The sequence below is a fragment of the Pseudomonas sp. I8001 genome (assembly GCF_013385345.1).
GTDB lineage: Bacteria > Pseudomonadota > Gammaproteobacteria > Pseudomonadales > Pseudomonadaceae > Aquipseudomonas.
The window spans coordinates 110,622-166,913 of sequence record NZ_JACAQC010000032.1 but is presented as its reverse complement, the minus strand read 5'-3'; the positions used below and the strand labels follow the sequence as shown (position 1 = coordinate 166,913).

Sequence of the window (56,292 nt, the reverse complement as noted above, 5' to 3'; positions counted from 1 at the left end):
CCTTGCTCGACCAGGGCGAGATGGTGCCGAACCGTGGCAGAACCAGGAACAAGCGGCCCGCAGGCTCTTGAACTGGAACGCTGGGACCGTACTTCAGAAGGCGCGCCAGCACTTGCTGTTCGTCGGCGGTCAAAACGCCGGTAACGTCGGCGAAGTGAGCAAATTCAGCATACAAGCCACTGACAGAAGGTACCTTCTGGCTCAGTTGCTCAAGGAGTTTGCTGTGGCGAAAGGCAGAAAGGGCAGGAGCGCCGCGCAGGATCAACATCTTCGGGACAGCCTCGGGAAGGGGGTGTGCTTTGAGGCCGTGCATTCTAGCGTAAACCGTCGCCAACGGCACCCGAAACGGCACCAGTGGCCGCAGCCGGACGTCAGTTGGCATAAATCGCACGATATCATATGGCCATACAAGCTATTCCGGGCAGTTATTTTAACCGTCACAATCGGCTGCCAAGCCCCGTTTCTGCGGGCTGCAGCCAAGGTTTACGGGCGCTAGCAGACAAGTGCCCCGCTGTCGAGATATGGCGCCGAGGGTCCTTTGCGTATACTGCGCAGATGTTCTCCCCTACTGCTTTACGCCCGCGATGCGCCAAATGGCTCTTCGTTACCGGACTCTTCCTGCTGCTCAGTGCGTGTGTGGATAAACCCAACACGCTCGAGCGAATCAAGGAGGATGGCGTATTGCGGGTGGTCACCCGAAACAGTCCGGCCACTTATTTCCAGGACCGTAACGGCGAAACCGGCTTCGAATACGAACTGGTAAAACGTTTTGCCGACGAGTTGGGGGTAAAGCTCGAGATCGAGGCGGCCGACAACCTGGATGACCTGTTCTCGCAGATCGGCAAACCCAACGGCCCGGTACTGGCCGCCGCCGGCCTGGTCAGCAGTGAGCAGCGTCGCCAGCAAGTGCGTTTCTCCCACCCTTATCTGGAAGTCACCCCGCAGATCATCTACCGCAACGGCCAGTCCCGGCCGACCACCGCGGCAGACCTGGTGGGCAAGAAGATCATGGTGCTCAAGGGCAGCACCCACGCCGAGCAACTGGCGCAGCTGAAAAAACAGTTTCCCGGGATTGACTACGAAGAGTCCGACGCCGTTGAGGTGGTCGACCTGCTGCGCATGGTGGATGAGGGCCAGATCGACCTGACCCTGGTGGACTCCAACGAAGTGGCGATGAACCAGGTGTACTTCCCCAACGTGCGGGTGGCCTTTGACCTCGGTGACGCCAGCCATCAGGCCTGGGCGGTCGCCGCCGGTGAAGACAACAGCCTGCTCAACGAGGTCAACAACTACCTCGACAAGGTGGAAAAGAACGGCACGCTGCAACGCCTGAAAGATCGCTATTACGGGCACGTCGATGTACTCGGCTACATGGGCGCCTACACCTTCGCCCAGCATCTGCAGCAGCGCCTGCCCAAATACGAGAAACACTTCCGGGCCTATGCCAAGGAAGAAAAGGTCGACTGGCGCCTGCTGGCGGCCATCGGCTACCAGGAATCACTCTGGCAGCCGGCGGTGACCTCCAAGACCGGCGTGCGCGGCCTGATGATGCTGACCCAGAACACGGCGCAGGCCATGGGCGTGTCCAACCGCCTGGACGCCAAGCAGAGCATCATGGGCGGCGCCAAGTACCTGGCCAAGATCAAGGATGAGCTGGACGACAAGATTGCCGAGCCGGACCGCACCTGGTTTGCCCTGGCGGCGTACAACGTCGGCACCGGCCATTTGGACGACGCGCGCAAGCTGGCCGAAAAAGAAGGCCTGAACCCGAACAAGTGGCTGGATGTGAAGAAGATGCTGCCGCGCCTGTCGCAGAAGCAGTGGTACAGCAAGACGCGGTATGGCTATGCCCGTGGCGGTGAGCCCGTGCATTTTGTGGCGAACATCCGGCGTTACTACGACATTCTGACGTGGGTGACGCAGCCGCAGCTGGAAGGCAACCAGGTGGTCGAAGGCAACCTGCATGTGCCGGGTGTGGACAAGACCAAGCCGACGGAAGAAACCCCGCCGCTGTAATCCCCCGATTATCCAAACACCACAAAACCAATGTGGGAGCGGGCTTGCTCGCGAAGGCGGTGGTTCAGCCAGCACATGTATTGACTGACACACCGCCTTCGCGAGCAAGCCCGCTCCCACATTTGATCTTCGTCGTCTTATAGAGCGGTGTTCAGGCCGGTAAGCAGGTGCACCACCCCGCCCGCCAACACCATCACGCCCGGCACGCCTGCCGCCTTGAGCGCCTGCGCATCCAACCGCCCCGCATCCTGCAACTGCACCCGCACCCGGGTCAGTGCTACCCGCTGCTGCGACTTGAGATTCTCCGCGCCGCCCAGCGCATTCAGCACTGCCGGGGCCAACAGTGTTTCGCTCACTGGAGCTGCCTGCGGCGTTTCAAGCACCAGATCCGGCGTCAGGGCCTTCCAGAACGCCCGCTGAAATTTCTCGAACATGTCAGTTCTCCACAACCAATGAGGTTTCAACGGTAGCCGCGTGATACAGGCGCAAGGCCTCGCGAACCTGCGACGCTTCTTCCAGGCCCAGCACCTGGCGGGCGATGGATTGGCAATCCGCCAGGTCCAGCTCGCGCACGGTAGCCTTGATGGTCGGGATCAGCGGCACGCTGACCGATAACTCATCCACCCCCAGCCCGATCAGCACCGGCACTGCCAGCGCTTCAGACGCCAACGCCCCACACACGCCGACCCACTTGCCATGGGCATGGGCCGCCTTGACGGTGGTGGCGATCAGGCGCAGCACCGCCGGGTGAAAGCTGTCGGCCTGGCTGGCGAGGCGCGGGTGATCGCGGTCCATGGCCAGGGTGTATTGGGTCAGGTCGTTGGTGCCGATGGAGAAGAAATCCACCTCCGGCGCAAACAGATCGGCCATCAATGCCGCCGATGGCACTTCGATCATGATTCCCAGCTTCGGCAGTTCCGTCAGCCCCAGGGCCAGCGCCTCCTCTTCAAGAATCTGCCGCGCCAGGCGCAGCTCCGAGAGCAGGCTGACCATCGGCAACATGATGTGCAGCCGGGCGAAACCGGCACTGGCGAGAATCGCACGGAATTGCTCACGCAACAGTTCCGGGCGCTCCAGGCACAGGCGAATCCCGCGCAGGCCAAGGAACGGGTTGGTCTCGCTGTCCATCGGCACATAGGCCAACGGCTTGTCGCCACCAACGTCGAGGGTGCGCACCACCAGATTGCGCTGCGGGCCCAATGCACGGGCGATGGCGCTGTAGGTGCCCGCCTGCTCCTCGGGGCTCGGCGCGCGGTTGCGGTCCAGGTAGAGGAACTCGGAACGCAGCAAACCAACGCCTTCGCCCCCCAGGGACAACGCCTGCTCCACCTCCTGCAACGATGCGACGTTGGCCGTCACTTCGACATGATGACCGTCGCGGGTCGTAGCGGGCAACGACGCCTGCTCCACTTCCCGCTGGCGGCGCAGCACTTGTTGTTGGCGGCTGGCTTGCAAGTGTTCGATCTCGGCCAGGTCCGGGTCCAGGTGCAACTCGCCCTTGTCGGCATCCAGCAGCACTTGCTTGCCGTTGGCCAGTTCCAGCACCTGCGCCGGCACCCCGCAGATGGCCGGCAAGCCAAGAGCGCGGGCGAGAATGGCGACGTGGCTGGTAGCGCCGCCGCCCACCGTCACAAAACCCAGCACCTTGCGCGTATCGAGGCTGGCGGTTTGCGAGGGGGTCAGTTGTTCGGCAATCAGGATTGCCTGCTCCGGCAAATCCCAGGCGCTGTCCTGAACCCCGAGGATCAATTTCAGCACCCGCTGGCCAACGTCTGCCAGGTCGGCAGCGCGCTCGGCAAGCAAGGCGTTGCCCAGGCCCTGGAAGAGCGTGGCGGTGGCCTCGGTGGCGCTGTTCCAGGCGAAGGCCGCGCTCTTGCCCTGGTCCAGCAGGTCGCGGGTTTGTTCCAGCAGGGCCGGATCGTCCAGCAACTCCTGATGGGCGCGGAAGATCTCGGACTGGGCAGTGCCGACGGCCTTTTCCTGCAGGGCTTGCAGCGCCTGATTGGCGTTGTTCAGGGCATGGGTCAGGGCCGCACGTTCCAGCGCTTCACCTTTGCCGGTCTCTACGAACGTCAGTGCCGGCTCCTTGACCTGCACCACCTGGCCAAACGCCGAACCGGGCGAGGCGCACACGCCGCGCAGCAAGGTCGCCGATGAATCAGGCGCCACGGGTGCAGCGTCAGGTTGATGAGCCGCGACGGTTTCGCCGCAGCCTTCGGCCAGCAAGGTCACCAGCGCCTGGATCGCCGCTTCGGCATCCTCGCCGGCCGCGCTGACTTGCAAGGTGTCACCCTGCACCGTTTGCAACGCCATGATCCGTACCAGCGACTTGGCGTTGGCGCTCTCGGTTTGCTTGTGCAGGTAAATACTCGCCTTGAAGCCTTTGGCCGCCTGCGCCAGCACCGCCGCCGGGCGCGCATGCAGGCCGTTGGCGTTGGGCAAGGTCAGTGGCCTGGAGAACAGGGCGTCACCCTCCTCGTCTTTCACCTCGTCGGCAACGGCTTGCGGCGTGACTCGCAGCAGTGGCTGCCCCACGTCCACCAGGACCTGCTCGGGCGTCAGCAGCTTGAAGGGCTCGCCACTGACCACCAGCATCAGGGTCAGCAAACTACGGGCATTGAGCGCCACGTAGTCGGCATCGAATTCAATCAGCGGTTGCCCGGCTTCCACCCGCTGGCCTTCCTCGACCAATCGGGTGAAACCCTTGCCCGCCAGGTTCACGGTGTCCAGGCCGATGTGCATCAGCACCTGGACGCCGTTGTCATCGGTGATGCTCACCGCATGACCACTGTCCTGGATATTGCTGATCACCCCGGCCAGTGGCGCGCAGAGGGTCTGCGAGGTCGGATCGATGCACAGGCCATCGCCGATCAGGCGACTGGAGAACACCGGATCAGGCACCTGGTCCAGGGCGAGCAGCACCCCGGACAATGGCGCCAGCAATTCCAGGGATTGGGTTGTGGTCATGACTTCACCTGCTGTTTGGTTCTGTAAAAATCATTGGGCATCGACGGCTTATTTCCACCAGTACTCAACCTGCACACCAAAGTTGGAGCCATGCAACGCCGAGCCATAACTGCCGGTGTCGGACAACGCCGAACCTGCCGCCAGTTCATTGGCCGCACGCTTGGCCGCTTCGTTCCAGGTCGCGTAGGTGTAATACAGGCGCACTTCCGGTCGTGCCCAGAAATCCGGGCCTTTGGGCGACCAGGTTGGGGCGAACGTAAATTTGCTCAGCTTGCGCGTGCCACCGGTGGCCTCGACCTGATCATGACCGAGTTCGGTGACCAGCTTGAACTGTTCGGAAATCGCATAGGCCGGGCGCACGCCCAGCGACATCCAGGTCTGATCCTGGCTGCCCGGGCGAATATCCTTCTGGTACACGGCCTCGATCTGCCCGCCAAACCGCGGCGTCACTTGCCAGTCGAAGAACTCCACTGCGCGGTAGCTCTTGCTGCTTTTATCGAGGAACGTATCGCCGGTATAACCGAGGCCGGTGCCGGGGCCTTCGCCGTACTGCAGGGCAAATTTGTTGCGCCCGCCGAGGAAGGGTTTCTGCACATGCTGGGCGGTAATGGCCCAGCCGCTGTTGGTGTCACGGCCACCGGCTTTTTCGATGTAGCTCAAGCCCAGTTCCAGCTCGCCGCCGGGATTGGTCTTGAAGCCGGCCACGTTGAAGTCGTGACGGGTGGCGTATTCCTTCTGGTACAGGTTGTCCTTGCGGGAAAGCGCGTAGCTGTATTTCAGGTCGCCGATTTTCACGTCCTCGATACCGCCGCCCGTGGCGCTCTGGTTCCAGTAGTAGAAGTCGGAGATATGGATGTCGTTTCGTTTGTAGTAGCGCCGGCCGGCCCACAGCGAACCGCCGTTGAGGCTGGGGATGTTCGACCACTGCGCATACATCTGCGGCATGCGTGCCGAGCCGTTGTCTTCGCCCTGGAACTTCAGCGCCCGGTCGTACTTGTTGTACAGCGAAGCCATGGCGTCGACGCTGAACACCGAGCCGTCGTCGAGGGTCAGCAGGTCCTGGCGCAATTCGAGTTCGGCGTACTGCTCGCACTCGTTGCCCAGGCGGTATTTGGATTGTGCACCCGGCAACTGGAAGCACTGCTGCTTGCCACTGCCGGTTGAAGTCCCCGCACCGCTACGCAAGTAGCCGGCAAATTCCAACGCCTGGGCTGCCATCGGCAAGGTCAGGCAGGATGCAACGAGGCCCAGCTTTATTGTTGTTTTCATGAAGCACTCCGATATTTTTATTATGTTTTTTTAAGCGCCCCGGCTCTCCCACGCCGGGGGTAAAGCGGGTCTCAGTCCTTGAGATGCAACACAAACGATTCATACGGGCGCAGCGAGACCTGGCTCGAGCGCTGTGGGCAGTCGTCGTAGTTGCTGATCAGCAGGCGTTGCTCACTCGCCGCCGTCAGCAGGCCATCGGGCAGTTCGATCTGGCATGGCGTGCCGTAGAAGTTGTTCAGCACCAGCAGGCGTTCGCCGTGGCCTTCGCGCAGGTACGCCCAGACCTGGGTGTGCTGCGGCAGCAGTTGGCGATAAACGCCTTCCTGAATCAGCGGCTCATGCCGACGCAGCTTGATCAGCGCACGGTAGTGATGCAGTACCGATTGCGGGTCATCCAGCTCGCTTTGCACGTTGATCTGCGCCGCGTTGGCCGGGATGCCGATCCACGGTTCGCCGCGGCTGAAGCCGGCGTTTTGCTCGGCGTTCCATTGCATCGGTGTGCGGCTGTTATCGCGGGACTTCTGCATGATCGCCGCCATGCTCGATGCCTCGGACTCACCGGCCTCACGCTTGAGCCGATAGATGTTCAGCGTCTCGACATCCCGGTATTGGTCGATGGTGTCGAAGCCCGGATTGGTCATGCCCAACTCTTCGCCCTGGTACACGAAAGGCGTGCCCTGGAGGAAGTGCAGCGCAGTGGCGAGCATCTTCGCCGAGACCACGCGGTGCTCGCCGTCGTCACCAAAACGCGAGACCACCCGCGGCTGGTCGTGGTTACACCAGAACAGCGCATTCCAGCCGCCACCGGCCTGCATGCCGAGTTGCCAGTCGGACAGAATCTGCTTGAGTTGCAGGAAGTCGAAGTCGGCCGCGACCCACTTCTGCAGGTTCGGATAATCGACTTTCAGGTGGTGAAAGTTGAAGGTCATCGACAGCTCTTTCGACTGTGGATTCGAATAACGAATGCAGTGCTCAAGGCTGGTGGACGACATCTCACCGACGTTGATCAGGTCATGCCCCTCGAACACTTCGCGGTGCATTTCCTTCAGGTATTCATGCACGTTCGGGCCGTCGGTGTAGAAGCGCCGACCGTCGCTGTTGTCTTCCGGAAAATCCGCCGGCTTGGAGATCAGGTTGATCACGTCCAGGCGGAAACCGCCCACGCCCTTGTCGCGCCAGAAGCGCATCAGCTTGAACACTTCGGCGCGCACCTTGGGGTTGTCCCAGTTCAGGTCGGCCTGGGTGTGGTCGAACAGGTGCAGGAAGTACTGGCCGGTCTGCGCCTCGTATTCCCAGGCCGAGCCGCCGAACTTGGATTCCCAGTTGTTCGGCTGGTCGCGCCAGATGTAGAAGTCGCGGTACGGGTTGTCGAGGCTGCTGCGGGCCTGCTGGAACCACTCGTGTTCGATGGAAGTGTGGTTGACCACGATGTCGAGCATCAGCGTGATGCCGCGCTTGGCGGCTTCGCTGATCAGCAGGTCGCAATCGGCCATGGTCCCGTAGCTCGGGTCGATGGCGTAGTAGTCGCTGATGTCGTAGCCGTTGTCGCGCTGGGGCGAGCGCAGGAACGGGGTGATCCACAGGCAATCGACGCCCAGCCACTTCAGGTAATCGAGCTTGTCCACGATGCCCAGCAGGTCACCGGTGGCGTTACCCGCGTGGCTGTGGAAGCTTTTTGGGTAGATCTGGTAGATCACCGAGTGTTGCCAGTTTTGCATGACGGGTTCCTTCAATCTGGAAATGCGATCAACTGTGGGAGCTGGCTTGCCTGCGATAGCGGTAGATCAGGCGACCCGGTATCCGGGCCGAACAATCTTCATGCTCAACACACAGGTCAAAACAAACGGCACGACAATCGCGACGACCATGCCGATGACAAAACTTGGGATGTACTGCGGGATGATCGAGATGAACCCGGGCAAGCCACCCACGCCAATCGCCGAGGCCTGGACCTTGTTCAATGACAGGAAAATACTGCCCAGCGCCGAGCCGGTCAGCGCCGCGTAGAACGGAAACTTGAAGCGCAGGTTGACCCCGAACATCGCCGGCTCGGTGATGCCGAAGTAGGCGGAAATCGCCGAGGTGGACGCCATGCTCTTGTCCCGCGCATTGCGGCTCATGTAGAACACGCCGAGCGCCGCGCTGCCCTGGGCCAGGTTGGACATGACGATCATCGGCCAGATAAAGGTGCCGCCCTGGGTGGAGATCAGTTGCAGGTCCACGGCGAGGAACATGTGGTGCATGCCGGTGATCACCAGCGGTGCATACAGCAGGCCGAAGATTGCGCCGCCGACCATCGGCGCCAGGTCAAACAGGGTGACCACGCCTTCGGTGATCAGGATGCCGAGGTGGCGCGTCACCGGGCCGATGATCGCCAGCGCCAGTACGCCGGTGACGACGATGGTAGTGATCGGCACCACCAGCAACTGAATGGCATTCGGCACCCGTGCCCGCAGCCATTTCTCAATCACGCTCATCACGTAGGCGGCCAGCAGGATCGGCAGGATCTGGCCCTGGTAGCCGACCTTCTCGATCTTGAACCAGCCGAAAATATCGAAGTACGGCAGGCTCTGGCCGTCGAGGCCGGCGACCGCCTTGCCGTAGTTCCAGGCGTTGAGCAGATCGGGGTGCACCAGCATCAGGCCGAGGACAATGCCGAGGATTTCACTGCCACCAAAGCGCTTGGCCGCCGACCAGCCCACCAGTGCCGGCAGGAACACGAACGAGGTGTTGGCCATCAGGTTGATCAGGCTCCACAGGCCATCCAGGTTCGGATAGGCGTCGAGCAAGGTCTTGTCCGCGATGAACATGCCCTTGGCGCCCATCAGGTTGTTCACCCCCATGAGCAAACCGGCAATGATCAGCGCCGGCAAAATCGGCATGAACACATCGGAGAACACCCGCACCAGGCGCTGCATCGGGTTTATTTTGTCGGCGCTTTTCTGTTTCACGTCCGCGATGGTCGACGCGGCGAGGCCCGTTTGCTCACGCAGGGCGGCGTAGACCTTTTCCACTTCGCCGGGGCCGATCACGATCTGGAACAGGCCGCCGGTGAAGAACGAACCCTTGACCAGGTCGACCTGGTTCAGCTCGCCGCTGTTGGCCAGGCTCGGGTCCTTGAGGGCCAGGCGCAGGCGGGTCACGCAGTGGGCAGCTTGCTCAAGGTTGTCGCTGCCGCCGAGGTTCTTGAGAATCTCGCGGGCAATATTCGGATAGTCGTGGCTCATGCTTGGTATCCACTCTGGTTTTTTTTATTGGGCGGTCATAGGCAGCACGCCGAAGCCAAAAGTACTCGTCTGTACGAGTTAAAGCAATAACTCGTATGTACGAGTTTGAAAATGATTAATTTTCTGTTTTTTGAGTCAGAAATTTCCGAGTTCTACAATGGGTTGCATGGACAAACCCCATCGCTGCCACTAAGGTTCCTGCCTTGAACGCCAACGCGGCACAGAGCCCTTCCCCATGAGTAAATACAACCAGATCTATACCGATCTGCTTGCCAGCATCACCACCGAACGCCTGCAACGCGGTACGCGCCTGCCCTCCGAAACCGAACTGATGGACGCCTACCAGGCCAGCCGTGGCACGGTACGCCGGGCGATCGAGCAATTGCAGGAGCGCGGCTTCGCGCAAAAGATCCACGGCAAGGGCACCTTCGTGTTGTCACCCAACCCCATCGAGTTCCAGCTCGGCGGTATCGTCAGCTTTCGCGAGACCCATGCCGCCCTCGGCGACGACGTCAGTACCGAAGTGGTGGAGTTCAGCCAATTCCCGCTGGAAGGCCCGTTGATGCAACACATTGAGGCCGAAGCTGGCAGCTTGATCACCCGGGTCAAACGGGTGCGGCGGATCGATGGCAAACGGGTGATCCTCGACATCAACCACTTCGTCGCCGACTTGATACCGGGGCTGGATCGGGAGATTGCCGAGCAGTCGATCTATGCGTTTATCGAACAGACCTTGCAGCTGCAGATCAGCTATGCCCAGCGCACCATCGAAGCGCTGCCACGGGGAAAGGACGACCAGACACACCTGGACCTCGAAGGTCAGAGCCATGTGATCGTGGTGAGCAACCAGACGTTTTTGCAGGATGGACGGCAGTTCGAGTACACCGAGTCGCGGCATACGCTGGATAAGTTTTACTTTTCGGATATTGCGCGGCGGTAAACAAAGAAACGACTTGGCGAGTCCTCGAAAAGCCCGGCGTCGTCAGTCGGGCAAATCACTCCGGCACAATGCTCCTGGCCAGCCCGGCATTCCATGCAGCGACCATCTTTCCCCCCACCTCGTCGAACGCTGGGTGGACGCTTCGATACTCGGAAAGCTCCTCCATAGCGCGACTCATACCCTGGTGCACTCTGGCTAGCAATTCGTTGCAGCGCGCCTCTGTCAAACCGCATGAGCTACGCCCGAACTGAACCAGCATCTTGCGCTTTGGCCAGGCTTTCGAGCCACCGAGCAACAGCCCCATGATGTCGTTGCCGTTGTACACGGTGGTGGTCACCAGGTCGTAAGCCGGGGCGAGCCACACGTCAGCATCTTCTGCACAATTTTCATAAAGCAGGCCGAAGTTCTTGAGGTGCCCGTCACCATTCTGGATACCGGCAGAGAGTCCCACCATCATGAAGAAGTCTTCCAGCGTCCTGGTTATGCGGCTTGGCGTGACAAAAGACCGGATCAGCTTCGCGCATCCCTGATAACTGCCGTCGTACTTCTTCGCGGTTCCCCAACCCGATAGAACGCACATGTCCTCAAATCCGAGGTAGGCGCTTTCACCGATGTCGAACCGCTTCACCACCAGGAGCGTTCCCTGCTGGCTGAGATGGAATTCAGGTACTTCAAGACCACAATGGAGTGCGGCCCGCATGCAGAAAAACTCATTGGCTGCCAGTTGCGGAAAGTCTGAGTGATTGAACGCCTTAACCAGATGGGTGGCGCCTCGATGAGTGAAACGCTCAACGTCGGTAGCCCTATCGCTTGCGTCGCGCACCAGCACTTTCGGTTGAACGCCCGACACCCCCGAGTAGGCTGCGTAAGTTTTGAGAAGGTCATCAAACAGCTCTTGCGCCCCGTCATAGACCAACAGCTCGGAGAGCTTGACCTCAGGCAACGGCTCGCCACCCGCTTCATGGGCAACACTGATACGGCCAAGTTGGTGTGGACCGACAATGCCCAGCAAAGAGAAGTCATCAAAGCCACGCACTGACTTGCTGAAACGTCGCACGAGCTCGCCCTTGAGATGCCCCTCAGGGATGTGCATCTCGAACAACGGGTGGATTCCATACTCCCAGTTGTAGCTTTCCAGACGCACCGGCATGGTCAAGGAAACGGCGTTCTCGTCTGCTACTCCCTCGTTATACGAGAAGACCGAATCGCGCTGATTTTCTTGACGTCGCCCCAACGTTCCGGAAGGTACACCGCCAGCGCCGATATACAGCCGGTCACTTTGCCTAGTCATGGACATTTCCTGATTTCAGTTCATCGAGGGTCTTGCGCCGACGCATGGGGATAGCGGTCAGCTCGTACCCCAAGCCTTCAAGGATGGCTGCGACCTTGCGAATCCCGACTTCAGGGACGGTGTTGTTCTCAATCCCCGAAATGGTTGCGCGACTCATCCCATGCCGATGCGCAAGCTGGCTTTGTGACAGGCCTGCGGCTTTGCGGAGATTCTTGATGAGTATTCCTAAGTCGCCCATTTATCTGCATCCTATACAATGCATAAATAGATAAAATCAAACATATGAACCGTATACGATGCAAATCATCTTGAATAGATCTTTATTCGGGTAAACGACCAAGTGCAGCTCTCGCGTAAATATCCACACTCCAGAAACACAAAACCCCGGCACCAGGCCGGGGTTTTGTTATTCAGCGCTCACCTGCTACGGCAGGATCATTCCCACTCAATGGTCGCCGGCGGCTTGCTCGACACGTCATAAGTCACGCGCGAAATACCTTCGATCTCATTGATGATACGGCCGCTGACCGTCTCCAGCAGTTCGTACGGCAGGTGTGCCCAACGGGCGGTCATGAAGTCGATGGTTTCCACCGCACGCAGGGCAACAACCCATGCGTAACGACGGCCATCGCCAACCACGCCAACCGATTTCACCGGCTGGAACACTACGAACGCCTGGCTGACCTTGTGATACCAGTCGGCCTTGCGCAGTTCTTCGATGAAGATGTGGTCGGCGCGACGCAGCAGGTCGGCGTATTCCTTCTTCACTTCACCGAGGATCCGCACGCCCAGGCCCGGGCCCGGGAATGGGTGGCGGTAGACCATGTCGTACGGCAGGCCGAGTTCCAGGCCCAGACGACGGACTTCGTCCTTGAACAGTTCGCGCAGTGGCTCTACCAGCTTGAGGTTCATTTCCTCAGGCAGGCCGCCCACGTTGTGGTGGGACTTGATCACGTGGGCCTTGCCGCTCTTGGCGCCGGCCGATTCGATCACGTCCGGGTAGATGGTGCCCTGGGCGAGGTACTTGATGTTGTCCAGTTTGTTGGACTGGGCATCGAATACGTCGATGAAGGTGCGACCGATGATCTTGCGCTTCTTCTCCGGGTCGGACTCGCCGGCCAGGTTGTTCAGGAACTGATCTTCAGCGTTGGCGCGGATCACCTTGACGCCCATGTTCTCGGCGAACATGGCCATCACTTGCTCACCTTCGTGCAGGCGCAGCAGGCCGTTGTCGACGAAGACGCAGGTCAGTTGGTCGCCGATGGCCTTGTGCAGCAGCGCCGCAACCACGGAGGAGTCAACGCCGCCGGACAGGCCCAGCAGGACGTTGTCGGTGCCGACCTGGGCACGTACGTTGGCGATGGCGTCTTCAGCGATCTTCGACGGGGTCCACAGGGCTTCGCACTGGCAGATGTCGAGGATAAAGCGCGACAGGATGCGACCGCCTTGCTTGGTGTGGGTCACTTCCGGGTGGAACTGCACGCCGTAGTAGCCGCGCTCGTCGTTGAACATGCCGGCAATCGGGCAGCTCGGGGTGCTGGCCAGGATGTGGAAGTCTTCCGGCATCCGGGTGACCTTGTCACCGTGGCTCATCCATACGTCGAGGCCAAACAGGCCGTCGGCGTCGATGTGGTCTTCGATGCCGTCCAGCAGGCGGCTCTTGCCGACCACGTCGACACGGGCGTAACCGAACTCACGCAGCTCGGAACCTTCAACCTTGCCGCCCAGTTGCTCGGCCATGGTCTGCATGCCGTAGCAGATACCGAAGACCGGCACGCCCAGGTCAAACACCGCCTGCGGGCAACGCGGGCTGTTGGCTTCGTGCACGGACTCGGGGCCGCCGGCGAGAATGACGCCTTTTGGAGCGAATTCGCGAATCGCTTCGTCGTCCATGTCGAACGGATGCAGTTCGCAGTACACGCCGATTTCACGCACGCGGCGGGCGATCAGCTGAGTGTACTGGGAACCGAAGTCGAGGATCAGGATGCGGTGGGCGTGAATGTCGAGGGCCATGAGATCAGTCTCGTCTAATGAATCAGAAACAACTCGGGGCTGAATAAGACAGCCCCGGTTACTTAACTATTTGCTGGAAGCATCAACCTACGCGGTAGTTTGGCGCTTCCTTGGTGATCTGTACGTCGTGGACGTGGGACTCGGCCATGCCGGCACCGGTGATCCGCACGAACTCAGGCTTGGTGCGCATTTCTTCGATGTCGGCGCTGCCGGTGTAGCCCATCGAGGAACGCAGGCCGCCCATCAGTTGATGGATGATGGCGCTCAGGGTGCCCTTGTACGGAACACGCCCTTCAATGCCTTCCGGTACCAGCTTCTCGGCGCCCGCGGAGGAGTCCTGGAAGTAGCGGTCGGAAGAGCCTTGAGCCTGGGACATGGCGCCCAGGGAACCCATGCCACGGTAAGCCTTGTACGAACGACCCTGGAACAGTTCGATCTCGCCCGGCGCTTCTTCAGTACCGGCGAACATCGAGCCCATCATCACGCAGGAAGCACCGGCGACGATGGCCTTGGACAGGTCACCGGAGAAACGGATGCCGCCGTCGGCGATCAACGGTACGCCAGTGCCTTCAAGGGCCGCGGCGACGTTGGCGATGGCGCTGATTTGCGGCACGCCTACACCGGCCACGATACGGGTGGTGCAGATCGAGCCAGGGCCGATACCGACCTTGACCGCATCAGCACCGGCTTCGGCCAGGGCCTTGGCGGCAGCGCCGGTGGCAATGTTGCCGCCGATCACTTGCACGTCAGGGAAATTCTGTTTGACCCAGCGAACGCGGTCGATCACGCCTTTGGAGTGACCGTGGGCAGTGTCGACCACCACCACGTCAACACCGGCAGCCACCAGGGCCGCTACACGGTCACCGGTGTCTTTGCCGGTACCGACCGCAGCGCCTACGCGCAGACGACCTTGATCGTCCTTGCTGGCCAGCGGGTAAGCCTTGGCTTTTTCGATGTCGTTGACGGTCATCATGCCCTTGAGGGCGAATTTGTCGTCGACGATCAGTACGCGTTCGATGCGGTGCTTGTGCAGCAGCTCGCGCACATCGTTCTTGTCGGCGCCTTCCTTGACAGTAACGAGGCGCTCTTTAGGCGTCATCACTTCACGGACGGTGACTTCAAGACGGTTCTCGAAACGCACGTCACGGGAAGTGACGATGCCGACCAGGTCGCCATCGTGCAGCACCGGAACGCCGGAGATGTTGTGCAGGCGGGTCAGGTCGAACAGGTCACGAACGGTGGCATCGGCCTCGATGGTGATCGGGTCCTTGACCACACCGGCTTCGTAACGCTTGACCTTGCGAACTTCGGCAGCTTGCTGCTCGATGGTCATGTTCTTGTGGATGATGCCGATGCCGCCTTCCTGAGCCATGGCGATTGCCAAACGGGCTTCAGTGACGGTGTCCATGGCAGCGGAAACCAGAGGAATATTCAGCTCGATGCCACGGGTTAGGCGGGTCTTGAGACTGACTTCGTTAGGAAGCACCTCGGAATAACCGGGCACTAGGAGAATGTCGTCGAATGTCAGAGCTTCTTGGCTGATACGCAGCATCGCGGGGGCTCCCGAGCGGGAAAATGGAAGCGCGCCATTATAGTCAGACACCCCCTCGGGTTCAATGTAAAACTCTGACAAACTTGGTAATACTGATAGATGGATGATTTTTGCAGCACTGATCGTTCCCACGCTCTGCGTGGTAACGCCGCTTTGGACGCTCCGCGTCCTGGCCAGGGCGACGCGGAGCGTCACGGGAAGCGTTCCCACGCGGGAGCGTGGGAACGATCACATCGAATTAAAGTTCGACTTTGACCCAACTCATCTTCTGGTCCAGCCAGTCGGCAAATTCGTCGATAAAACTCTGCTTGAACCCCGCCTCCGCCCAGTTATTGAAGATGAATCCCAGGTTGGAAAAGCCGCATTCCTGCAGGAACAGGAAACCGTTGATGTCGTCCTCATGCCCACACAGCGGGCAGGTGAAGTTATCGGTGTGGCCGGGCATCCAGTCTTCCAGGCCTTCGAACAGGGCTTCGCCGACTTCCTTCAGGCACTCGGGACAGCCGGCCTCTTCCAGGAAGCCTTTGGCCGGGGTGTAGATGCAGCGCTTGTAGATGATCTCCAGGCCGTTGATCGGCTCGTTGAACGGCAGCGCGTCGGGGTGCAGCACCACGGCGCGGGCACCGTCGGCCAGGGCATAGCCCATGCGGTTGCCGGTGCGCCCGCAGGTGGTGAGTTCTTCCTTGACGATGTTCTTGCGCACCAGCCAGCGCACGATCGCCCGGGCGCGGGGTTCGTGGACGGGTAGCGTGGAGATTTTCGGGACAAGGATGCTTTGGGAATTCATGGGAGTCCTGCGGCGTGGCTACTGGCGCCTTCGCGAGCAAGCCCGCTCCCACAGGGGGAATGCGTTCCAAATGTGGGAGCGGGCTTGCTCGCGAAGAGGCCCTGAAGGCTGGCAGCTTAATCCCTGAAACAATCAGGTCAAGTACTCAAGTAACGGGCAATCAAGGCAATGCCACTGGCCAGCACCAGCCAGGTCACCAACCGCACAAACGCCTCGCGGGACATGCGCAGGGTCAACCGCCGCCCCGCCCACAGCCCGAGCGCCATGGCCGGCAACAGGCACACCGCCAACATCAACAAGGGTAGCTCGGCATACACGCCCGCGATCAGAAACAGGCTCAGGCGCACCACCGTGCTGCAACTGATCAACGCACTCTGGGTCGCCCGCGCGCCATCCTTGGGCAATCGGCTGTTGAGGTAGATCGCATACAGAAAGCCGCCACTGCCAAACAACGCGCCAAACAGCCCGCCGACAACCCCCATGGGAATCGCCCAGCCGGCTGCCATCTGCGTGGGCTTGGCCTTCACCGCCAGGCTGTAGATCGCATAGGCGCTGATAAACAGCCCCATCAACAGCAGCAATAAATCAGAGTGCAGGTTGAGCAGGAAGATCACCCCAAGGGTGCAGCCAATCGCCATGCACGGCAGTAGCCTGAACAACTCCGGTTTCACCACATCCCGGCGCGATTGCAGAAGGTTGCCGAAGGCCGCGACAAAATCCAGCAGCACCAGCAAGGGGATGATCTTCGACAGCGGCATGAACAGAATCAGGATCGGCCCCGCCACCAATGCGGTACCAAAGCCTGCAATGCCGAACACGATATACGCCAGGGCAATCGCCACGCCTATCACCAGCCAGTCCACACCGCCAAACGACCAATGACTCAACAGCTCGACCGGACTCATGACGTATTCCTTATTAGAGATGGCCATCACTTTAGCCATTGGCAAGCGTTGCGACTAATATCTTCAAAGCCCATCACTCATCTCGAAAAGGCATGACTTGTGATTTCCACCCGGCAATTGCGTTACTTCGTCGAAATCGCCGAGAGCGGCAGCTTCAGCGCAGCGGCCGAGCGGCTGTTTGTGGCGCAATCGGCACTGAGTCGGCAGATCAAGGAGCTGGAAAACCTGCTGCAAACGCCATTGTTCGAGCGTACCGCGCGCCAGCCAAGACTGACGGCTGCGGGAGAGGCTTTCTATCCGCGGGCACGCAACCTGCTGGGCGAATTGCTCAAGGCCAGTGAGATGGCGACGCAAGTGGGCAATGGACAGCTCGGCACGCTGCGGATGAGCCATTCGAGCACGGTGCCGATGAGTGGCCGCCTGCTGCGCGGCATCGGTGCCTGGCTGGAACGATGCCCGGGCGTGTCGATGGACATCGCCAAACTGTCCTCCGAAGCCCAGTTGGAAGAAATCGCCGACGGCCGACTGGAGGTCGGGCTGTTGCGCTTACCGGTGTTGCGCCAGCGCGAAGGCGTGCGCATCGTGCCTTTATATAGCGAGCGACTGTTGCTGGCCGTGCCGCCGAACCACCGGTTGGCCGGGCACACATCCGGTATCGATTTGGCGCAACTGAAGAACGAAGCGTTTATCTCGATCCCTCACCCCCAGCGCGGAGGGCTGAGTTACCTGTCAGCCGAGTTGTGCATGCGTGCAGGATTTTTCCCCAAGGCGGCGCGGGTGATGTCGCGCAAGACCACGCAGTTACAGCTGATCCAGGCCGGATTCGGCATCGCCTTGCTGCCGGAGTCGATGCAGGACATTGCGCCGGCCAACATCCATTTTTTACCCCTGGCCGATCCCGATTGCCAAAGCACCGTCGCCCTCGCCTGCCAGCAAACGCCGAACGCGCTGGTGGAGCAGTTCTGTCAAACCCTGCACGAATGCCTATAAACTGCCGCCCATGATTAAAGATCCCTTTGCCCGTCTGGGCCTGGACCGCGAAGTCCTGACTGTCAGCCAGCTCAACGGCCGCGCGCGGGTGTTGCTGGAAGACGTGTTCACCAATATCTGGGTCGAAGGCGAGATCTCCAACCTCGCCCGCCCGGCCTCCGGCCACGTGTATTTCACCCTCAAGGACAGTGGCGCCCAGGTGCGTTGTGCGCTGTTCCGGCAGAACGCCGCACGGGTGCGCCAGGCGTTGAAAGACGGCCTGGCGGTGAAGGTACGGGGCAAGGTCTCGCTGTTTGAGGGCCGTGGCGACTATCAGCTGATTCTCGACACGGTGGAGCCGGCCGGTGACGGCGCACTGCGCCTGGCCTTCGACGCGCTGAAGGAAAAACTCAGCGCCGAAGGCCTGTTCAGTGCCGAGCGCAAGGTGCCGCTGCCCGCACACCCACGGCGCATCGGGATTATCAGCTCGCCCACCGGTGCGGTGATTCGCGACATCATCAGCGTGTTCCGTCGCCGGGCGCCCAACGTGGAACTGACGCTGATCCCGACAGCCGTACAAGGTCGTGAAGCCGTGGCGCAGATCGTCCGCGCACTGAAGCTGGCCGATGCACGCGGCTTCGACGCGCTGATCCTGGCCCGTGGCGGCGGGTCGCTGGAAGACCTCTGGTGCTTCAACGAAGAAGCCGTGGCGCGTGCAGTGGACGCCTGCGTGACGCCCATCGTCAGCGCCGTTGGCCATGAGACCGATGTGTCGATCAGCGACTTTGTCGCCGACGTACGCGCCCCAACGCCTTCCGCCGCTGCCGAGCTGTTGGCGCCGGACTCCAGCCACCTGACTCGCCAGGTAGAGAACCTGCACCGCCGCCTGGTGATGCTGATGCGCAACCGCCTGACCCACGACCGCCTGCGCCTGGAAGGCATGGCTCGTCGCCTGCGTCACCCGGGCGAGCGCCTGCGCCAACAGGCCCAGCGCCTGGATGACCTGGACATGCGCCTGCGGCGTGCCTTCGAGCGCAGCCTCAACACCCGTCGCGAGCGTTTGATCCGCCTGGAAACCCGCCTCGCCGGCCAACACCCCGGCCGCCAACTGGCGCTGTTGCGCCAACGCCTGGACAGCCTTGCCGAACGCCTGCCCCGTGCCATGCGCGAAGGCCTCAAGGCCCGTCGCCTGCAACTGCAAAGCCAGGTGCAGACGCTGCACGTGGTCAGCCCGCTGGCGACGCTTGGACGCGGCTACAGCATCTTGCTCGACGAACGCGGCCAGGCGATTCGCAACGCCGCGCAAACCCACACCGGGCAGCGCCTGACCGCGCGCCTCGGTGAAGGCCAATTGCAGGTACGGGTGGAAGACAACCACCTGACGCCCGTCACCCTCTCGTTACTGGATTGATTGATGCCACGCTTTTTAAGTTTGTTGATGCTGCTGTGCCTGACCTTTAACGCCCATGCCGACAGCTACATCACCCGCCTGCTGAACAAGCCGGTGCCCGGTGGCGTGGCGGTGGTCGACCTCGGCACTTCGGCCACGGCGCCCAAAGCCACCTACATGAACCGCCCAGTGCTGGTGGTGAAGGAGCAAAACAACTGGTTGGCGATTGTGGGCATCCCGCTGACGGTCAAGCCCGGCACCCAACGCATCACCAGCGGCAGCCAGAACCTGCCGTTTGTCGTGGGCTTCAAGAAATACCCCGAGCAGCACATCACCCTGAAGAACAAGAGCCAGGTGAACCCGGACCCGGCGCAACTCAAGCGCATCGAAGGCGAGCTGGCGGTCCAGCTCAAGGCGTATCGCAGTTTCAGCCCGAACACGCCGAGCAACCTGCTGCTGGACAAGCCGGTGAACGGGCCGCTGTCGAGCAAGTTCGGCGTACGACGTTTCTTCAATGGCGAGGAGCGGAATCCGCATTCCGGCCTGGACTTTGCCGTGGGCGCCGGCACGCCGATCAAGACCCCGGCAGCGGGCAAGGTGATCCTGACCGGCAACTACTTCTTCAACGGCAACACCGTGTTTGTCGACCATGGCCAGGGCTTTATCAGCATGTTCTGCCATATGTCGAAGATTGATGTGAGCGTGGGCCAGCAACTGGCTCGTGGTGCGGTGGTGGGCAAGGTCGGTTCCACCGGCCGGGCGACCGGGCCGCATATGCATTGGAACATCAGCCTGAACGACGCACGGGTGGATCCGGCGATCTTTATCGGCGCGTTTCAGCCCTGATGCTCAATTGCGCACCCGGCAACGGGTGCGCAAACAAAACAACCCCGCGCACAACTCTCAACCATAAAATCTCGTTTTCCTCAGCAATAGCAGAACTTCTCTCAATTTTTTCCGACTGCTTGCCATCTTTCACCCCGGCGGTTAGGGTTGGACCTATGAAAACCTCTCACACCCTCATTCAGCTCCGCCAGCACCGCAGCCTGTGCCTAGTCAGCGCACGACTGCCAGGCTGAATCGATCTGCCTCGTCTTCCGCTTTATCCCCAATAACAGTTTTACGGCAGGCCGCCTTTTCTCGGCCCCTAGACAAAGGATTTCCCGATGAGCATGCTCAAAGACCCGTCTTCGAAGTACCGCGCGTTCCCGACCATTGATATCCCGGACCGCACCTGGCCTTCGAAAACCATCACCACCGCGCCGATCTGGTGCAGTTCCGACCTGCGCGACGGCAACCAGTCGCTGATCGAACCGATGGACGCGGTGAAAAAGCTGCGTTTCTGGAAGACCTTGGTCGCCGTCGGTGTGAAGGAAATCGAAGCCTCCTTCCCGGCTGCGTCGCAAACCGATTTCGACTTCGTGCGCACCCTGATCGAAGACAATCACATCCCCGAGGACACCACCATCCAGGTGCTGACCCAGGGCCGTGAAGACTTGATCGCGCGCACCTTCGAATCCCTGCGCGGGGCGAAGAAAGCCATCGTTCACTTGTACAACGCCACCTCGCCGTCGTTCCGCCGCATCGTGTTCAACCAGGACAAGGATGGCATCAAGGCGATCGCGGTCAACGCGGCCAAGCTGTTCGTCAAATACGCCGCCCAGCAGCCGGAAACCCAGTGGACCTTCGAATACTCGCCAGAGACGTTCAGCGCCACCGAGCTTGAGTTCGCCAAGGAAGTCTGTGACGCGGTGATCGAGGTCTGGAACCCGACGCCTGAGCACAAGGTGATCCTCAACCTGCCAGCCACCGTCGAGTGCGCCACCCCGAACATCTATGCCGACCAGATCGAGTGGTTCGGTCGTCATATCAACCGTCGCGACAGCGTGATCATCAGCCTGCACACCCACAACGACCGTGGCACCGGCGTAGCCGCCACCGAGTTGGGCCTGATGGCCGGCGCCGACCGTGTCGAAGGCTGCCTGTTCGGCAACGGCGAGCGTACCGGTAACGTCGACCTGGTCACCGTGGCCTTGAACATGTACACCCAGGGCCTCGACCCTCAGCTGGACTTCTCCGACATCGACGGTGTTCGCAAAGTTGTCGAAGAGTGCAACCAGATCCCGGTTCACCCACGTCACCCGTACGTCGGCGACCTGGTTCACACCGCCTTCTCCGGCTCCCACCAGGACGCGATCCGCAAGGGCTTCACCCAGCAGAAAGACGACGCCTTGTGGGAAGTGCCGTACTTGCCGATCGACCCGGCCGACATCGGCCGCAGCTACGAGGCAGTGATTCGCGTCAACAGCCAGTCGGGCAAAGGCGGCATCGCCTACCTGCTGGAGCAGGAATACGGCATCAGCTTGCCGCGCCGCATGCAGATCGAGTTCAGCCAGGTGGTACAGGCCGAAACCGACCGAGTGGGCCTGGAGATGACGGCCGCGCAGATCTACAGCTTGTTGCAGCGTGAATACCTGCAAGCCAACATTCCTTACGCGCTGGTCAGCCATCGCTTGCAGGAAGAGAACGGCAACAGCTCGGTGGAAGTTGAAGTCTCCGGCAAGGGCCAGGGCGAAACCAACCTGCGCTGGCACGGCAAAGGCAACGGCGCCCTGGAAGCGCTGGTGGCCGGGCTGCCGATTGGTGTGGAGATCATGGATTACAACGAACATGCGATTGGTGCCGGCACCAATGCCAAGGCAGCGGCCTACATCGAGCTGCGAGTGAACGGTGAGCGTCCGGTGCATGGCGTGGGCATTGATGAAAACATCACCACGGCGAGCTTCAAGGCGGTGTTCAGCGCGCTGAACCGCTCGTTGAGCCAGCTGGAAGCGAAAGCGGCGTAAGCACTGACCGCTGAAATGCAAAAGGCCCCGGGATGAGAATCCAGGGGCCTTTTTTATGATCGTTCCCACGCTCCGCGTGGGAATGCAGCTCGGACGCTCCGCGTCCCGAAGCGTGACGCGGAGCGTCACAAGAGGCGTGCCCACGCAGAGCGTGGGAACGATTTAAAATCCTTCAGGTGAACTCGAAGCTGTCCGCATCCAGGTTCGCCGGGAAGCGTGTGCGGTACTGCGCCAATTCCGCTGCGTCCAGGCACACCTGGAACACCCCGTCCGCCTCCCCTGCGCTCAGCAGGCTTTCGCCCTGGAAGTCCACGACCTGGCTGTCGCCGGTGTAGGCAAAGCCCTTGCCGTCCGTGCCCACCCGATTCACCGCCGCCACATAGCACAGGTTTTCGATGGCCCGTGCCGGCAGCAGACGGTTCCAGTGCTGACGCCGTGCGCCCGGCCAGTTGGCGGTGTACAGCAGCAGGTCCGTGTCCTGGGCGTCACGGCTCCACACCGGGAAGCGTAGGTCGTAGCAGATCAACGGACGAATCCGCCAGCCCTTGAGTTCGAACTGCACCTGGCGTTCGCCGGGGGTGTAGTGGTCGTGCTCACCGGCCATGCGGAACAGGTGACGCTTGTCGTAGTGCAGCACCTCACCATCCGGTCGCGCCCACAGCAGGCGGTTGCGGTGACTGCGGTCGGCGGCCTGGATGATCACGCTGCCGGTGATCACCGCGTTGTACTTCTTCGCCTGGGCCTGCAGCCATTGATGGGTGGGGCCGTTTTCAGGCTCGGCGAGGGTTTCCGATTCCATCGAGAAACCGGTGGTGAACATCTCCGGTAGCACGATCAGGTCGGCACCCTTGGCCTGTTCCAGCAACAGTTCAAAATGCTCCAGGTTGGCCTGGCGGTCGTGCCAGGCCAGGGTGGTTTGCACCAGGGCGATGTTCAGGTTGGGCAGTGCACTCAGATCACGCATAGTTTCTCGGCTGCTTGACGCAGCGTCTCCTCGCGTTTGGCAAAGCACAGTCGCACCAGGCGCTGGCCTTGCGGTGGGTTCCGGTAGAACACCGAGACCGGGATGGTCGCAACGCCGTGTTCGCGGGTCATCCACAGCGACATGGCGACGTCATCCAGGTCCGGGCGAATCTGTGAGTAATCCACCAATTGAAAGTAGGTACCGGCCACCCGGGTAAAGCTGAAACGCGACGGTTCCAGCAGGTCGCAGAACAGGTCGCGCTTGGCTTGATAAAAAGCCGGCAGCTCCTCGACGTGTTCCGGGTGTTCGGCCATGAAGTCTGCCAAAGCGTACTGCAACGGGGTCACGCCGCAAAAGTTGACATATTGATGCACCTTGCGCAGCTCGGCGCTGAGGGCTGGCGGCGCGACCACGTAGCCGGTTTTCCAGCCGGTGACGTGGTAGGTCTTGCCGAACGAACTGACCACAAACGCACGCTGATACAGCTCTTCGTGGGCCAACACGCTGACGTGGGGCACACCGTCGAACACCAGGTGCTCGTAGACCTCGTCGCTGACCAGGTAGATGTCGCGGTCGCGGATCAACTCGGCCAACTGGTCCAGCTCGGCACGGCTGATCAGGGCACCGGTGGGGTTATGCGGGCTGTTGAGGATGATCATGCGGGTGCGCGGCGACAGCGCAGCGCGCAGTTGCTCGAAGTCCAGGGCGAAATCATCCAGGCCCAGTTGCACGTGTACGCAGCGACCGCCTGCCAGTTCCACAGAAGGCTCGTAGCTGTCGTAGGCCGGATCGAACACGATGACTTCATCACCGCTGCGGATCACCGCCTGGATCGCACAGAAGATCGCTTCAGTGGCGCCTGGGGTGATGGTCACTTCGCTGTCGGCATTCACCGTTGCGCCATAGCTGCGGGCGATCTTGGCCGCCACTTGCTGGCGCAGTACCGGCAGGCCGGTCATCGGGGCGTATTGGTTATGGCCCAGGGCAATGTGTCTGCCCACTCCATCGAGCAACTCCTGGGGCCCGTTAAAGTCGGGAAAGCCCTGGGACAGGTTGAGCGCACCGGTTTCGGCAGCGAGTTGCGACATGGTGGTGAAGATGGTGGTGCCGACATTCGGCAGCTTGCTGGTGATCATCGGTGCGCCCCTTGCGGTGAGCCCCAAGTTTTAAGCTGCATGCCGCGAAGGGTCAACCGCCAGGCACAAAAAAAGGGCTCCGAAAGAGCCCTTTTTCAACCGATCAGGATCAGCGCTTGTCGCGGCGCTTTTTGTCGGCCTTCTTGTGGTGCGTCATCATCCGGCGCTTTTTGTTTACCTGGCGGTCGGTGAGGCTGTTCTTGTTACCTTCGTACGGGTTCTCGCCACCCTTGAACTCGATACGGATCGGCGTACCGACCAGTTTCAAGACGCGGCGGTAGGTATTTTCCAGGTAACGCACGTAGGACTTCGGCACCTTCTCCAGCTGGTTACCGTGAATCACGATAATCGGCGGGTTGGCACCACCCAAGTGAGCGTAGCGCAGCTTGATCCGACGGTTGTTGACCATCGGCGGCGCGTGCTCGCTGACCGCATCTTCAAGAATCTGGGTCAGGCGGTTGGTCGGCCAGCGGGTAACCGCGGACTTGAACGAGTTCTGCACCGAGGCGTAGAGGTTACCCACGCCGGTACCGTGCAGTGCCGAGATAAAGTGGATATCGGCAAACTCGACGAAGAACAGGCGACGCTGCAGCTCGACCTTGACGTAGTCGCGCTCGCTCGGCGTCATGCCGTCCCACTTGTTGATCGCAATCACCAGGGCGCGACCGGCTTCCAGGGCAAAGCCCAGCAAGTTCAGGTCGTGGTCTACCACGCCTTCGCGGGCGTCCATGACGAAGATCACTACGTTGGCGTCTTTGATCGCCTGCAGGGTTTTCACCACGGAGAACTTTTCAACTTCTTCGTGGATCTTGCCGCGCTTGCGCACACCGGCAGTGTCGATCAGCGTGTACTTCTCGTCGTTACGCTCGAACGGGATGTAGATGCTGTCGCGAGTGGTGCCCGGCTCGTCATAGACGATTACCCGGTCTTCACCGAGCATGCGGTTGACCAGGGTCGACTTGCCGACGTTCGGACGGCCGATGATCGCGATCTTGATACCGTCTTTTTCGCTTGGGCCAGGAATGCGCTTGGCTTCCTCGCCTTCGGCAACGATTTCTTCTTCGCCTTCGACTTCATCCACGTCATCACGCGGGAAGTCGCGCAGGGCGATTTCCAGCATCTGGGTGATGCCGCGACCGTGGGCACCGGCGATCGGGATCGCATCGCCCAGGCCCATCGGGCTGAACTCGGCGCGGGCCATTTCAGGATCGATATTGTCGATCTTGTTGGCCACCACGTAGGAACGCTTGTTGCGCTTGCGCAGGTGCTCGCCAATCATTTGGTCTGCAGCGGTGTAGCCCGCGCGGGCGTCCACCAGGAACAACACGACATCAGCTTCTTCAATGGCCAGCAGCGACTGCTCGGCCATCTTTTCGTCCATGCCATGCTCGTCACCGGAGATACCACCGGTGTCGACAATAATGTAGGAGCGCCCTTGCCACTTTGCCTCACCGTATTGGCGATCACGGGTCAGACCGGACAAGTCGCCGACGATGGCGTCGCGAGTCCTGGTCAGGCGGTTGAACAAGGTGGACTTGCCGACGTTCGGTCGGCCCACCAGGGCGATTACGGGAACCATGCGGCTCTCCACTTCGTTATTTCAGAAAATACAAAAGCCGCTGCAAGGCAGCGGCTGGTGCTCGGGGCAGCGCTCGAAAGCGCCGCATGCCCTGCCGAAGCAGGGCCGCCTGGGAATTACCCCAAGCATAGTCAAACCATTACTTGATGGTCAGCGCTTCCAGTTTGCCGCTGTTGCCATACACGTAAAGCATGTTACCTACCACCAGCGGACGGGCACGCAGGCCGTCGCTGTCGATACGTTCGCGACCCACGAAGCGACCGTCCACCTGGCTCAGCAGGTGCAGGTAACCTTCAAAGTCGCCTACCGCTACGTAGCTGGAGAACACTTCCGGTGCCGACAACTGACGGCGGGCCAGGGAGTCGTTGCTCCACAATGCAGTGGTGGAACGCTCGTCGACACTTTCAACGGTGCCGGACGCCAGGCTTACGTAGACGCTGCCAAACCCTTGGGCGACACCGGCGTAGCTGGAAGCATCACGCTGCCAGTTGATCCGGCCGCTCTGCACGTCCAGCGCCGCAACACGGCCCTGATAAGTAGCGACGTAAAGGGTATCACCCGACAGCAGCAAGCCACCGTCGATGTCCACTACGCGGTCCAGTTCCGAACGACCTTGAGGAATCGCGACCCGGGTTTCCCAGGCCGGCACGCCGTTCTGGGTGTCCAGGGCGACCACTTTACCGGTCGACAGGCCTGCCAGTGCCAGGTTGCTGGTCACAACCGGACCGCTGGTACCGCGCAAGGTCAGGACCGCCGGCGTGCTGTCATACAACCAGCGCTGGTTACCGGTGGCGGCGTCGAGGCCGATCACACGGTCATCCTGGGTCTGCACGACAACCACGTCACCGTTGGTAGCAGGCGGCGAGAGCACTTCACTGGTCACGCGAGCGCGCCATTTCTCTTCACCGGTGCTCGAATCCAGTGCCACGACGTCGCCTTTCAGCGTGCCGAGCATCACCAGGCCAGAACCCACGCCAACGGCGCCGGACACAGGCAGTTCGAGGTCTTTCTTCCACTTGACGTCGCCGTTCATGCGATCCATGGAGACCACAACACCGGTGGAATCAGCGGCGTAGATAGTGTCACCGTCGATCGCCGGGACCATCAGGTTGTACAGATCGCCCTGACCGTCACCAATGGAGCGGCTCCACTGCTTTTGCAGGACCACTTCTTCCTTGAAGCTGGTCAGCTCGGCCGGAGGCAGTTCTTTTTTGCTGTTGCTGCTGCAACCCGCGGCCAAAACGGCCAGAGCCAGCAATGCTGCATGTTTCCAACGGATCACGTCACGCATCCCCTTTGGCCAAGTCGTCGAGCTTGATTTGTAAGCCACCGACCGCCGCTTCATCAGACAGCGCCGCCTTGGCTTTTTGGTACGCAGCATTGGCTTCGTCGGTACGACCCAATTGGACCAGGAGGTCGCCCTTGAGCTCTTCACGAGTGGCCAGGAATGCCTTGTCAGCATCGCCGTCGAGCAGTTTCAGTGCTTCGTCGGCCTTGTTCTGTGCCGCCAGTACCTGAGCCAGACGCTGACGTGCGATTTCACCCAGTGTCGGGTTGGCCGGCTTGTCGGTGATGGCTTTCAGCTCGGAGGCGGCGTCATCCAGCTTGCCGTTGTCGACCGCAACTTTTGCGACGAACAGGCTGCCGTATTGCGCGTAGGTGCTACCGCCGAATTCGCTCTTCAGCTTGCCGGCCAGGTCTGCAACCTGGGCCAGGTCAGGCTTGCCGTTTGGCGTCAGCGTGGTTTCCAGCAGTTGCTGATAGATAATCGAGGCGCCTTGCGACTGGTTAGCCTGATACTTGTGCCAGGCTTGCCAGCCGAACACCACTACTAAAGCCAGCAAGCCGCCAGTGACCAGGGGCTTGCCGTTGCGCTGCCACCAGTCTTTGAACTCGGCCAGCTGGTCATCATCAGTACTCGACACCCCAATACTCCTTAATCGCTAAATCGGCTGTTTGACAGCTTCAACCCTGCACGATGCAGGTGGCCAGGTGCGCTGCAAGCGCATCAAAGGCAATGCTTTGTTGTTCACCCTGACCACGCAGGGGTTTGAAACTTACCACTTGCTGGGCCAATTCATCATCACCCAGGATCAGTGCATACAACGCACCGCTCTTGTCGGCTTTCTTGAACTGGCTTTTGAAGCTGCCGGCGCCGGCATTGACTTGCAGGCGCAGGTTCGGCAGTTGGTCGCGCAGTTTCTCGCTCAGGGCCAGGGCAGCCAGTTCGGCCGCCTCGCCAAAGGCACAGAAGTACACGTCCACCTGACGGGAGATTTCTTCGGGAACCTGCTCCAGGGTTTCCAGCAGCAGGATCAGCCGCTCGATGCCCATGGCAAAACCTACGCCGGTGGTCGGCTTGCCGCCCATCTGCTCGACCAGGCCGTCGTAACGACCACCGGCACACACCGTGCCCTGGGCGCCGAGCTTGTCGGTGACCCACTCGAACACGGTCTTGCTGTAGTAATCGAGGCCACGCACCAGTTTCGGGTTGATGACGTAAGGAATACCGGCTGCATCCAGGCGAGCCTTGAGGCCCTCGAAGTGGATACGGGACTCGTCGTCCAGGTAGTCGGCCATTTTCGGCGCGTCCACCAGTACGGCCTGGGTCTCGGCGTTCTTGGTGTCCAGTACCCGCAGCGGGTTGGTTTTCAGGCGACGCTGGCTGTCTTCGTCCAGCTTGTCCAGGTGGGCCGACAGGAATTCCACCAGGGCTTCGCGGTAGCGGCCCCGGGATTCGCTGGTGCCCAGGCTGTTGAGTTCAAGCTTGACCGCATCGCGGATGCCCAGCATGCCCCACAGGCGCCAGGTCAGCACGATCAGCTCGGCGTCGATGTCCGGACCGTCGAGGTTGAAGACTTCCAGGCCGATCTGGTGAAACTGGCGATAACGGCCTTTCTGCGGACGCTCGTGGCGGAACATCGGGCCGATGTACCAGAGCTTCTGCGGCTGGCCACCGCCGGTGAGGCCATGTTCGAGCACCGCACGCACACACGCGGCAGTACCTTCCGGACGCAGGGTCAGGGAGTCACCGTTGCGGTCTTCGAAGGTGTACATCTCTTTTTCGACGATGTCGGTCACTTCACCGATGGAGCGCTTGAACAGCTCGGTGAACTCGACGATCGGCATGCGGATCTGCTTGTAACCGTAGTTATCCAGCAGGCGCGCGACAGTGCCCTCGAAGTAGCGCCACAGGGGCGTCTGCTCAGGCAGGATGTCGTTCATGCCACGAATGGCTTGCAGAGACTTGCTCACATCAAATCCTTAAATTCGTTCGATCAGCCGCGCGCGATAACCGCTGCGTCAGCTTCGACCTTTTCGGCCGCTTTCTGGCGGATCAGCCGTTCCAGCTCATCCACCAGATTGTCATTCGTCAATTTCTGCGACGGCTTGCCGTCGATGTAAATCAGGTTTGGCGTACCACCGGTCAGGCCCACATGGGCCTCTTTGGCCTCACCCGGCCCGTTGACCACACAGCCGATCACCGCGACATCCAGCGGCACCAGCAGGTCTTCGAGGCGTACTTCCAGTTCGTTCATGGTTTTCACCACGTCGAAGTTCTGCCGCGAGCAGCTCGGGCAGGCAATGAAGTTGATGCCACGGGAACGCAAATGCAGGGATTTGAGAATGTCGTAACCGACTTTCACTTCCTCTACCGGGTCTGCCGCGAGGGAGATGCGAATAGTATCGCCAATCCCGTCGGCCAGCAGCATACCGAGACCCACCGCAGATTTCACTGTGCCTGAGCGTAAACCGCCGGCTTCAGTGATACCCAGGTGCAGCGGCTGGACGATTTCCTTGGCCAGCAGGCGGTACGCTTCTACCGCCATGAACACGTCGGAAGCCTTTACGCTGACCTTGAAGTCCTGGAAATTCAGGCGTTCAAGGTGTTCTACGTGGCGCAGCGCGGACTCGACCAGTGCGGCCGGCGTCGGCTCGCCGTACTTCTTTTGCAGGTCTTTTTCCAGGGAGCCGGCGTTGACGCCGATGCGAATTGGAATCCCGCGATCACGGGCGGCATCCACCACGGCGCGAACCCGGTCTTCACGACCGATGTTGCCCGGGTTGATCCGCAGGCAATCGACGCCCAACTCGGCCACGCGCAACGCGATCTTGTAGTCGAAGTGAATATCGGCGACCAGCGGCACCTTGACCAGTTGCTTGATGCGGCCAAAGGCTTCGGCAGCGTCCATGTCCGGTACGGATACACGCACGATGTCGACGCCCGCCGCTTCCAGGCGGTTGATCTGGGCGACAGTGGCCGCCACATCATTGGTGTCGCTGTTGGTCATGCTCTGTACTGCGATGGGGGCATCGCCGCCCACCGGCACCGAGCCGACCCAGATCTTGCGCGATACGCGACGTTTGATTGGAGATTCGCCGTGCATGACTTTATTGTCCCAACTTGAGGCGAGCAGTCTCGCCACTGGTGAACGGCGCCACGTCCACAGGCTGGCCGTTGTAGGCCACTTGCGCGCCACGGGCAAAGCCCAGACGCAGCGTCAAAGGAGGCTTGCCGCCCTGGTCAAGTGTATCTCCCTTACGCTTCAGACCACTGAACAGCACCTTGCCGTTGCCATCGGAGACTTGCGTCCAGCAGTCAGCGACGTAGGTAATTTGTACTCGGCCATCACCGGCGATCAGTACCGGGGTGGTTGGCGCGGAAATCGCCGGGGCGACGGGAGCCGTTGTTGCCGGAGCCTGCGCCGGTACTGCTGGCGTTGCTGGCGTATGAGCTGGAGCAGCAGGCGTCACTGCAACCGCTGGAGCGGGTGCGACGGGTGCCACTGCGGCGGCAGTACCTGCTTCGGGCGCAGGCTGCTCGGCGCTTGGCTCTGCCTCAGGCGCCGCCTGACCCTGGGCCACGGCCTGGTCTTCCGGCTCATCCAACGGATGAATCTGGGTGGTGCCGTCGGCGCTTTCGACTTCGACGTGCTCCATGGCGTTGCTGGACAAGTCCTTGCCACGCTGGGCGGTCTGATCCTGCCACCATACAAAACCACCGCCGATCACGGCGATGAGCAGCAACAGGCTGACAATGCGCAAAATGGTGTGGGAAACCCGCACAGGCTCTTCAATGCGGCCAAGACCATGGACATTGCTGCCCTGGGAATCGGTACCGGTGATTTGGTCGAATTCCTGGACCAATGCAGCCTGGTCGATACCCAGCAACTTCGCGTAGGCGCGGATATAGCCGCGGGCAAAGGTATGCCCTGGCAGCTTGTCGAATGCGCCAGCTTCAAGGTTGCCCAATGAAGTCGTGGTCAAATTGAGCTTGAGGGCCACTTCTGCCAGCGACCAACCATTGCTTTCGCGGGCCTGACGCAAGGTCTCGCCTGGGTTTCCACGATTAGCTGCTACAACTTCCGGGTGCGCCGCTTTCATCATTGCTCCGACAGGTATTGCTGATATTCCGGCGTACCGGGATAGAGTCGTTCGAGTTGCTGGCCAAAACGTGCGGCCTTGTCGCGTTCTTCATGAACCGTCGCCAGGCGCACACCGAGCAATAGACTACGTGCATTTTGCCCGCTCAGCAGGCTAAAACGCTCGTAATAGTCACGTGCCGGCACATAATGCCTGTCTTCGAAGGACAACTCAGCCATTTCGAGCAAGGCCCGTGGCTGGCGCTGGTTCAGGTGCAGGGCTTTTTCCAGTTGCTGGCGTGCGGTGTCGCGCTGGCCGAGAAGCATTGAGGTCACCCCCAGGTTCTCGAAAACCCGCGAACGCTCAGGATAGAGGGTATCGGCCGCAGCCTGCTGGAAATATTCGGATGCCTGGGCATAACGTTTCTGCGCAAACAAAAAACTGCCGTAGTTATTCAGCAGTCTTGGGTCGCCAGGGCGTGTGGCCAGGGCCTTGTGGAAATATTGATCGGCCAATTCGGGCTCGGCCTGGGCCTGGAACACCAAGGCCAACGCAGCATTGGCGTCGGCGTCGCTGCCATCCAGCTCGAGGGCTTTTTTCAGCGGCACCTTGGCCTGTTCGGTCATCCCTTGCTGCAAGTACCCCAAGCCCAGCTGCACATAGGCAGCTCGCGCTTCGTCACGGCCCTTGCCGGTTTGCAACGGGCTGTCATGGCCCGATGAAACACAGCCAGCCGCGAGGCTGGCAACAAGCAAAAGCAGCGCAAGGCGCAAGGGCATAGAGATCCTCTCTCAGGTTCGAGTCGCGGCGCTTTGCGGCATATCGTCGGCGGCACTCAATTCACGCACGGCGATATAACGTTCGCTGCGACGGGTGCGATCCAGCACCTGTCCTACCAATTGGCCACATGCCGCATCGATGTCTTCGCCGCGGGTGGTGCGCACGGTGACATTGAAGCCTGCATGGTGCAGTTGATCCTGGAAACGGCGGATGGCGTTGTTGCTCGGCCGCTCATAGCCAGAATGGGGAAACGGGTTAAACGGAATCAGGTTGATCTTGCACGGTACGTTCTTGAGCAACTCGATCATCTCGACCGCGTGCTCGACCTTGTCGTTGATGTCCTTGAGCATGGTGTACTCAATGGTCAACACACGCTTTTCGCCCAAGGTCGCCATGTAACGCTGGCAAGATTCGAGCAGCATCTTAAGCGGATACTTCTTGTTGATCGGCACCAATTGGTTACGCAATGCGTCATTCGGTGCGTGCAGCGACAACGCCAGGGAGACGTCGATGTGCTTGGCCAGCTCATCGATCATCGGTACCACGCCGGAGGTCGACAGGGTCACGCGGCGCTTGGAGATACCGTAGCCCAGGTCGTCCATCATCAGGTGCATGGCCGCGACAACGTTGTCGAAGTTCAGCAGCGGCTCGCCCATGCCCATCATCACCACGTTGGTGATGGCACGGTCGGCGGTCGCCGGGATGCTGCCGAACGATTTATTGGCAATCCACACCTGGCCGATGACTTCGGCGGCGGTGAGGTTGCTGTTGAAACCTTGCTTGCCGGTGGAGCAGAAACTGCAGTCCAGGGCACAGCCTGCCTGGGACGAAACGCACAGAGTGCCGCGTTTGCCCTGGGGAATGTACACGGTCTCGACGCAGCTGCCGGACGCCACGCGCACCACCCACTTACGGGTGCCGTCGGTGGAAATGTCCTCGCTGACCACTTCGGGGCCGCGAACTTCGGCAATGGCCTTGAGCTTGTCGCGCAGGGCCTTGCTGACGTTCGTCATGGCGTCGAAATCATCGACGCCAAGATGGTGAATCCACTTCATTACCTGAGCGGCACGAAAACGCTTCTCCCCGATTGAGTCGAAGAATTTTTCCATTTCCTGTTGAGTCAGACCCAGCAGGTTGGTTTTTGCAGTCAATGTAGTCATGGATTCACCTTCGCTCTTTTAAGCCAATGCTTAGCGAGCGGTTACTTCAGTAGCAGCGAAAAAGTACGAGATTTCGCGGGCAGCAGCGGCTTCGGAGTCCGAACCGTGAACGGCGTTGGCGTCGATCGATTCAGCGAAGTCAGCACGGATGGTGCCGGCAGCAGCTTCTTTAGGGTTGGTAGCGCCCATCAGCTCACGGTTCAGAGCGATAGCGTTTTCGCCTTCCAGAACCTGAACAACAACAGGGCCGGAGATCATGAAGGCAACCAGGTCGCCGAAGAAACCACGAGCGCTGTGCTCAGCGTAGAAGCCTTCAGCTTCAGCCTTGGACAGTTGCTTGAGTTTCGAAGCTACAACCTTCAGGCCGGCTTTTTCGAAACGAGTGGTGATCTCGCCGATGACGTTTTTTGCAACAGCGTCAGGCTTGATGATGGAGAAAGTACGTTGAACAGCCATGGTGTAACTCCAGAAACGGTAATTTGCGAAAAATTAAACCCGCGAATTATACGCGGGTTCTTGGGTATTGCCTAACTGCGTAAAAAGGCGATTCAGTCTGCTTCTTCGATCCACAGGCCTTGTATCGCCTCAAGAACCTTTTCGCCACCCCGATCCGGGATGTCGTCAAATTCCGGCAGCTGCATCACCAGGTTGCGCAACTTGACGAAGTTCACCGACAGAGGATCGACATCCGGGTGAGCTTCAGCAAGTTGTATAGCGATTTCTTGTACATCAACCCATTTCAGGCTCATGACATTTCCTTGAATCAATGCGGCGCTTCGGCGGCATGGTTGAGCGAATACTTCGGAATCTCGACGGTGAGGTCTTCTGTTCCCACTTTTGCCTGACAGCTCAATCGCGACGTCGGCTCAAGGCCCCACGCCCTATCAAGATAGTCCTCTTCCAGCTCATCAGCCTCTTCCAGGCTATTGAAACCTTCGCGGATGATGCAATGGCACGTGGTACAGGCGTTAACGCCGCCGCAGGCGCTTTCGATCTCGATGTGGTTATCGTGAGCGACTTCGAGAATGGACTTGCCGGTCTCAGCCTCCACAACCATACCGTCCGGGCAATGCTCGGCGTGTGGCAGAAAAATGATCTGCGGCATCAGTTAATCCTCAAGTTCATTCAAGTTGCGGCCCGCCAGGGCGGCTTTTACCGTCTGGTCCATACGACGGGCGGCAAAGGCATCGGTCACTTGCGACAGGCGCTTGGTCTGTTGCTCGATGGCGTAACCATCGGTGCCTTTCATCAATTCAGCCAGTTCCTGCATTTGCAGGTCGATGACCATGCGCTCTTCGGCATCCAGCAGACGTTCGCCGTCAGCTTCCAGGGCGCCCTGCACCGCTTCGAGCAGGCGCTGGGCGTCGACTTGCTGCTCACGCAGCACGCGGGCGACCTTGTCGTCACCGGCGTACTGGAACGAATCCTTGAGCATCTTGGCGATTTCACCGTCGGTCAGGCCGTAGGACGGCTTGACCTGGATGCTGGCTTCAACGCCGGAGGCCAGTTCGCGAGCGGCAACGCTGAGCAAGCCGTCGGCGTCGACCTGGAAGGTCACGCGAATCTTCGCCGCACCAGCCACCATCGCCGGAATGCCGCGCAATTCGAAGCGCGCCAGGGAACGGCAGTCGCTGATCAGCTCACGCTCGCCTTGCAGCACGTGAATCATCATGGCCGTCTGGCCATCTTTGTACGTGGTGAAGTCCTGGGCGCGGGCAACGGGGATGGTGGTGTTGCGTGGAATCACCTTCTCCATCAGGCCGCCCATGGTTTCCAGCCCCAGGGACAACGGGATCACGTCGAGCAGAAGCAGTTCGCCACCATCACGCTTGTTACCGGCGAGGGTATCGGCCTGGATCGCGGCACCGATAGCCACCACTTGATCCGGGTCGATTTCAGTCAGCGGCTGACGGCCGAAGGCTTCAGCGACCGCCTCACGAACACGCGGCACGCGGGTCGAACCACCCACCATGACCACGGCGACCACGTCTTCCAGCTCGACACCGGAATCACGCACGGCGCGGCGGCAGGCTTTCAGGCTGCGGGCGACCATCGGTTCGATCAACGAATCGAACGCTTCGCGGGTCAGTTGAGCCGACCAGCTACCGTAGGAAACTTCAACCGACGCGGCATCAGTCAGCGCTTCTTTGGCGGCACAGGCAGTTTGCAGCAAATTACGTTGCGCACCCGGGTCCAGGTCGGCAGACAAGCCGGCGCTGGTGATGATCCAGCCAGCAATGGCGTGATCGAAGTCATCGCCACCCAGGGCGGTATCGCCACCGGTAGCCAGCACTTCGAAGACACCGCCGGTCAGGCGCAGGATCGAAATATCAAAGGTACCGCCGCCCAGGTCGTAAATAGCCACCAGGCCTTCGGCGTGCTGATCCAGACCGTAAGCCACAGCGGCTGCGGTCGGCTCGTTGAGCAGGCGCAGCACGTTCAGGCCGGCAAGTTTCGCCGCATCCTTGGTGGCCTGGCGCTGAGCGTCATCGAAATATGCAGGAACAGTAATCACCGCACCTACCAGTTCGCCACCCAAGGTGGTCTCGGCGCGCTGGCGCAAGACCTTGAGGATATCGGCCGACACTTCCACCGGGCTTTTCGGGCCCTGGATCGTGTCGATGAACGGCATATGTGATTCGCCGCCGACAAAGCGGTAGGGAAGCTGGTCGCCCAGCTGCTTGACGTCGGACAAACCACGACCCATCAAGCGCTTGACCGACAGCACGGTATTCAAAGGATCGGTAGACGCCGCCAGCTTGGCCGACTCGCCCACTTCGGTGCGGTCAGCGTGATAACGCACGGCAGACGGCAGGATGACCTGGCCATCCGCGTCGGGCAGCGGCTCGGAAAGACCGCTGCGCAATGCAGCGACCAGCGAATTGGTAGTGCCCAAGTCAATCCCGACCGCCAGACGACGCTGGTGCGGTTGAGGACTTTGACCGGGTTCGGCGATCTGCAGTAGGGCCATGGTAATCAGGACTTATCTGTATATCAGGCGTGCAACCTGGGCGGCACTGGGTTAATCGTCGAGGCGCTCTTCTAACTGGCGCACTTCGTAGGTGAGCTTGTCGAGGAACTGCATGCGCCGCATCAGGCGTTCGGCCTGTTCACGTTGCGCTGCATCATCCCAACAGGCTGCGAAGCTTTCGTTGAGTTCATCCTGGGCCACTTTCAGACGGCGCTTGAACACTGCGACTCCGGCCAGATCAGCCTCGTCCTGCAGTTCTTCAAGCTCCTCGCGCCATTGCATCTGCTGCATCAGGAAATCAGGGTCCTGGACCGTGACTTCAAGCGGCAGCTCGCGACCGCCCATCGCGAGCAGGTAGCGCGCGCGTTTGGGAGGGTTCTTGAGCGTCTGATAGGCTTCGTTGAGGCTGGCTGATTGCTCCAGCGCCAGGCGTTGCTCACGCTCGGAAGCGTCAGCGAAGCGGTCCGGATGCACCCCACGCGCCAATTCACGGTAGCGCGTGGCAAGCTGTTCAAGGTCCAGTCGAAAACTCGGCTGCAGCTCGAACAAAGCGAAATGACAAGGAGTACCCACAATCAGCCTCAGATGTTGAAGCTTTCGCCGCAGCCACATTCACCGCGTACGTTGGGGTTGTTGAACTTGAAGCCTTCGTTCAACCCTTCCTTGACGAAATCGAGTTCGGTGCCGTCCAGGTAGGTCAGGCTTTTCGGGTCGATGATCACTTTTTCGCCGTGACTCTCGAACACCTGATCTTCCTCGACCACCTCGTCGACAAACTCCAGCACGTAGGCAAGGCCGGAACAGCCCGTGGTGCGAACACCCAGACGAATCCCCTCACCTTTACCGCGCCCATTCAGGGAGCGGCGAATGTGCTGCGCAGCCGCTTCTGTCATGCTGATAGCCATCGTGACTCCTTACTCGTCGCCAAATTGCTTAGATCAAGCCTTTCTTCTGCTTGTAGTCGCGAACGGCCGCCTTGATAGCGTCTTCTGCGAGTACCGAGCAGTGGATTTTCACTGGCGGCAAGGCCAGTTCTTCGGCCAGCTGGGTGTTGCTGATAGTCACAGCCTCATCCAGGGTCTTGCCTTTCATCCATTCGGTCGCCAGGGAGCTGGAGGCGATGGCCGAACCGCAACCGTAGGTCTTGAACTTGGCGTCTTCGATAACGCCAGCTTCGTTGACCTTGATCTGCAGGCGCATAACGTCGCCGCACGCCGGAGCGCCGACCATGCCGGTGCCGACATCAGGGTCTTCCGCGTTCATCTTGCCGACGTTGCGCGGGTTTTCGTAGTGGTCGATGACCTTTTCGCTGTAAGCCATGGTACTGAATCCTCACTCATCAGGGCCGCTCTGGAACCCTGCAAATACGCCTGCGTTTTCCGCCACGTCTTTACAGAGCCTTTTGGGTGGCGGCTTCTATATTTAGTGTGCCGCCCACTCGATCTTGGAAATGTCGACACCGTCCTTGTACATGTCCCACAGCGGGGACAAGGTACGCAGCTTGGTGACGGCCTCGCAGACTTTCTGCGCGGCGTAGTCGACTTCTTCTTCGGTGGTGAAACGGCCGAATGTAAAGCGGATCGAGCTGTGAGCCAGTTCGTCGTTGCGGCCCAGGGCGCGCAGGACGTAAGACGGCTCAAGGGAAGCCGAGGTGCAGGCCGAGCCGGACGAAACCGCCAGGTCCTTGAGCGCCATGATCAGCGACTCGCCTTCGACGTAGTTGAAGCTCAAATTCAGGTTGTGCGGTACACGGGCGGTCATGCTGCCGTTGATGTACAGCTCTTCAAGGTGCTCGACCTGCTTGTAGAAGCGATCGCTCAGGGCCTTGATGCGCACGTTTTCGGCAGCCATGTCTTCCTTGGCCACACGAAACGCTTCGCCGATGCCGACGATCTGGTGGGTCGCCAGGGTGCCCGAACGCATGCCGCGCTCGTGACCGCCGCCGTGCATGGTGGCTTCGATACGTACGCGAGGCTTGCGGCTCACGTAGAGCGCGCCAATGCCTTTAGGGCCGTAGGTCTTGTGGGCAGAGAACGACATCAGGTCGACTTTCAGTTTCGACAGGTCGATATCGACCTTGCCGGTGGACTGAGCAGCGTCGACGTGCAGCAACACGCCCTTGGAGCGGGTCAGCTCGCCGATGGCGGCGATGTCGTTGATGGTGCCGATTTCGTTGTTCACGTGGATCACGGAAACCAGGATGGTGTCTTCACGCATCGCGGCTTCGATCATCGCAGGGGTCACGATACCGTCGGTGGTTGGCTCGAGGTAGGTAACCTCAAAACCTTCACGCTCCAGTTGGCGCATGGTGTCGAGGACAGCCTTGTGCTCAATCTTGGTGGTGATCAGGTGTTTGCCTTTGGTCGCGTAGAAATGCGCCGCACCCTTGATTGCCAGGTTGTCGGACTCGGTGGCACCGGAGGTCCAGACGATTTCACGTGGGTCGGCATTCACCAGGTCAGCGACCTGGCGACGAGCGTTTTCCACTGCTTCTTCGGCTTTCCAGCCGAAAACGTGGGAACGGGACGCCGGGTTACCGAAGTTTCCGTCAACCAGCAGGCATTCGCTCATCTTTTGCGCGACACGCGGATCAACCGGGGTGGTCGCTGAGTAATCAAGGTAAATCGGCAATTTCATGGACTTTCTCCTAAATCAGGCTGGCTGGCGTGCCGTTAGCTCTTCGGCTGTCACTCGACGGCGGACGCTTCAATCTTGTCCAGACGCGGCGCCTTGGTATTGCAACGGCGCTGGTCCTGACGCTGGGCTACTTCTTGCACCTCACGGCGAGTCACAAGATCAGCCAAGCTGATACCACTCAAAAACTCATGGATCTGCAGGCTCAGGTCACACCACAAGTGGTGCGTAAGGCAGGTGTCGCCTGCGTGGCAATCACCCAGGCCCTGGCATTTGGTGGCATCGACGGATTCGTTCACCGCGTCGATCACCTGGGCGACCTGGATGCCCTGCATCTCGCGGGACAATTGATAGCCGCCGCCTGGACCACGAACGCTGGAAACCAGATTGCTGCGGCGCAACTTGGCGAACAACTGCTCGAGGTAGGACAGGGAAATGCCTTGGCGCTCGGAGATATCGGCCAGGGACACCGGCCCATTTTGCGCGTGCAAGGCCAGGTCAAGCATGGCGGTCACCGCGTATCGGCCTTTTGTAGTCAGTCTCATGGACAAGTACCAAGGTGTTTCAGAATGGGAGCAAGTATGCGATTCCCGAGTATTTAAGTCAACTATAAGACCTAGTACTTTAGTCAGGAATACCCGTAAAAAGGGCGCGCGAATCATAGCAGGGCGGGACGGGATGGACCAGCGGGAACAGGGCCAAGCGGGAATTCGGGGCTAATGAAGGTCAAAATGTGGGAGCGGGCTTGCTCGCGAATGCGGTGATTCAGTCAATATATTCGGTGACTGACGCGCAGCTTTCGCGAGCAAGCCCGCTCCCACATGGGTTTTGCAGTGATTGCGAGACTTCAGCCAGCCTTGGTGGCGGCACTTTCGTCCTTGATCTCGGCGAAGTCTTCCTTGCGCAGCTCAGGCAGATCCTTGGCGCAGTAGCTGCTGCCGAGGTCTTTCAGGGCACCGCACATACCGTCCAGCTTGCCGTCCACCGCTTGCAGGTGATCCAGCAACTGACCGATGGCACGCGCTACCGGGTCAGGCATGTCTTCGCTGACGCCATAGGCATCGAAGCCGATCTTCTCGGCCATGGCCTTGCGCTTGGCCTCCTGCTCATCACCCACTTCCGGCTTGACGATGATCCGCCCCGGAATACCGACAACCGTTGCGCCAGGCGGTACAGCCTTGGTCACCACAGCATTGGAGCCGACCTTGGCGCCCGCACCCACGGTAAACGGACCGAGCACCTTCGCGCCCGCCCCGACTACAACGCCATCTTCCAGCGTAGGGTGGCGCTTGCCTTTGTTCCAGGTTGTGCCACCCAGGGTCACGCCCTGGTACAGGGTCACGTCATCACCAATCTCGGCGGTCTCGCCAATAACGATGCCCATGCCGTGGTCGATAAAGAAACGACGGCCGACCTTGGCGCCCGGATGAATCTCAATCCCGGTCAACCAACGGCCGAAGTTCGACACCAGCCGCGCCAGCCATTTCCAGCCCATGCCCCACAAGGCGCCGGACAGGCGATGGATCCAGATCGCATGCATGCCCGGGTAGCAGGTCAGCACTTCAAAGGCGTTGCGCGCCGCCGGGTCACGGTGGAAAACACTCTGGATATCTTCTCGCAAACGCTCGAACATTTTTAATCCTTCCGTTTAAGAAGCTCGCCACGGGCCGCTTTCTGGGTTTCCGTGAGGATGCCACGCAATATATTCATTTCTGCCCGGCTGACCGAGCTGCGTCCGTACAACCGACGCAGGCGCGCCATCAAGTGCCGCGGTTTTTCCGGATCGAGGAACTCGATGGCCACCAGGGTTTGCTCCAAGTGCTCATAGAATCGCTCCAGCTCGTCCATGGTGGCCAGTTCGCCACTCTTGGTCGAAGCAACCTCATCCTTTTCAACCTTGCTTGGCTGGCCTTCAGCGGCCAGCCAAGCCATGCGCACTTCATAGCTCAACACCTGCACCGCTGCCCCGAGGTTCAGCGAACTGAACTCAGGGTCTGATGGAATGTGCACGTGATAATGACATCGCTGCAGCTCTTCATTGGTCAGGCCGGAGTCTTCACGGCCGAATACCAAGGCGATTTCAGCGCCGCCGGCGGCCTCTTCCACGACTTTGGTCCCGCATTCGCGAGGATCCAGCAGCGGCCAGGGGATGCGACGGTCGCGAGCGCTGGTGCCGAGCACGAGGTTGCAGCCGACCAGGGCGTCTTCCAGGGTGGCAACGACCTGGGCTTTTTCGAGGATGTCATTGGCGCCAGACGCGCGCGCATCGGCCTCGTGGTGCGGGAACACCCGCGGCTCCACCAGCACCAGGCGCGTCAGCCCCATGTTCTTCATGGCTCGCGCCACGCCGCCGATATTGCCGGGATGACTGGTATTGACGAGGACGACACGGATGTTTTGCAGCAAGGGAGGCGCTCTCGGACACGGGAAAGGGGAGCAAATCTTACAGAACAGCCTAAGGTTATGCCATGAAAGGTAACGTCGTCCTTCACCTGAAGAAAGTTTCTGCTAGAATGCTCGGCTTTCTTTAACAACCTTAGGTGACACATCCATGCAGCCCATGCTGAATATCGCGCTGCGCGCCGCCCGCAGCGCCAGTGAATTGATCTTCCGCTCCATCGAGCGCCTGGATACCATCAAGGTCGACGAAAAAGACGCCAAGGATTACGTATCCGAGGTGGATCGCGCCGCCGAGCAGAAAATCATCGACGCGCTGCGCAAGGCCTACCCTACCCACGGCATCCTCGGTGAAGAAACCGGTTTGCACAAAGGTAGCGGCGAAGGCGAAGACTACCTGTGGATCATCGACCCACTGGATGGCACCACCAACTTCCTGCGCGGTATCCCGCACTTTGCCGTGAGCATTGCCTGCAAATACCGTGGCCGCCTGGAACACGCCGTTGTGCTGGACCCGGTTCGCCAGGAAGAATTCACCGCCAGCCGTGGCCGTGGCGCTCAGTTGAACGGTCGCCGCCTGCGTGTCAGCGGTCGCACCAGCCTCGACGGCGCCCTGCTGGGTACCGGCTTCCCGTTCCGTGACGACCAGATGGACAACCTGGAAAACTACCTGGGCATGTTCCGCGCCCTGGTTGGCCAGACCGCCGGCATCCGTCGCGCCGGCGCAGCCAGCCTGGACCTGGCATATGTCGCTGCCGGCCGTTTTGATGCGTTCTGGGAGTCGGGCCTGTCCGAGTGGGACATGGCTGCAGGCGCACTGCTGATTCAAGAAGCGGGCGGCCTGGTGAGCGACTTCACCGGTGGTCACGACTTCCTGGAGAAGGGTCACGTGGTTGCCGGCAACACCAAATGCTTCAAGGCAGTCCTGACGGCGATCCAGCCGCACCTGCCGGCTTCGCTGAAGCGCTAAGCGAGCGAGCACAAAAAAGCACCCCTCGGGGTGCTTTTTTTATACCTGGGATTACTGCTGCGGCTGGTTCTGACCGATAACCAGGCGCCCTTCCTTGTCGACGGGGATCTGGTTGCCTGGATCACGATCCATGCGCACGGAGCCTTCCTTGCCGTCCAGGGTGTAACGTACGTCGTACCCGACAACCTTGTCGCTGATGTCATTAACGGTATTACAACGAGTTTGCGTGGTGGTGTAGGTATCGCGGTTCTGCATGCCTTCCTGAACCTTGTTACCAGCGTAACCACCACCGACCGCACCGGCCACGGTGGCCAGCTTCTTGCCATTACCGCCGCCGACCTGATTACCCAACAGGCCGCCCGCCAGCGCACCGACCACCGTACCGACGATCTGATGCTGATCCTGCACAGGTTTCTGCCGGGTTACGGCAACATCCTTGCAGACTTCACGCGGGGTTTTAATCTGGGTTTTCACCGGCTGCACCGCCAGCACTTGCGCATACTCAGGGCCGCTTTTTACCAGGCTGTAGGTGGCAACAGCACCCCCGGCAGTCACACCGACAGCACCCAATACCGCACCAACCAGTAACGACTTGTTCACGTGAACCTCCTGACCATCACAAACGGACCGAACGATCCGCGCTATACCCAGCCTTGGAGCAAAAAAAAAGGCGCGAGTTCAATACTCGCGCCTTATTTGTAACAGCAGATCAACAATCACCCATCAAGGGCGGTCGTCGACCTCCTTGCCGGTGCTGGCAGGAGGGATCAAGTCTTCGCTGTTGAGGTTCAGCCAGATCAGTACCACGTTGGCGATGTAGATCGACGAGTAGGTACCCGCCAGCACGCCGATGAACAGCGACAGCGAGAAGCCCCACAGGTTGTCGCCACCGAACACCATCAGTGCGGCAATCGCCAGCAAGGTGGAGATCGAAGTCGCCATGGTGCGCAGCAGGGTCTGGGTGGTGGAGATGTTGATGTTCTCGATCAACGTCGCCTTGCGCAGCACCCGGAAGTTCTCACGAACCCGGTCGAATACCACGATGGTGTCGTTGAGGGAGTAGCCAATGATTGCCAGCACCGCCGCCAATACCGTCAGGTCGAAGGTGATCTGGAAGTAGGCCAGGATGCCCACGGTCACGATCACGTCGTGGATCAGCGACACAATGGCGCCGACACCGAACTTCCACTGAAAGCGGAAAGCCAGGTAGATCATGATGCCGACCAGCGCCATCAGCATGCCGAGGCCGCCCTGGTCGCGCAGCTCTTCACCTACCTGCGGGCCCACGAACTCGACGCGCTTGACCGACGCCGGGTTGTCGCCGCCGACCTTCTGCAAGGCCTCGGCTACCTGGTGACCCAGTTGCGGGTCTTCGCCGGGCATACGCACCAGCAGGTCAGTGGTGGCACCAAAGCTCTGCACGATAGCTTCGTGATAGCCGGCCTTGACCAGCTCGTTGCGCACCAGGCTAACGTCGGCCGGCTTCTCGTAGGTCAGCTCGATGAGCGTACCGCCGGTGAAGTCCAGACCGTAGTTCAGGCCCTTATGGAACCAGCTGAACAACGCCAGAACGGTAAGGAGCATGGTGAAGCCGAACGCAACGTTGCGAACGCCCATGAAGTTGATTGTACGTAACATGGCAGCCCCTTAAATCCACAACTTCTTGAAGTCACGTCCGCCAAAGATCAGGTTGACCATTGCGCGGGTCACCATGATGGCCGTGAACATCGAGGTAAAGATACCGAGGGACATGGTCACCGCAAAACCTTTGACCGGGCCGGTGCCCATGGCAAAGAGAATCCCGCCGACCAACAGGGTGGTCAGGTTGGAGTCGAGAATTGCAGTAAATGCCCGGCCGAAGCCTTCGTTGATTGCCCGTTGCACGGTCATGCCCGCAGCAATCTCTTCACGAATCCGCGAGAAGATCAGTACGTTGGCGTCAACCGCCATACCCATGGTGAGTACGATACCGGCGATACCTGGCAGGGTCAGCGTTGCACCCAGCAGCGACATCAGGGCCAGCAGCATCACCATGTTGCCCGCCAGCGCGACGGTGGCGATGACGCCGAAGAAGCGATAGATGGCGATGATGAACAGGGAGACGAACAGCATGCCCCACAGTGCAGCGTCGATACCCTTGGTGATGTTGTCAGCACCCAGGCTCGGGCCGATGGTACGTTCTTCAGCGAAGTACATCGGGGCGGCCAGGCCACCGGCACGCAGCAGCAGCGCCAGTTCGGACGACTCACCCTGGCCGTTCAGGCCGGTGATGCGGAATTGAGCACCCAGCGGCGACTGGATGGTCGCCAGGCTGATGATCTTCTTCTCTTCTTTAAAGGTCTGTACCGGTACGTCTTTCTCGACGCCGTCGACCACTTGCTTGGTGTAGGTGGTGACAGGACGTTGCTCGATGAAGATCACCGCCATGCTGCGACCGACGTTGCTGCGGGTTGCGCGGCTCATCAGTTCGCCGCCGTGGCCATCCAGGCGGATGTTCACTTCAGGCGTACCGTGCTCACCGAAACCGGCCTTGGCGTCGGTCACCTGGTCACCCGTAATGATCAAGCCACGCTCGATCAGTGCAGGTGGACGATTGCCTTCACGGAACTCGAACTCTTCTGCAGTAGCACGGGTAGCACCCGGCTCAGCCGCCAGGCGGAATTCCAGGTTGGCTGTTTTACCCAGGATACGCTTGGCTTCAGCGGTGTCCTGCACGCCCGGCAGTTCAACCACGATGCGGTTGGCACCCTGGCGCTGAACGATCGGCTCGGCCACACCCAGCTCGTTGACGCGGTTACGTACCGTGGTCAAGTTCTGCTTGATCGAGTATTCACGGATTTCCGCCAGCTTGGCCGGGGTCATCGCCAGACGCAGTACCGCCTGACCATTGAGGTCGGCCGGAACAATGTCGAAATCGTTGAAGTTCTTGCGGATCAGCGCACGGGCCTGTTCGCGGGTTGCTTCGTCAGCAAAGCCCAGCTGGATGGCACCGTTGAGCTGCGGCAGGCTGCGATAACGCAGGCGCTCTTTACGCAGCAGGCTCTTCACATCGCCTTCGTAGACTTTCAGGCGAGCGTCGAGGGCCTTATCCATGTCCACTTCCAGCAGGAAGTGCACACCACCGGACAAGTCCAGACCCAGCTTCATCGGGTGTGCGCCGATCGCGCGCAGCCATTTTGGCGTGGTCTGTGCCAGGTTCAGTGCGACGACGTAGTCATCACCCATGACCTTGCGCACAACGTCTTTTGCCGGCAATTGGTCTTCTTGCTTGGTCAGGCGCAACAAGCCGCCCTTCGCATCAGCAGCCAAACTTGCCGCTTTAACCTGGATACCCGCGTCGGTGAGCGCTTTGCTCGCACGGTCCAGATCAGCCTGATTGACCTGCAGCGCAGTGCTGGCGCCAGTGATCTGGATAGCCGGGTCATCAGGATAGAGATTGGGAGCGGAATAAATAAAACCGATCGCCAGCACCGCCAGGATCAGTACGTATTTCCACAGAGGGTATTTGTTCAGCATCACGCCGCCCGCTTATAACGCGGGGCGCCTTGCGCGCCCCGTCGATTGGTAAAGGTTGTTACTTAGATCGCTTTGAGCGTGCCTTTTGGCAGCGTGGCAGCGATGGCGCCCTTCTGGAACTTCATTTCTACGGTGTCGGAGACTTCCAGAACCACGAAAGCGTCGGACACTTTAGTGATCTTGCCGGCGATGCCGCCAGTGGTCACGACTTCGTCGCCTTTCTGCAAGCTGCCCAGCAGGTTCTTCTGCTCTTTGGCGCGCTTGGCCTGTGGACGCCAGATCATCAGGTAGAAGATGACCAGGAAGCCGACCAGGAAAATCCACTCAAAACCACCGCCCATAGGACCGGCAGCGGCCGGTGCAGCGGCATCAGCCATGGCATTAGAGATAAAAAAGCTCATTTAGCACTCCAGTTGCAAATAGTGAATCTTAGGGTCGGAAAACTCAGTCCAAGGGCGGCACAGGCAGCCCGCGCTTGGCATAGAAGGCATCGACGAAGGCGGCCAATGTACCCTGTTGAATAGCCTCGCGCAAACCAGCCATCAGGACTTGGTAGTGACGCAAATTGTGGATGGTATTCAACATGCTACCCAGCATTTCCCCACACTTGTCCAGATGGTGCAGATAAGCGCGCGAGAAGTTCTGGCAGGTGTAGCAGTCACAGGTAGGATCCAGCGGCGATTCATCATGGCGATGGAACGCGTTACGGATCTTCAGCACGCCTGTATCGATGAACAGATGCCCATTGCGGGCATTACGGGTTGGCATCACGCAATCGAACATGTCCACACCGCGGCGCACACCCTCTACGAGATCCTCCGGTTTGCCAACGCCCATAAGGTAACGAGGTTTGTCAGCCGGCATCAGGCCCGGCAGGTAATCCAGCACCTTGATCATCTCGTGCTTGGGCTCGCCCACCGACAGGCCGCCGATGGCCAAGCCGTCGAAGCCGATCTTGTCCAGGCCGTCCAGCGAGCGCTTGCGCAAGCTTTCATGCATGCCGCCCTGCACGATACCGAACAGGGCAGCGGTGTTATCGCCATGGGCGTTTTTCGAGCGCTGGGCCCAACGCAACGACAGTTCCATGGAAATCCGCGCGACGTCTTCATCGGCCGGGTACGGCGTGCACTCGTCGAAAATCATCACGATGTCGGAGCCCAGGTCACGTTGCACCTGCATCGACTCTTCCGGGCCCATGAACACTTTGGCGCCGTCCACCGGGGAGGCGAAGGTCACGCCCTCCTCCTTGATCTTGCGCATGGCGCCCAGGCTGAACACCTGGAAACCACCGGAGTCAGTGAGGATCGGGCCTTGCCACTTCATGAAGTCATGCAGGTCGCCATGCTTCTTGATCACTTCGGTGCCCGGGCGCAGCCACAGGTGGAAGGTGTTGCCGAGGATGATCTCGGCGCCCGTGGCGACGATGTCACGCGGCAGCATGCCTTTTACCGTGCCGTAGGTTCCGACCGGCATAAAAGCCGGGGTCTCGACGGTACCGCGAGGGAAAGTCAAACGGCCGCGGCGAGCTTTACCATCCGTGGCCAGCAATTCAAACGACATACGACTCATGATTGTTCCTCTGGGCCGCGCGGCGCCGGATTACGGGTGATAAACATCGCATCACCGTAGCTGAAAAAACGGTATCCGTTATCGATGGCGGCTTGATAAGCGGCCATGGTCTCGGGATAACCGGCAAATGCCGACACCAGCATCAACAGCGTGGATTCCGGCAAATGGAAATTGGTCACCAGGGCATCGACCACATGAAACGGCCGGCCCGGGTAGATAAAGATGTCTGTGTCGCCACTGAACGGCTTGAGCACGCCATCGCGCGCCGCGCTTTCCAGCGAGCGCACGCTGGTCGTACCGACCGCCACCACCCGCCCGCCGCGCGCCTTGCACGCGTCAACCGCATCCACGACGTCCTGGCTGACTTCCAGCCACTCGCTGTGCATATGGTGGTCTTCGATGTTATCCACACGCACCGGCTGAAACGTGCCGGCCCCCACGTGCAGGGTCACATAGGCCGTTTCAACGCCTTTGGCGGCAATCGCATCCAGCAGCGGCTGGTCGAAATGCAGCCCCGCCGTCGGTGCAGCCACCGCGCCCAGGCGCTGGGAATACACCGTCTGATAACGCTCGCGGTCCGAGTCTTCATCCGGGCGGTCTATATAAGGAGGCAACGGCATATGGCCGACGCGTTCCAGCAGCGGCAACACTTCCTCGGCAAACCCAAGCTCGAACAACGCATCATGACGGGCCAGCATTTCTGCTTCGCCACCGCCATCGATAAGGATCTTCGAACCCGGTTTCGGCGACTTGCTGGAGCGCACATGGGCCAGTACGCGATGGCTGTCCAGCACCCGCTCCACCAGAATTTCCAGCTTGCCGCCGGATGCTTTCTGGCCAAAAAGGCGAGCCGGAATCACCCGGGTATTGTTGAAAACCATCAAGTCGCCCGGGCGCAAATGCTCAAGCAAATCAGTGAATTGACGGTGTGCGAGGGCACCGCTGACCCCGTCCAGGGTCAGCAGTCGACTGGCGCGACGCTCGGCCAAAGGATGGCGAGCGATCAGCGAATCAGGGAGCTCAAAAGTAAAGTCAGCAACGCGCATGATGGGGTTCGTCTAGCAGGGCCGGGAAGTCTAGCGGAAATAGTGAAAATTGACCATGAAACGTGATTGACCAACGGTAATCTCATCTCTATACTTCGCCGCCATTGAGCCCTGATGGCGGAATTGGTAGACGCGGCGGATTCAAAATCCGTTTTCGAAAGGAGTGGGAGTTCGAGTCTCCCTCGGGGCACCATCTTAAAAAAAGACCTTGAAATTCAAGGTCTTTTTTTTCGCCTGCAGGAAAGTGATGATCAGCGGGCGAACGCGAGAAAAGAGGAACCTTGGCCATGGAACAGACGCTGGAAGCTGTAGCGCTTTTTGCGCTCAAGCTGGTGCATGAGACCGAAGGCGCGAGCCCGATTCTGCGGGACGACCTGGTCATGGACGGCTATGAGCGGGAGGTGTTTGGCTTGCTGGTGCGCAAGGGCGATATCAACGCCATCCAGCATAAGATCGACGAGTGCCTGGCATTGGCCCTCGAATCCCTGGGCGGTGCACACACCGTGATGGGCCGCGAGCTGCAACGGCTTGCGCTGGATGTACGCCAAGCGACGACACTCGAAGAACTCAATGCCCCGCTCAACGCACTCAAGGATTACCTGAAGGCGATCCTTTAACGCCTGCCTTCGACCGCCATGCGTACAGCCAGGCCCATCAGCACCGAGCCCATCAACCAGCGCTGTACGGTTTGCCAGACCGGTTTGCGGATGAAGAACCCCGCGATCGAGCCCGCCATAAGAGCGATCAGCCCGTTGACACTCACGCTGATCATGATCTGCGTAAAGCCCAGTACCAGCGATTGCGAGAGCACACTGGCGTGCCCGTTGGGGTCGATAAACTGGGGCAGCAACGACAGATACATCACTGCCACTTTGGGATTCAGCAGGTTGGTGACAAAGCCCATCATGAACAGCTTGCGCGGGCTGTCCTTGGGCAAGTCCCGCACCTGGAACGGCGACCGGCCACCCGGCTTCACCGCCTGCCAGGCCAGGTAAACCAGATACAGCGCCCCGCCGAGCCGCAGCGCGTCGTAGGCATAGGGAACCGCCATCACCAACGCGGTGATACCCAATGCCGCGCAGAACATATAGACGACAAAACCCATCGCAACGCCGCCCAGGGAAATCAGCCCGGCCACTCGCCCCTGGCAGATCGACCGCGAAATGAGGTAAATCATGTTCGGGCCGGGCGTCAGCACCATGCCGAGCGAGATCAGGCCGTAGGCAAGCACGCTGGAGAGTTCGGGCATGGTGTGGCTCCTTGACGACGTAAAACCTTGTAATGGCCGGCGGGTTGTTGGCGCCATGGTAGGTCGATAAAAGGAACGCCGTTAGATACAGATCCGCGAGCAAAACGTCATACACCGGTACCGGCATCTGCTGCACCACTCACCCAAGGAAAGGCACATGATCGACTTCAACAACAAAGGCTTCTTCAAGCTCAAGCAGAACAACGAATACGCCGAGCGCGTTTCGTCATTGCTGCTGGATGATGAGCAGGTCATCGATTCCTATAAGGCCATGCGCGATGGGGTGGTGTTCACCACCAAGCGCATCATCGCCGTGAACGTGCAGGGAGTTACCGGCAGCAAAAAGGATTTCACGTCCCTGCCGTATAAAAATATCGTCGCGTATTCGGTGGAATCCTCCGGGACGTTCGATCTGGATTCGGAGCTGGAGATTTACTTTTCGGCGGTGGGGAAAGTGAAGTTTGAGTTCACGGGGAAGACGTCGATTGTTGAGATATCGAGGGTGATTTCCCGGCATGTGCTTTGAACCAATGCGCTGCTCAGGACTACCTGAAAAAACCATTGAAGAAGCCAGCCTTGCCCGTGATCGGACCTAAACAATCACGCCCGCTCAGGGGCAAACCACTGGACGTCATAACAGTTTGCAGATCACGTCCAGCTCATCGAAAACAAAGCGCGTATTAGCCCTGCAATAGACATCATAGTGCTCGGTCATCTGCCTTCCGCTCTGCGACTGGTTGAAGTAAGCGTCTACCATCTCCTGAGGCCGATGCATCCGTGGTTTGCTCAACACTCGCTCTTCGGTAATGTGTTGATCTTTTCGAACCTGCACCCGCCCATCACGTAGAATATTCCGAAGCAGATTCCACTCATAAAAGAAAATACCATCCAGTTCATAAAAGTTCAGGAAGGGGATATTGTGCAACAATACAAAGTGACTATTACCTGCGTGAGCACCGGCCAGGCCATGCTGGCTCAGTTTCTGGCGAATACTTTCATCGGAAATAGTGCCCCTTAGCACGGCCAACTGCCTGACAAAGCCGGTACGAAAATTAGCATTAAGAAATAGCTGGCACTGCTCCGAAAGATAGGTTGGAATTTCCGATAATTGATATTTAACCTGAATAAAGTAATAAATATCATCCTCTAGGTCCCGAACCACCAAATCAATATCATACCCCTTGATTTTCGCATTATTGCCCGGCTTGAATTCCCCAAACACTTCCAGACGTGGATCGTTGAGTTTTTTAATGTAATTTAAAACGTAATCTTTTTCGAAGCCGGCTCCGAGCAGTTGGCCAAAGTCCGCCTCTTTCCCATTGATGGTTGCGGTACCTAGCAAGTACCTGACGAATTTTCTCAACCCATACTTAAAGTTCAGCGCTCCCCGCACATAAACGCCGCCCTTGTATTCTATGAAACTGCTGGCGGAGTCCAACGTTGGTGCGCGTCCGGCCAAGGCACTGTTGATCATATCCACCGTGGCAGGACTGACAATAGTCCTCAGGTAAGCTTCATCGGTTGTACGTTCGCCCGACATCACACGCAGCTCCAGGTGAACGGCAAAATCGACTATTTCTCGCAAGTAATGATACTTGGGATGCCGTGTCATGGCGGCGGACAAGTACTCCGAATGTATAGACAGGCATTTATCGAGAGTCTGATCCACCAGAAGCCCACGCAAATCCGGATTCAAACGGCCATATTTCTGCAACAGTTCCGCCATGTCATACAATGTGCGTGTATCACTGATTTTAGAATTAGCCTCAGTAACCTCCGCCAACCAATACCCCTTGATCCGTCGCTGTAGTTTCGCGGTAGGTACAATGTGAAGAGTGCTCCCAACCAACCTGGCAGTCAGAAGCCCATGCCCCATGAGAAAATAGATTTCACTGAGGTAATAACACAACCACAAGTTAGCATTCTTCAGGATGGATAAGTTATGTACGGCTCGCAGCTGCAGGTTTTCGGCAATCCTGTTGCACGTATATTCAAGCGCCGCCCATGTGTAGGCTTTACTAAAATCAGCGTACGTATCACTTCCCGACGCTGATGACGCACCATGACCTGCAGACGCCACCTCAATCCTGAAATAGCTACCCAGTTGATCTGTGAACCGGTTAACCGTATTAGGGTTGAGCGGTGTGTTGTCTTCGAAGAGATACTGCGGCAGCGATTGTCGGGCCTGTTCCAGGTTTGCCTTAAGTTTCTCCCAGAGTATTGCCTGAACCTGTTCGGGACAAATCAGCCGACGCAGTGCGGGTATTTTGTAAAGCATTCGACTGCGCCAGGTGAGACGTTTGCCAGCTGGCGGGAGGGCAGTCGTGTTCGCCATAGGGTCATGCAAAAAGGCAAGTAGTTGCGGGTCTACATCTTCATAAATCATCAACTGGCGTCCTGTCCAATTTCCACTGAGGGCAGGCACTCGCCTTATCCCTATCGGTTATGGCGCACGACCCTAGCATATCGACACACCGGTTTTTCGACGCCTGCACGCGAACTGGAAGCTTCCTACACCTGATTAGGAGGTGAGCACCCATTCAGAAAGTGAGTTTTCCCACGCACACCATCGAACAACGGGAATTTCAGGTTCGCCTCCGCCCTCATAGGCTCGCTTCCTTGTACAGGGAAGTGAGCAGCCATGACAGAGCGCGCGTATCCAATTAGCGAAGAAGAACAGCTGAAGCGGCGAATTTCGATCCGATAACGGGTGAAGAAACTAAAGACACAGATGACTTGAAAAGAGTAAAGCCGTGAAGCACTTGATATACGTTGTGCCTATAAGTAGCGACAACATTTCAGCTGAAATCTCCCTCAATGTGAAAGCTGAAGATTTGCGCACCATCATGGGTTGGCAGACAGAGAGTGACGGCGTCTACGACTATCTGCTTACAGCAAATCAGATCAAGGTCATTGAAAACCTCACGTCACAGGTTCTTCCAAAAAATGCGTCGCTCTACCTCGCCTGTGACGAGTGAAATCAATCTCAACATTAGAAACTTAGGGGTCGGAAACTTAGGGGGGCAGATCTATTTACTCCAGATATGCCAAGAAACATCTGACCGGCAGATGCAGCCCATCTGACACAATCTCTACAACATCACCTCATAAGGCCCAAGAAACTTAGTCGTCTGCACCAACCCCTGCCGCATCAACATCTCCAGGTAATTCCCCGCATCCATCGGCGGCCTCTTCAGCGATCGCCTTTGCTTCTGCGCCGCAGCCAACACAGCTGCCTGATCCAAATCCCAAAGATCCGAAACAAAGTCATCCGGATGCATCGCTTCAATGTCGTAAGCGTCCAACACCCGCGCTGGAAAATCCCTCAAGTTGAAGGTCACGATAACCTCGGCCTTACTCCTGATCGCCGCCGCGAGCACATGACGATCATCAGGATCAGGCAAATCCAGGCTCGAACAAAGATCCTCGTACCCCGTCACCAGAGCATCCGGTATCGCCATGTCCATCAGCGCCGAAGTGCAATCCATTTGAGCTACCGTTAAGTCAGGTCGATTCTTGAGCACATTTCGCTTCCACTCTTCATGAATCTGATTAGTCCATCGCGCTCGAAAAAGCCCCGAAAGGCCAAGCCACATAAGCAAGTCCCTGAGTGGCGCAGGGTAGAGAACACAGGCGTCGTATACCGCAGTAAAAGGCGAACACCTCATCCCTCATACCCCATTCCCGACTCCTGCGCCTGCTGCGCCAACGCATCCATCGCCTCCTGACTTTCATCCTCACGCCGCTGCTTGAACGCCATCAAATCAGAAAACCGTATCCGCCGATGCCGTCCGGTTTTGGTGAATGGAATAGCGCCCTCTTCCAGCATCTTGACCAAATGCGGTCGCGACACATTGAGCATGTCGGCAGCTTCCTGGGAAGTCAGTTCAGCGTGGACCGGCACAACCTTTACGGCATTACCAATGGCCAACTCACCCAAAATATCGACCAGCAGGCGCAGCGCTGAGGTAGGTAGCACCAGCGTATGAGGCTTGTCTTCCTTGTCGAAAATGTCGATACGCTGGGTCTCAAACTTGGTCGATAGTAGAGACGCCAACGCTCGCTGGCCTTGTACGGCGGCTTCGACTTCCTTTTCCAACGGCAGGACGGTTTTGGGGAGATGGCTGGCAATCATGATTTCGCTCCGGCAAGTACTCAACTGAGTGAGACCAACGCTAGACGAAATAAACGAAAATCGCAATAAACGAAACGACCGCTAGTCAGTGAGCTGTTCGTCAGTAAGGAGCACAGGGGACGAATCTACTTACTCGTCGTACTTTGCGGCCTGCAGCGTGGGACGCGATTGTCGCTGTTGATCTGATGACATTTCCCACACCTCCCATCGAACAGCGAGAATTTCAGGTTCTTCTCCGCTCTCATAGGCTCGCTTCCTTGCACAGGGAAGTGAGTCGTCATGACAGAGCGCGCGTATCCAATTACCGAAGAAGAGCAGCTGAAGCGGCGAATCCTGACTCCGCAGCCTAAGCAGATTTCGAATTCACCGTTCATTGATTTGTATGAAGCGCCTCCCCCGCCATCGCCTGAACCCGCGAGGATTCCAGGCCACGTATTCGCCAAGTCGTGCCAGTTGCCCGACGGGATCATCAGCTACAACAATCCCACCGGCTATGTGCCGCTTGAGCTGATCAAGGACTACGGCCACTTCACGCTGTTAGGCGGGCGGGAGATGGACAGCCACGGCGGCGTGTCCCTCAGGAAAATCAGTGGTAGTGCCCTGCCCGTAGGGCTTGGCCAGCTTGTATTGCGCACAGCGGCATTGGAGTCCTCGGCTGCGGCGGTCGGCGCCGCAGCGGGGAGCTTGCTTGCAGGGCTGGTGGCGCTGGCTTGGCCATCGGAGCTTGGCGACAGTGCGCTCTATAGCGAAGAGCAGCTTCGTAACCTGCAAAAAGCCCGCTCGCGGATGCGCTTGCATATCGAGCAACGCGACGACGGGACGCTCAAGGGGTATGGGTTTTACACCGGTAAAAATACCGACTGGCAGATGATCGATGTGGTGCAGTTTCAGAGTCGTGACAGTCAGTTCGTGGCGGATCTTGGCGAGGGTGTGGAGCTGATTTGGACGCCGGCCATTGATCCTGGCGACACCCTTGGCATTCCGGCATTGGAAGCTGCACCGCAAGCTCCGGTGATGTGGATTTATCCGCCGACGGAGGCTGCCGAGCAGATTCTGGTTAACCCGATTTATCCGCCGGAGTATCGGGATTTTATTCTGGTGTTTCCGGTGGAGTCGGGGGTTCGGCCGCTGTATGTGGTGGTTAGCGTTAGGGCGGGCGATCACAAATACCATTCCGCTCCTGGCACAGACGAAATCACCGGTTTCCTAAACCTGAGCAAGGCAAAACCCAAGACCCCAAAGCAAGGTGGGGCAGGGCTTAGAGAGCGCTGGATTGATGACAAAGGACGGATAATTTACGAGTGGGACTCGCAGCACGGCGAACTAGAGGCGTATAGAGCAAGCGATGGCAGTCACTTGGGGGCGTTCAACCACATAACTGGTGAACGGCTGAAAAAGCCTAAGAAAAAACGAAATATCAAAAAATTTTTGTGAGGGCATATGGGACTGAAATTAAGACTGGAATGGTTCGATAAGTCGACAGAGCTTGGTTTAGGAATAGAGCGCTCCGCAGACTTGGGCGAGGACTATACCGTTGTCGACTCGCTCAGACTGTCCGTTGAAGACGACATTAACAACGGAATGTTCCAGCTGCGTGAAGAATGGCTATTAACTATACAGCCGCTCTTCAGTCACAAAATTATTTCGTCGGAAAGTGACTACTTTCTCGCTCTCGATTATAGAAAGTCCTGGTGATCAAGAATAAGCCCGGGCCTCACAAACAGAAGCAAACCAAGAGTATTCATACCCTATGCGTCGTCTTGCACTTTCAGACAAAAAACTCCGCAACATCCCCAGGCGCTTGCGCGCAATAAGCCGATGGGCAGATAGTTTCGAAGGCTGGTTTTTAGAAGACTTCCCAGTGAGGCGAGGATTTGAAAATTTCAAAATCCCCGTCATAGAAACCTTGGTCGAAGGCAAGCAAACAACCCCGGCGATCCAGGCACACTGCGCTCAGCAATTGATCAACGCGGCCGCGCACCTGATTCAAGCCCGGCCCGATGAAACACCTGAATGCTGGATCGTAGCAGCCATTCTGGTGCCCGACATGTTCTCAAGCGAAGTCTGCGTCTACATCGATAAAAGCCGCTACCTCGGCGCTATTCTGCCCTTCGACTACGACTACTTTCGTCAAACCCGAATAACGGGCAGAAGCCTTGCAAACGAATGGGGGTTGATCATCCCCCCAGGCCTACACGAGGTGGGTTTTCACTTCATCCACGAAGATGAGGACGGAGAACAGTTCGAGTCAGAGCATTGGTATTTCGGCGAGGTCAGTTCATCGGATGAAGACCCGGGCGGCGACCGCTGGAAGTACAAGACTTTCAAAGCATTTCAGGCAGAACATCCGCATTTATTCAGCACAGCACCGTAGCCTTGCGATGAAAGCCGTGGTTATAACGACGGCCTTTTCAAGCAGCCCCCTCGCTAAAACTCAACCGCGCACACAACCCACCCACCTCCCGGTTATACAACTCCAACCGCCCCCCAATCTTCCCCACGATCATCTGCACAATCGCCAACCCCAACCCGGCCCCATTTGCATTCCCGCGGCTATAAAACCGCTCGAACAACCGCCCAATCTCCCCCTCATCAATCCCCGGCCCCGCATCCTCCACACACAGCTGCACCCCTCCTGAATCCGTCCCCC

General features: G+C 59.2%; 57 protein-coding genes and 1 tRNA gene (2 of these 58 running past the window's edge). 14 read left to right on the top strand and 44 right to left on the bottom strand.

Features of this window, described 5'->3' with window-relative positions; all coding sequences use genetic code 11:
- Positions 1–268, bottom strand: partial view of a phosphoribosylformylglycinamidine synthase gene (gene purL, locus HX839_RS21570; protein WP_177021406.1) — the beginning only. It extends 3,629 nt beyond the left edge of the window; the window shows 268 of its 3,897 coding nt (coding positions 1–268); its start codon is at positions 266–268; its stop codon lies beyond the left edge, outside the window.
- Positions 269–555: 287 nt separating this feature from the next.
- Here purL and mltF point away from each other — a divergent pair, with 287 nt between their 5' ends.
- The gene (mltF, locus tag HX839_RS21565; protein WP_177008154.1) at positions 556–2,016 is read left to right on the top strand and encodes a membrane-bound lytic murein transglycosylase MltF; all 1,461 of its coding nucleotides are present in this window, start codon (positions 556–558) and stop codon (positions 2,014–2,016) included.
- 137 nt (positions 2,017–2,153) lie between these two features.
- Here the strand turns inward: mltF and HX839_RS21560 are convergent, their stop codons facing one another.
- The 5 genes from HX839_RS21560 to treP all read right to left on the bottom strand — a co-directional run bounded on the left by HX839_RS21560 (position 2,154) and on the right by treP (position 9,479).
- Positions 2,154–2,450, bottom strand: coding sequence for a PTS transporter subunit EIIB (locus tag HX839_RS21560; protein WP_003209625.1), 297 nt, complete (start codon positions 2,448–2,450; stop codon positions 2,154–2,156).
- A 1-nt stretch (position 2,451) separates the two neighbouring features.
- Positions 2,452–4,983, bottom strand: a complete 2,532-nt coding sequence (ptsP, locus tag HX839_RS21555; protein WP_177067664.1) for a phosphoenolpyruvate--protein phosphotransferase — start codon at positions 4,981–4,983, stop codon at positions 2,452–2,454.
- A 48-nt stretch (positions 4,984–5,031) separates the two neighbouring features.
- Entirely contained in the window at positions 5,032–6,252 is a 1,221-nt protein-coding gene (locus HX839_RS21550) for a carbohydrate porin (protein ID WP_087695126.1), read from the bottom strand.
- 71 nt (positions 6,253–6,323) lie between these two features.
- Positions 6,324–7,970, bottom strand: coding sequence for an alpha,alpha-phosphotrehalase (gene treC / locus HX839_RS21545; protein ID WP_003209630.1), 1,647 nt, complete (start codon positions 7,968–7,970; stop codon positions 6,324–6,326).
- 66 nt (positions 7,971–8,036) lie between these two features.
- Entirely contained in the window at positions 8,037–9,479 is a 1,443-nt protein-coding gene (gene treP / locus HX839_RS21540) for a PTS system trehalose-specific EIIBC component (protein ID WP_008438268.1), read from the bottom strand.
- A 235-nt stretch (positions 9,480–9,714) separates the two neighbouring features.
- Between treP and treR the strand changes: the two genes are divergently transcribed.
- On the top strand, positions 9,715–10,419 hold the full coding sequence (treR, locus tag HX839_RS21535; protein WP_003209636.1) for a trehalose operon repressor: 705 nt from the start codon (positions 9,715–9,717) through the stop codon (positions 10,417–10,419).
- Positions 10,420–10,474: 55 nt separating this feature from the next.
- Here the strand turns inward: treR and HX839_RS21530 are convergent, their stop codons facing one another.
- The 6 genes from HX839_RS21530 to HX839_RS21505 form a co-directional block, all read right to left on the bottom strand.
- Positions 10,475–11,710, bottom strand: a complete 1,236-nt coding sequence (locus HX839_RS21530) for a type II toxin-antitoxin system HipA family toxin (RefSeq protein WP_177067663.1) — start codon at positions 11,708–11,710, stop codon at positions 10,475–10,477.
- Entirely contained in the window at positions 11,703–11,948 is a 246-nt protein-coding gene (locus HX839_RS21525) for a helix-turn-helix transcriptional regulator (RefSeq protein ID WP_003209640.1), read from the bottom strand. Before HX839_RS21525 ends, HX839_RS21530 begins: the two co-directional genes overlap by 8 nt.
- Positions 11,949–12,145: 197 nt before the next feature.
- The gene (gene guaA / locus HX839_RS21520; protein WP_003209644.1) at positions 12,146–13,723 is read right to left on the bottom strand and encodes a glutamine-hydrolyzing GMP synthase; all 1,578 of its coding nucleotides are present in this window, start codon (positions 13,721–13,723) and stop codon (positions 12,146–12,148) included.
- An 82-nt stretch (positions 13,724–13,805) separates the two neighbouring features.
- Complete coding sequence (guaB, locus tag HX839_RS21515) at positions 13,806–15,275, bottom strand: IMP dehydrogenase (protein WP_003209646.1); 1,470 nt, start codon at positions 15,273–15,275, stop codon at positions 13,806–13,808.
- A gap of 238 nt (positions 15,276–15,513) precedes the next feature.
- Positions 15,514–16,062, bottom strand: coding sequence for a sugar ABC transporter ATPase (locus HX839_RS21510; protein ID WP_177067662.1), 549 nt, complete (start codon positions 16,060–16,062; stop codon positions 15,514–15,516).
- A gap of 137 nt (positions 16,063–16,199) precedes the next feature.
- Positions 16,200–16,967: a sulfite exporter TauE/SafE family protein gene (locus tag HX839_RS21505; RefSeq protein WP_003209649.1), complete on the bottom strand. Its 768-nt coding sequence runs from the start codon at positions 16,965–16,967 to the stop codon at positions 16,200–16,202.
- A 99-nt stretch (positions 16,968–17,066) separates the two neighbouring features.
- On the opposite strand from HX839_RS21505, the gene HX839_RS21500 reads away from it, so the two are divergent.
- The 4 genes from HX839_RS21500 to leuA all read left to right on the top strand — a co-directional run bounded on the left by HX839_RS21500 (position 17,067) and on the right by leuA (position 22,172).
- The gene (locus HX839_RS21500) at positions 17,067–17,957 is read left to right on the top strand and encodes a LysR family transcriptional regulator (RefSeq protein ID WP_087695128.1); all 891 of its coding nucleotides are present in this window, start codon (positions 17,067–17,069) and stop codon (positions 17,955–17,957) included.
- Positions 17,958–17,967: 10 nt separating this feature from the next.
- Entirely contained in the window at positions 17,968–19,347 is a 1,380-nt protein-coding gene (gene xseA / locus HX839_RS21495; protein ID WP_003209653.1) for an exodeoxyribonuclease VII large subunit, read from the top strand.
- 3 nt (positions 19,348–19,350) lie between these two features.
- Positions 19,351–20,172 carry a peptidoglycan DD-metalloendopeptidase family protein gene (locus HX839_RS21490; protein WP_008438272.1) on the top strand — a complete coding sequence of 274 codons (822 nt, stop codon included), beginning with the start codon at positions 19,351–19,353 and terminating at the stop codon, positions 20,170–20,172.
- Positions 20,173–20,492: 320 nt separating this feature from the next.
- Positions 20,493–22,172 carry a 2-isopropylmalate synthase gene (gene leuA, locus HX839_RS21485; protein WP_177067661.1) on the top strand — a complete coding sequence of 560 codons (1,680 nt, stop codon included), beginning with the start codon at positions 20,493–20,495 and terminating at the stop codon, positions 22,170–22,172.
- Between the two features lie 172 nt (positions 22,173–22,344).
- Here the strand turns inward: leuA and HX839_RS21480 are convergent, their stop codons facing one another.
- The 21 genes from HX839_RS21480 to trmJ form a co-directional block, all read right to left on the bottom strand.
- Positions 22,345–23,136 (bottom strand): amidohydrolase, encoded by a 792-nt coding sequence (locus HX839_RS21480; RefSeq protein ID WP_177027909.1) that lies wholly within the window; start codon positions 23,134–23,136, stop codon positions 22,345–22,347.
- Entirely contained in the window at positions 23,124–24,272 is a 1,149-nt protein-coding gene (locus HX839_RS21475; protein ID WP_003209660.1) for a pyridoxal phosphate-dependent aminotransferase, read from the bottom strand. Before HX839_RS21475 ends, HX839_RS21480 begins: the two co-directional genes overlap by 13 nt.
- 109 nt (positions 24,273–24,381) lie before the next feature.
- Positions 24,382–25,851 carry a ribosome biogenesis GTPase Der gene (gene der, locus HX839_RS21470; protein WP_003209661.1) on the bottom strand — a complete coding sequence of 490 codons (1,470 nt, stop codon included), beginning with the start codon at positions 25,849–25,851 and terminating at the stop codon, positions 24,382–24,384.
- Between the two features lie 139 nt (positions 25,852–25,990).
- Complete coding sequence (gene bamB, locus HX839_RS21465) at positions 25,991–27,142, bottom strand: outer membrane protein assembly factor BamB (RefSeq protein WP_003209662.1); 1,152 nt, start codon at positions 27,140–27,142, stop codon at positions 25,991–25,993.
- On the bottom strand, positions 27,135–27,776 hold the full coding sequence (locus tag HX839_RS21460; RefSeq protein ID WP_003209663.1) for a tetratricopeptide repeat protein: 642 nt from the start codon (positions 27,774–27,776) through the stop codon (positions 27,135–27,137). The genes bamB and HX839_RS21460 overlap by 8 nt, the downstream gene beginning before the upstream one ends.
- 40 nt (positions 27,777–27,816) lie before the next feature.
- The gene (gene hisS / locus HX839_RS21455; protein WP_003209664.1) at positions 27,817–29,106 is read right to left on the bottom strand and encodes a histidine--tRNA ligase; all 1,290 of its coding nucleotides are present in this window, start codon (positions 29,104–29,106) and stop codon (positions 27,817–27,819) included.
- A gap of 23 nt (positions 29,107–29,129) precedes the next feature.
- Positions 29,130–30,239 (bottom strand): flavodoxin-dependent (E)-4-hydroxy-3-methylbut-2-enyl-diphosphate synthase, encoded by a 1,110-nt coding sequence (gene ispG / locus HX839_RS21450; protein ID WP_003209666.1) that lies wholly within the window; start codon positions 30,237–30,239, stop codon positions 29,130–29,132.
- A gap of 4 nt (positions 30,240–30,243) precedes the next feature.
- A complete protein-coding gene (locus tag HX839_RS21445) occupies positions 30,244–31,236 on the bottom strand; it encodes a RodZ family helix-turn-helix domain-containing protein (protein WP_003209667.1) in 993 nt (330 codons plus the stop codon).
- Positions 31,236–31,994 (bottom strand): type IV pilus biogenesis/stability protein PilW, encoded by a 759-nt coding sequence (gene pilW, locus HX839_RS21440; RefSeq protein WP_008438284.1) that lies wholly within the window; start codon positions 31,992–31,994, stop codon positions 31,236–31,238. Before pilW ends, HX839_RS21445 begins: the two co-directional genes overlap by 1 nt.
- 12 nt (positions 31,995–32,006) lie before the next feature.
- Positions 32,007–33,155 (bottom strand): 23S rRNA (adenine(2503)-C(2))-methyltransferase RlmN, encoded by a 1,149-nt coding sequence (rlmN, locus tag HX839_RS21435; RefSeq protein WP_003209670.1) that lies wholly within the window; start codon positions 33,153–33,155, stop codon positions 32,007–32,009.
- Positions 33,156–33,185: 30 nt separating this feature from the next.
- Positions 33,186–33,611 carry a nucleoside-diphosphate kinase gene (gene ndk / locus HX839_RS21430; protein ID WP_003175956.1) on the bottom strand — a complete coding sequence of 142 codons (426 nt, stop codon included), beginning with the start codon at positions 33,609–33,611 and terminating at the stop codon, positions 33,186–33,188.
- A gap of 92 nt (positions 33,612–33,703) precedes the next feature.
- Positions 33,704–33,904 carry a Fe-S cluster assembly protein IscX gene (gene iscX / locus HX839_RS21425; protein WP_003209673.1) on the bottom strand — a complete coding sequence of 67 codons (201 nt, stop codon included), beginning with the start codon at positions 33,902–33,904 and terminating at the stop codon, positions 33,704–33,706.
- Between the two features lie 14 nt (positions 33,905–33,918).
- The gene (fdx, locus tag HX839_RS21420) at positions 33,919–34,260 is read right to left on the bottom strand and encodes an ISC system 2Fe-2S type ferredoxin (protein WP_003209674.1); all 342 of its coding nucleotides are present in this window, start codon (positions 34,258–34,260) and stop codon (positions 33,919–33,921) included.
- Positions 34,261–34,263: 3 nt separating this feature from the next.
- Positions 34,264–36,126: a Fe-S protein assembly chaperone HscA gene (gene hscA / locus HX839_RS21415; protein WP_087695132.1), complete on the bottom strand. Its 1,863-nt coding sequence runs from the start codon at positions 36,124–36,126 to the stop codon at positions 34,264–34,266.
- A 51-nt stretch (positions 36,127–36,177) separates the two neighbouring features.
- The gene (hscB, locus tag HX839_RS21410) at positions 36,178–36,699 is read right to left on the bottom strand and encodes a co-chaperone HscB (protein ID WP_008438289.1); all 522 of its coding nucleotides are present in this window, start codon (positions 36,697–36,699) and stop codon (positions 36,178–36,180) included.
- A gap of 8 nt (positions 36,700–36,707) precedes the next feature.
- Positions 36,708–37,031, bottom strand: a complete 324-nt coding sequence (gene iscA, locus HX839_RS21405) for an iron-sulfur cluster assembly protein IscA (RefSeq protein WP_003209680.1) — start codon at positions 37,029–37,031, stop codon at positions 36,708–36,710.
- A 28-nt stretch (positions 37,032–37,059) separates the two neighbouring features.
- Positions 37,060–37,446, bottom strand: coding sequence for a Fe-S cluster assembly scaffold IscU (gene iscU, locus HX839_RS21400; protein WP_003209682.1), 387 nt, complete (start codon positions 37,444–37,446; stop codon positions 37,060–37,062).
- Positions 37,447–37,548: 102 nt separating this feature from the next.
- Entirely contained in the window at positions 37,549–38,763 is a 1,215-nt protein-coding gene (locus HX839_RS21395) for an IscS subfamily cysteine desulfurase (RefSeq protein ID WP_008438290.1), read from the bottom strand.
- A 50-nt stretch (positions 38,764–38,813) separates the two neighbouring features.
- Positions 38,814–39,305 carry a Fe-S cluster assembly transcriptional regulator IscR gene (iscR, locus tag HX839_RS21390; protein WP_177027913.1) on the bottom strand — a complete coding sequence of 164 codons (492 nt, stop codon included), beginning with the start codon at positions 39,303–39,305 and terminating at the stop codon, positions 38,814–38,816.
- 302 nt (positions 39,306–39,607) lie between these two features.
- On the bottom strand, positions 39,608–40,393 hold the full coding sequence (gene cysE, locus HX839_RS21385) for a serine O-acetyltransferase (protein WP_008438291.1): 786 nt from the start codon (positions 40,391–40,393) through the stop codon (positions 39,608–39,610).
- 2 nt (positions 40,394–40,395) lie between these two features.
- Positions 40,396–41,166 (bottom strand): tRNA (cytosine(32)/uridine(32)-2'-O)-methyltransferase TrmJ, encoded by a 771-nt coding sequence (gene trmJ / locus HX839_RS21380; protein WP_003210307.1) that lies wholly within the window; start codon positions 41,164–41,166, stop codon positions 40,396–40,398.
- A gap of 145 nt (positions 41,167–41,311) precedes the next feature.
- Here trmJ and suhB point away from each other — a divergent pair, with 145 nt between their 5' ends.
- Entirely contained in the window at positions 41,312–42,127 is an 816-nt protein-coding gene (gene suhB, locus HX839_RS21375; protein ID WP_003175971.1) for an inositol-phosphate phosphatase, read from the top strand.
- A 51-nt stretch (positions 42,128–42,178) separates the two neighbouring features.
- Here suhB and HX839_RS21370 read toward each other — a convergent pair whose 3' ends face one another.
- The 6 genes from HX839_RS21370 to queA form a co-directional block, all read right to left on the bottom strand.
- Entirely contained in the window at positions 42,179–42,727 is a 549-nt protein-coding gene (locus tag HX839_RS21370; protein ID WP_003210309.1) for a glycine zipper 2TM domain-containing protein, read from the bottom strand.
- A 123-nt stretch (positions 42,728–42,850) separates the two neighbouring features.
- Positions 42,851–43,765: a protein translocase subunit SecF gene (gene secF / locus HX839_RS21365; RefSeq protein ID WP_003210311.1), complete on the bottom strand. Its 915-nt coding sequence runs from the start codon at positions 43,763–43,765 to the stop codon at positions 42,851–42,853.
- 9 nt (positions 43,766–43,774) lie between these two features.
- Positions 43,775–45,643 carry a protein translocase subunit SecD gene (gene secD, locus HX839_RS21360; protein ID WP_003210312.1) on the bottom strand — a complete coding sequence of 623 codons (1,869 nt, stop codon included), beginning with the start codon at positions 45,641–45,643 and terminating at the stop codon, positions 43,775–43,777.
- A 62-nt stretch (positions 45,644–45,705) separates the two neighbouring features.
- Positions 45,706–46,044 carry a preprotein translocase subunit YajC gene (gene yajC / locus HX839_RS21355; protein WP_003175975.1) on the bottom strand — a complete coding sequence of 113 codons (339 nt, stop codon included), beginning with the start codon at positions 46,042–46,044 and terminating at the stop codon, positions 45,706–45,708.
- A 43-nt stretch (positions 46,045–46,087) separates the two neighbouring features.
- Positions 46,088–47,203 (bottom strand): tRNA guanosine(34) transglycosylase Tgt, encoded by a 1,116-nt coding sequence (tgt, locus tag HX839_RS21350; RefSeq protein WP_166742186.1) that lies wholly within the window; start codon positions 47,201–47,203, stop codon positions 46,088–46,090.
- Positions 47,204–47,208: 5 nt separating this feature from the next.
- Positions 47,209–48,258 (bottom strand): tRNA preQ1(34) S-adenosylmethionine ribosyltransferase-isomerase QueA, encoded by a 1,050-nt coding sequence (queA, locus tag HX839_RS21345; RefSeq protein ID WP_003210316.1) that lies wholly within the window; start codon positions 48,256–48,258, stop codon positions 47,209–47,211.
- Positions 48,259–48,366: 108 nt separating this feature from the next.
- On the opposite strand from queA, the gene HX839_RS21340 reads away from it, so the two are divergent.
- Positions 48,367–48,451, top strand: a tRNA-Leu gene (locus HX839_RS21340).
- Positions 48,452–48,545: 94 nt separating this feature from the next.
- Positions 48,546–48,875 carry a hypothetical protein gene (locus HX839_RS21335; protein WP_177067660.1) on the top strand — a complete coding sequence of 110 codons (330 nt, stop codon included), beginning with the start codon at positions 48,546–48,548 and terminating at the stop codon, positions 48,873–48,875.
- Here HX839_RS21335 and HX839_RS21330 read toward each other — a convergent pair.
- Positions 48,872–49,507 carry a LysE family translocator gene (locus HX839_RS21330; RefSeq protein WP_134325800.1) on the bottom strand — a complete coding sequence of 212 codons (636 nt, stop codon included), beginning with the start codon at positions 49,505–49,507 and terminating at the stop codon, positions 48,872–48,874. The two genes, HX839_RS21335 and HX839_RS21330, sit on opposite strands and share 4 nt — an antisense overlap.
- 157 nt (positions 49,508–49,664) lie before the next feature.
- Between HX839_RS21330 and HX839_RS21325 the strand changes: the two genes are divergently transcribed.
- A complete protein-coding gene (locus tag HX839_RS21325; protein WP_177067659.1) occupies positions 49,665–50,033 on the top strand; it encodes a PH domain-containing protein in 369 nt (122 codons plus the stop codon).
- Positions 50,034–50,138: 105 nt separating this feature from the next.
- On the opposite strand, the gene HX839_RS21320 is transcribed toward HX839_RS21325, so the two are convergent.
- Positions 50,139–51,893, bottom strand: coding sequence for a hypothetical protein (locus HX839_RS21320; RefSeq protein ID WP_177067658.1), 1,755 nt, complete (start codon positions 51,891–51,893; stop codon positions 50,139–50,141).
- A gap of 367 nt (positions 51,894–52,260) precedes the next feature.
- Between HX839_RS21320 and HX839_RS21315 the strand changes: the two genes are divergently transcribed.
- Complete coding sequence (locus HX839_RS21315; RefSeq protein ID WP_177020404.1) at positions 52,261–52,485, top strand: hypothetical protein; 225 nt, start codon at positions 52,261–52,263, stop codon at positions 52,483–52,485.
- A 114-nt stretch (positions 52,486–52,599) separates the two neighbouring features.
- Here the strand turns inward: HX839_RS21315 and HX839_RS21310 are convergent, their stop codons facing one another.
- Together HX839_RS21310 and HX839_RS21305 are read right to left on the bottom strand one after the other, a co-directional pair.
- Positions 52,600–53,175, bottom strand: a complete 576-nt coding sequence (locus tag HX839_RS21310; protein ID WP_177020403.1) for a PIN domain-containing protein — start codon at positions 53,173–53,175, stop codon at positions 52,600–52,602.
- Positions 53,172–53,642, bottom strand: coding sequence for a helix-turn-helix domain-containing protein (locus HX839_RS21305; protein WP_177020402.1), 471 nt, complete (start codon positions 53,640–53,642; stop codon positions 53,172–53,174). Before HX839_RS21305 ends, HX839_RS21310 begins: the two co-directional genes overlap by 4 nt.
- 279 nt (positions 53,643–53,921) lie before the next feature.
- Between HX839_RS21305 and HX839_RS21300 the strand changes: the two genes are divergently transcribed.
- Genes HX839_RS21300 through HX839_RS21290 form a run of 3 tightly spaced genes read left to right on the top strand, consistent with a single transcriptional unit; the run spans position 53,922 to position 56,016 of the window.
- Entirely contained in the window at positions 53,922–55,076 is a 1,155-nt protein-coding gene (locus tag HX839_RS21300; RefSeq protein ID WP_177020401.1) for an S-type pyocin domain-containing protein, read from the top strand.
- Between the two features lie 6 nt (positions 55,077–55,082).
- Entirely contained in the window at positions 55,083–55,337 is a 255-nt protein-coding gene (locus HX839_RS21295; RefSeq protein ID WP_102368185.1) for a colicin E3-like toxin immunity protein, read from the top strand.
- A gap of 55 nt (positions 55,338–55,392) precedes the next feature.
- The gene (locus tag HX839_RS21290) at positions 55,393–56,016 is read left to right on the top strand and encodes a DUF3916 domain-containing protein (RefSeq protein WP_177020400.1); all 624 of its coding nucleotides are present in this window, start codon (positions 55,393–55,395) and stop codon (positions 56,014–56,016) included.
- Positions 56,017–56,053: 37 nt separating this feature from the next.
- Here the strand turns inward: HX839_RS21290 and HX839_RS21285 are convergent, their stop codons facing one another.
- A protein-coding gene (locus tag HX839_RS21285; protein WP_177067657.1) for a sensor histidine kinase crosses the window boundary here: on the bottom strand, positions 56,054–56,292 show its end. Its footprint extends 1,135 nt past the window's final position; 239 of the gene's 1,374 nt are visible here — the last part of the coding sequence; the start codon falls outside the window, past its right edge; its stop codon occupies positions 56,054–56,056.

What these genes read in the sequence shown, in the direction of transcription:
- treR (WP_003209636.1), top strand. Translation starts at nt 9,715, where the DNA reads ATGAGTAAATACAACCAGATCTATACCGATCTGCTTGCCAGCATCACC.
- HX839_RS21295 (WP_102368185.1), top strand. Translation starts at nt 55,083, where the DNA reads ATGGGACTGAAATTAAGACTGGAATGGTTCGATAAGTCGACAGAGCTT.
- iscU (WP_003209682.1), bottom strand. Translation starts at nt 37,446, where the DNA reads ATGGCTTACAGCGAAAAGGTCATCGACCACTACGAAAACCCGCGCAAC.
- HX839_RS21330 (WP_134325800.1), bottom strand. Translation starts at nt 49,507, where the DNA reads ATGCCCGAACTCTCCAGCGTGCTTGCCTACGGCCTGATCTCGCTCGGC.
- HX839_RS21445 (WP_003209667.1), bottom strand. Translation starts at nt 31,236, where the DNA reads ATGAAAGCGGCGCACCCGGAAGTTGTAGCAGCTAATCGTGGAAACCCA.
- HX839_RS21320 (WP_177067658.1), bottom strand. Translation starts at nt 51,893, where the DNA reads ATGATTTATGAAGATGTAGACCCGCAACTACTTGCCTTTTTGCATGAC.
- iscX (WP_003209673.1), bottom strand. Translation starts at nt 33,904, where the DNA reads ATGAGCCTGAAATGGGTTGATGTACAAGAAATCGCTATACAACTTGCT.
- secD (WP_003210312.1), bottom strand. Translation starts at nt 45,643, where the DNA reads ATGCTGAACAAATACCCTCTGTGGAAATACGTACTGATCCTGGCGGTG.
- HX839_RS21510 (WP_177067662.1), bottom strand. Translation starts at nt 16,062, where the DNA reads ATGAATTCCCAAAGCATCCTTGTCCCGAAAATCTCCACGCTACCCGTC.
- treP (WP_008438268.1), bottom strand. Translation starts at nt 9,479, where the DNA reads ATGAGCCACGACTATCCGAATATTGCCCGCGAGATTCTCAAGAACCTC.
- HX839_RS21290 (WP_177020400.1), top strand. Translation starts at nt 55,393, where the DNA reads ATGCGTCGTCTTGCACTTTCAGACAAAAAACTCCGCAACATCCCCAGG.
- HX839_RS21550 (WP_087695126.1), bottom strand. Translation starts at nt 6,252, where the DNA reads ATGAAAACAACAATAAAGCTGGGCCTCGTTGCATCCTGCCTGACCTTG.
- HX839_RS21475 (WP_003209660.1), bottom strand. Translation starts at nt 24,272, where the DNA reads ATGATCACCAGCAAGCTGCCGAATGTCGGCACCACCATCTTCACCACC.
- queA (WP_003210316.1), bottom strand. Translation starts at nt 48,258, where the DNA reads ATGCGCGTTGCTGACTTTACTTTTGAGCTCCCTGATTCGCTGATCGCT.
- HX839_RS21560 (WP_003209625.1), bottom strand. Translation starts at nt 2,450, where the DNA reads ATGTTCGAGAAATTTCAGCGGGCGTTCTGGAAGGCCCTGACGCCGGAT.
- HX839_RS21305 (WP_177020402.1), bottom strand. Translation starts at nt 53,642, where the DNA reads ATGATTGCCAGCCATCTCCCCAAAACCGTCCTGCCGTTGGAAAAGGAA.
- HX839_RS21335 (WP_177067660.1), top strand. Translation starts at nt 48,546, where the DNA reads ATGGAACAGACGCTGGAAGCTGTAGCGCTTTTTGCGCTCAAGCTGGTG.
- iscR (WP_177027913.1), bottom strand. Translation starts at nt 39,305, where the DNA reads ATGAGACTGACTACAAAAGGCCGATACGCGGTGACCGCCATGCTTGAC.
- cysE (WP_008438291.1), bottom strand. Translation starts at nt 40,393, where the DNA reads ATGTTCGAGCGTTTGCGAGAAGATATCCAGAGTGTTTTCCACCGTGAC.
- HX839_RS21325 (WP_177067659.1), top strand. Translation starts at nt 49,665, where the DNA reads ATGATCGACTTCAACAACAAAGGCTTCTTCAAGCTCAAGCAGAACAAC.
- HX839_RS21300 (WP_177020401.1), top strand. Translation starts at nt 53,922, where the DNA reads ATGACAGAGCGCGCGTATCCAATTACCGAAGAAGAGCAGCTGAAGCGG.
- xseA (WP_003209653.1), top strand. Translation starts at nt 17,968, where the DNA reads ATGATTAAAGATCCCTTTGCCCGTCTGGGCCTGGACCGCGAAGTCCTG.
- HX839_RS21395 (WP_008438290.1), bottom strand. Translation starts at nt 38,763, where the DNA reads ATGAAATTGCCGATTTACCTTGATTACTCAGCGACCACCCCGGTTGAT.
- HX839_RS21530 (WP_177067663.1), bottom strand. Translation starts at nt 11,710, where the DNA reads ATGACTAGGCAAAGTGACCGGCTGTATATCGGCGCTGGCGGTGTACCT.
- ispG (WP_003209666.1), bottom strand. Translation starts at nt 30,239, where the DNA reads ATGCACGGCGAATCTCCAATCAAACGTCGCGTATCGCGCAAGATCTGG.
- HX839_RS21310 (WP_177020403.1), bottom strand. Translation starts at nt 53,175, where the DNA reads ATGAGGTGTTCGCCTTTTACTGCGGTATACGACGCCTGTGTTCTCTAC.
- HX839_RS21480 (WP_177027909.1), bottom strand. Translation starts at nt 23,136, where the DNA reads ATGCGTGATCTGAGTGCACTGCCCAACCTGAACATCGCCCTGGTGCAA.
- HX839_RS21490 (WP_008438272.1), top strand. Translation starts at nt 19,351, where the DNA reads ATGCCACGCTTTTTAAGTTTGTTGATGCTGCTGTGCCTGACCTTTAAC.
- treC (WP_003209630.1), bottom strand. Translation starts at nt 7,970, where the DNA reads ATGCAAAACTGGCAACACTCGGTGATCTACCAGATCTACCCAAAAAGC.
- rlmN (WP_003209670.1), bottom strand. Translation starts at nt 33,155, where the DNA reads ATGACTACATTGACTGCAAAAACCAACCTGCTGGGTCTGACTCAACAG.
- HX839_RS21505 (WP_003209649.1), bottom strand. Translation starts at nt 16,967, where the DNA reads ATGAGTCCGGTCGAGCTGTTGAGTCATTGGTCGTTTGGCGGTGTGGAC.
- guaA (WP_003209644.1), bottom strand. Translation starts at nt 13,723, where the DNA reads ATGGCCCTCGACATTCACGCCCACCGCATCCTGATCCTCGACTTCGGT.
- HX839_RS21525 (WP_003209640.1), bottom strand. Translation starts at nt 11,948, where the DNA reads ATGGGCGACTTAGGAATACTCATCAAGAATCTCCGCAAAGCCGCAGGC.
- mltF (WP_177008154.1), top strand. Translation starts at nt 556, where the DNA reads ATGTTCTCCCCTACTGCTTTACGCCCGCGATGCGCCAAATGGCTCTTC.
- suhB (WP_003175971.1), top strand. Translation starts at nt 41,312, where the DNA reads ATGCAGCCCATGCTGAATATCGCGCTGCGCGCCGCCCGCAGCGCCAGT.
- secF (WP_003210311.1), bottom strand. Translation starts at nt 43,765, where the DNA reads ATGTTACGTACAATCAACTTCATGGGCGTTCGCAACGTTGCGTTCGGC.
- hscA (WP_087695132.1), bottom strand. Translation starts at nt 36,126, where the DNA reads ATGGCCCTACTGCAGATCGCCGAACCCGGTCAAAGTCCTCAACCGCAC.
- yajC (WP_003175975.1), bottom strand. Translation starts at nt 46,044, where the DNA reads ATGAGCTTTTTTATCTCTAATGCCATGGCTGATGCCGCTGCACCGGCC.
- leuA (WP_177067661.1), top strand. Translation starts at nt 20,493, where the DNA reads ATGAGCATGCTCAAAGACCCGTCTTCGAAGTACCGCGCGTTCCCGACC.
- tgt (WP_166742186.1), bottom strand. Translation starts at nt 47,203, where the DNA reads ATGTCGTTTGAATTGCTGGCCACGGATGGTAAAGCTCGCCGCGGCCGT.
- bamB (WP_003209662.1), bottom strand. Translation starts at nt 27,142, where the DNA reads ATGCGTGACGTGATCCGTTGGAAACATGCAGCATTGCTGGCTCTGGCC.
- iscA (WP_003209680.1), bottom strand. Translation starts at nt 37,031, where the DNA reads ATGGCTATCAGCATGACAGAAGCGGCTGCGCAGCACATTCGCCGCTCC.
- pilW (WP_008438284.1), bottom strand. Translation starts at nt 31,994, where the DNA reads ATGCCCTTGCGCCTTGCGCTGCTTTTGCTTGTTGCCAGCCTCGCGGCT.
- ptsP (WP_177067664.1), bottom strand. Translation starts at nt 4,983, where the DNA reads ATGACCACAACCCAATCCCTGGAATTGCTGGCGCCATTGTCCGGGGTG.
- guaB (WP_003209646.1), bottom strand. Translation starts at nt 15,275, where the DNA reads ATGCTGCGTATCAGCCAAGAAGCTCTGACATTCGACGACATTCTCCTA.
- der (WP_003209661.1), bottom strand. Translation starts at nt 25,851, where the DNA reads ATGGTTCCCGTAATCGCCCTGGTGGGCCGACCGAACGTCGGCAAGTCC.
- ndk (WP_003175956.1), bottom strand. Translation starts at nt 33,611, where the DNA reads ATGGCTGTTCAACGTACTTTCTCCATCATCAAGCCTGACGCTGTTGCA.
- fdx (WP_003209674.1), bottom strand. Translation starts at nt 34,260, where the DNA reads ATGCCGCAGATCATTTTTCTGCCACACGCCGAGCATTGCCCGGACGGT.